The sequence below is a fragment of the Neomoorella sulfitireducens genome (genome assembly GCF_024733845.1).
In the GTDB taxonomy this organism is placed as follows: Bacteria; Bacillota; DSM-521; order Neomoorellales; family Neomoorellaceae; genus Neomoorella; species Neomoorella sulfitireducens.
This window is the reverse complement of the sequence record NZ_JANRHG010000006.1, coordinates 1-57671: the sequence shown is the minus strand read 5'-3', so window position 1 is coordinate 57671 and position 57671 is coordinate 1. Positions and strand designations below refer to the sequence as shown.

Here is a 57671-nt window from a genome sequence, read left to right as displayed (position 1 = left end):
TATTGCTTTCGCCTGGGAATTTTTGACGCGGGTCCTGGAGTTACCGCCGGAACGCCTCTGGATTACCGTCTATAAGGATGATGATGAAGCCTACCGCCTCTGGCAGGAAATAGCCGGTATTCCGGCCGGGCGGATTGTGCGTATGGGTGAAAAGGATAATTTCTGGGCTATGGGCGACACTGGTCCCTGCGGTCCCTGCAGCGAGATTATTTATGACCGCGGGCCGGAGCATGCCTGCAGGGCTACCCAATGCGCCCTGGGGGTATGTGACTGTGACCGCTGGCTGGAGATCTGGAACCTGGTTTTTATGCAGTATGAAAGGGATAACGATGGTAATTTAACGCCTTTACCCCGCCCCAGCATTGATACCGGTATGGGCCTGGAGCGAATGGCCTCAATTTTACAGGGTGTGAACAGCAATTTCGACACCGACTTGCTACAGCCTTTGATTAAGGCCATGGAAGCCTTGAGCGGGCGTTCCTATGACCGCGGTGAGGCCGGCTTTCCCTTCCGGGTAATTGCCGATCATGCCCGGGCCTGTACCTTTCTCATTGCCGACGGCGTTTTGCCGGGGAATGAAGGCCGCAGTTACGTCCTGCGTCGTATTTTGCGCCGGGCGGCCCGTTTTGGCAAAGCCCTGGGGGTGGAGGAGCCCTTCCTTTACCGCCTGGTAGATACGGTAGTAGATATTATGAGCCAGGCCTACCCCGAGGTGGCGGAACAGCAGGAGTATATTGCCCGGGTAATGCGCCAGGAAGAAGAGCGTTTCCATGAGACCCTTAATGACGGCATGAGGGTTTTAAACGGCATTATGGAGCGGGCCGGTCATGAAGGGCGGGATACCATCAGCGGCCAGGAAGCTTTTACCCTTTATGATACCTACGGTTTTCCCGTTGACCTGACGGAAGAAATTGCCGGCGAGAAGGGCTTCAAAGTAGATCGAGCGGGGTTTGAAGAGGCCATGGCAGCCCAGCGGGAAAGAGCCCGGGCGGCACGCGAGGACATTAAGGCCTATGAATTTGCCCTGGCCTTTGCCGGGAACCTGGACGACATCGGCGGCACAGGATTTACCGGCTATGAGGCGCTGGAAGATAAAGGTAAGGTCCTGGCCCTGATACGAGAGGGCGAGCGAGTTCCTTACCTGGCCGAAGGGGAAAGTGGCCACGTCGTCCTGGACCGGACGCCTTTCTACCCCGAGGGAGGCGGCCAGATTGGGGACCAGGGTAATATGGCCTGGCCCGGCGGGGAGGCCCGGGTGCATGATGTCCGTCGCCTTCCCGATGGGAAGATTATCCACCAGGTGACTGTAACTGCCGGGAAGATGGCCGGCGGTATGGAAGTAAAGCTCATGGTAGACAGGGAGCGCCGCCTGGCCACTGCCAGAAATCACACCGCTACCCACCTGTTGCACCGGGCTTTAAAGAATGTCCTGGGTGAACACGCCAACCAGGCCGGTTCCCTGGTAACCCCGGAAAGATTGCGCTTTGACTTTACCCATTTTGCTCCCCTGACGGAAGAAGAGCTGCGGGCTATTGAGAAAGAAGTAAATGTCAGGATTCTGGCCGGCTTACCGGTAACGGCCCTGGAGACTTCTTTACAGGAAGCAAAGGCTATGGGAGCCACGGCCCTCTTTGGCGAGAAATATGGAGAACGGGTACGAGTAGTGAAGATAGGCGATTATAGCATGGAGCTGTGCGGCGGCACCCACGTGCGTTCCACCAGCGAAGTCGGGCTCTTCCGGCTTACTGGCGAGAGCAGCATCGGTGCCGGTGTACGCCGGGTAGAAGCGGTAACGGGAGCGGCCGCCCTTGATCTTGTTGGCCGGGAGTACCAGGAGCTGGCCTCGAGCGCCCTTTTACTGAAAGTACCGCCTTTCCAGGTGGCCGGGAGGGTGCAGCAACTCCTGGAAAAAAGCAAGGAAATGGAACGGGAAATCAGCCGCTTGCAAAACAAGCTGGCTACCTATACCGTTAAAGATTTGCTGGCGCAAGTACAGGAAGTTGCCGGGGTACCGGTACTGCAGGCGCGGGTAGATATAACCGATGCCGAAGCTTTAAGAGATTTGGCTGATAAATTGCGGGACAAAATGGGTTCAGGTGTAGTGGTCCTGGGCTCACAGCATGACGGGCGTGTTAATTTTGTTGCCATGGTAAGTAAAGATCTGGTGCAGCAGGGTATTCATGCAGGAAATTTATTGCGCGAGGTGGCCCGGATAGCTGCCGGCGGCGGCGGGGGCCGGCCTGATATGGCCCAGGCTGGCGGCAAAGATCCAAGCAAGCTGGACCAGGCCCTGGCCTACAGCCTTAAGGTAGTTGCCCAGCAGGTTCGCTAAGGGATGCCGGGCACCGCAAGGAGGGTAAAGGCTATGTCTGAAGACATGCAGGAAACAATGATGTTTAAAGTACAAAAAGAAGAGAAGATTAAGGTCCGCAACGTGCTGGAAGAAGTGCAGGCGGCTTTAAAGGAAAAGGGATATGATCCAATAAACCAGTTAATTGGCTATCTCCTTTCAGGAGATCCGGCTTACATTACCAGCCATAAAGGAGCACGCAACTTGATTCGCCGCGTAGAGCGTGATGAAATTATTGCCGAGTTATTGAAAAATTACTTAACCTAAATTAAGGGGGATGATACCCATGGCCCTGTCGGATGTGGAACTGGTGGTTAACCTTTATGCCGAAGGTGATAAATTTTTTGACCTCCTGAAGGCCGCGGTGCGTGACTGGCAGGGAGGCTGGGGGCATGAACGGGAGCGGGCGGCTTTTGCCCTGGAACTTTACCAGCGTGGCCTCGAAACCATGCGCGCTCACCTGCAAGAAGCACGGGAGAAGGCCGAAGGAGGTTTTTTTACTGACCAGGACCAGCGGATTTTGAAGCGGACGGAAGACAGGTTGGCATACTGGGAAAAAAAACTGGAAGAAATCCAGTATAAACCACCGGGAAGATAGGGGCCGTGTTGTACACTACCCTGGGAGCCACAAGAATAGTGGTATCCCGTCTTTGTTTTGGTACCTTGAGCTTAGGCCCGCTCCAGGCGGGCCTAAGCATTGCTGCGGGGAAGAGACTTATCCGTCGTGCCCTGGAACTAGGTGTCAACTTTATCGATACAGCCCAGAGTTATAACACATACCCCTACATCCGGGAGGCCGTGAAGGGATGGCAGGAACCGGTGGTGGTGGCCACCAAATCCTATGACTACACGGCGGAAGGGATGGCCCGGAGCCTGGAGGAGGCCCGGCAGGAACTGGACCGGGATGTTATTGACATCTTTTTGCTTCACGAGCAGGAAACGCCCCTGACCCTGGCCGGCCACCGGCCGGCTCTGGAATACCTTCTGGAGGCCAAAGAGCGCGGCCTGGTACGGGCCGTGGGTATATCTTCCCATACTGTGGCAGCAGTACGAGCGGCAGCCGTAATGCCGGAAATAGATATTATCCATCCCCTTTACAATGAGGCCGGCCTGGGGATACTAGATGGCAGCAGGGAGGAGATGCTGGCCGCCATTACCCTGGCCCGCAGTAACGGCAAGGGAATCTATGCCATGAAGGCCCTGGGCGGTGGGCACCTGGGAAAGCAAGCGCGCCGGGCTCTGGAGTTTGTCCTGACGACGCCAGTTATTGATGCCGTAGCTGTAGGCATGCAATCCCCGGAAGAGGTAGAGGTGAATGTATCCTGGTTTAGCGGCAGCGAGCCGGCGCCGGAGCTTATAGAGCGGGTGCGGGCGAAGAGGCGCAGGCTATTAATTGAAGACTGGTGCCAGGGTTGCGGGTCTTGCGTTAAACGATGTCCCCAGGGAGCTCTATCACTGGTAGACAGGCGGGTGGTTGTTAATCCGGATAAATGCATTCTCTGCGGTTATTGTGCCGGCGCCTGCCGAGATTTCTGCCTAAAGGTGATTTAAATGCGGATTATGGGATTGGATGTAGGCAGCAAAACCATTGGCGTTGCCGTAAGTGATCCTTTAGGCTGGACGGCTCAAGGCGTTACTACTATTCACCGGAAAAACAAAGTTGAGGATATAAAAGCTTTAAAGCAGTTAGTTGTCAGGTACGGCGTCGAAGAGGTGGTGGTCGGCCTGCCACGCAATATGAACGGTACCTTCGGGCCCGGGGCGGCAGAAGCCCGTGCCTTTGCCGCCACGCTGGAGGCGGAACTGGGCCTGCCGGTGCACCTCTATGATGAGCGCCTATCTACTATAGCGGCCGATAAAATCCTCCTGGACGCGGACCTGTCCCGCCGCCGGCGGCGGGCTGTTGTCGACCGGGTAGCGGCCAGCATAATTTTGCAGGGATACCTTGACCGGCGGGGGCAAAATGGGGTATGATAGGCCTATCCTGGAAAAAGGAGTGAGGACATGGCCGACCAGGAAAATACCGTCATCCTGACAGATGATGAAGGGCAGGAATACGAGTTTGTTGTCGTAGATATCCTTAAAGTTGAAGATGACGAGTATGCCATTCTATTGCCGGTGGAAGCCGCTGATACCGAGTCAGCTGAAGCCATTGTGCTAAAGATCGGTATTGATGAAGATGGCAACGAAGTGCTTTATGAGATTGAGGACGAAGACGAGTGGCAGCGCGTGGCTGAAGCCTGGGCAGACGCCCTGGAAGAAGAAGATGAAGCCTGAAGCGAGAAAAGCCCGCCAGGAAGACCTGGCGGGCTTTGCCTTAAATTTACTTTGTATCTTCAACCTCCAGGAGGCATATTATGTTCTAAAAGTTGTTTGCGGGAAGTGGGCCCATGGTCAGGTGGAAACTGGCAGCATTTTTAATTATTATGCTGGGAGTGGCCAGCCTGGCCGAAATGGTAATATTTTTTTCCGGACGTATTATACCGGGTGTAACTGTATGCGGCCGGCCGGTCGGAGGTATGACGCCGGATGCCGCCAGGTTAAAGATCATGGAAATGGCCCCGGAAATCCTGGACCGGGAAATTAAGTTACGCCTTGGTGATAGGGTGGTAACAACCACGCCCCGGAACCTGGGGATGAAAGTTAATATAGATGCTACTATATCCCGGGCCTGGGCCATGGGGCGGACCGGAAATTTAAAGCAACGCCTGGCTGTTTTCATCCCGGACCGACGCAGGCTGGAAGCGGTATATGAATGGGAACAAGAAGACTTCCAGGTAGAATTAAAGCGCCTGGGTTTCGATATTTTAAGGGAGCCTGAAGATGCGCGCCTGGAAATAGATGATAAGGGCAAACCTTACTTAATACCTGCCCGGGACGGCTGGCAGGTGGATAATGCAACCTTTTTAAGGTGCCTGGGAGAGAAATATTCAGGAGAGGTAATCGATATCCCCTTGAACCGCCTGGAACCCCGGCTGACTTCAGCGGCACTGGCGGCCCGAAGAATTGAAAAAGCAGCCGGAACATTTACTACTATATTTAACCCGGCCGATACAACCCGTACCCACAATATCAGGCTGGCGTCCGGCACTCTGGATAATACCTGGCTACCGCCCGGGGGAGTGCTCTCTTTTAACGAGGTTGTGGGGCCACGCACCGTGGAACGTGGCTATCAAGAAGCTTTGGTTATTGAAGAAGGCAATTATGTATCCGGCATTGGGGGCGGTGTCTGCCAGGTATCGTCAACCCTTTATAATGCAGCCCTGGCTGCCGGATTGACTATCGTCGAGCGCCAGCCCCATGGCCTGGCCGTAGATTATGTACCACCGGGGCGGGATGCCACCGTCGTCTACGGCTTAATTGACCTTAAAATCCGCAATGATACCCCGTTCTGGTACTGGTTGAAATCCCGGGTGGATAACAATAAGCTGACGATGACCTTTTATGCCTCCGGGGAAGCCCCTGTCGCAGAAGTGGTGAGTCAATTAATTGAAAAGATACTACCGGCGGAAGAGGTAGAAATAGTGCCCGGTTGGCCCTCTGATAGAGTAGAAGTGGAGCAAGAAGGAAAACCTGGTTTCCGGGCCAGGGTTATCAGGATTTTTTACCAGCAGGGAAAAGAAGGGTGGCGTGAAGTAGTTTCCCAGGATTTATATCCCCCCCTACCGCGAATTGTCCGCCGCGGGCAAGGAGAAGAAAGTGTTGTGCATTCCGCCGGATCTTGATATAATGAAAAAAATAATTAGGGAGAGAAAAAAGGATAATTATGGGGGAAGGGCTTGAAACAAGCCGCAACACGGCTTTTTGGCAGGCCTGGCGCCGCCGGTTAATTATTTTCCTGGCATTAATTTTTCTGGGCCTGGGGACCAGCGGGTATTATTTTGTAAAACTGCTGGGCCCGGTGAAGCCCGGTGCCCCGGAGGTAGAGGTATATATTGCGCCGGGAACCCCTTCGGCCGCCATCGCCTTAACCCTTAACAACCTGGGAATCATAAAGAGTCCCTTTGCCTTCCGGCTGGTAACCATGGCCATGGGTTTGGAGAGGGACCTGAAACCGGGCTATTATTTAATATCCCCCGGTCTTTCCCTGCCGGAAATCGTTCGCCTGCTGGCTGCGGGCAAGGTCCAGGAGATTGAGTTTACCGTTCCCGAAGGATATACTGTAAGGCAAATAGCCTCCTTGCTGCAGGAGAAAGGCATGGTCGGGGAAGAAGATTTCCTGAAGGCAGCCGCCCGGGATTACCCCTTTGATTTTTTACGGGACCTGCCTGCCGGGCCTGAACGCGTCCAGGGATTTTTGTTTCCCGATACCTACCGGGTTCCCAGGGGTACGCCACCGGAAGAAATAGTACAGATGATGCTGAAACGGTTTAATGAGGTTTACCAGGAAATCATACGGGAAAAGGACCGGGATCTTGATTTGGATACCAGGCAGATTGTTACTCTGGCTTCCATTGTAGAAAAGGAAGCGAGGGTTGATGCCGAGCGACCTATTATTGCCGGCGTGTACGTAAACCGCCTCAAACGGGGTATGCGCCTGGAGGCCGATCCCACGGTGCAATATTTATTACCCGAACCCAAGCCCGTACTTACTTACCGGGATCTGGAGATTGATTCCCCTTATAATACTTACCGGGTCAACGGCCTGCCGCCGGGTCCCATTGCCAATCCGGGGCGGGCCTCGCTCCTTGCAGCCTTAAAACCGGCTAAAACAGATTATCTCTACTTCGTAGCTAAACCGGACGGCACCCACTTTTTCAGCCGTTCCCTGGCCGAACATAACCAGGCCGTAGCCCGCTACCAGGCCAGGTAATTAAATACAATATAATCAACCCTAATTAAATAAAGCGAGGTAGGTAACAATGCCTTTTCGGATTAAAATTCCCCGGTCAACTATTGACCGCTTGCCCCTTTATTACCGGTGCCTTAATTTAATCGAAGAGCACGGGATTGAAGAAATTTCTTCCCAGGTGCTGGGTGTCAGGGTAGGCGTCGACCCCTCGGTGATCCGTAAAGACCTGGCCTGGTTTGGCGAACTGGGTAAACGCGGCGTGGGTTATAACGTAACCTACCTGAAAGAGGCTATTGCCGGTATCCTCGGCCTGGACAGGGAGTGGCCCTTTATCCTGGTGGGGGTCGGCAAACTGGGTATGGCCCTGGCCGAGCACAACCGCAAATACGGCCGGCATTTTCACCTGGCAGGTGTTTTTGACCGGGACTCGGAGAAAATAGGCCTTCAGGTTGGCGGGCAACGGGTTAGACCCATGGACGAAATGCCCTCTTTGGTGAAAGAGAAAGATATTAAAATTGCCATGCTGGCCGTACCGGCGGAAGAGGCCCAGAAAGTAGCTCACGATCTGGTCAAAAGCGGTATAAAAGGCATCTTGAGTTATGCCCCCATTACTTTGAGCGTGCCCCAGGATGTGATTGTCTATAACGCCGACTATAACCTGGATCTCCAGCGATTAGCTTATTACCTCAGCAATAACGGTAATGTTACCTGGGGAGAATAATATGTTTCTGTTCGATATTAATGGCATCCAAAACTCGCGCGGATGCTTTTTTATTTTTTAATTAAAATTATTCCCTGGTTAGCAGGAAAATCCTTAATGATGGCGAAATATATCTTTAAAATAGCAAACGGAATGAGAATGTAAGTGCAAGCCTAATTAGCCGCATGATATATTATAGACAGTACTCGCAAGTACTTTTGGGCAAATTTTTAAATATAATAGCTATAGGATAATAGCTATAGGAAATGGCGTCCAATAAATAATTTTATGCTCTCGCATTATTTGTTCCGGGAGGTGGTTTGCTTTTATCGGGCATGAAAGTCGGGATTTTTGGGGGGTGGGAAGGACTTTTTGCAGGTGTGATTGTGGTGGTTTTAACAAAGTGCCCATCTTAGATGTAGTAAGTATTAAAAGACTGGTCGACGAGGATCAAAAATAAAATTGGGAGGGTGACATACGATGGCACAGCCCGTCGCAGGTAACAGCCTGCCCGAAAAGGGTGGTATTAACTGGTCGCCTTTATGGAAGCTTGAAGACTGGTGGGCAGTATGGATGGGCTTTATTTTAATTTTTCTTGCTGCTAGCGGCGTTATTACTAAGGTTCCTAGCATTGCCAAGTGGACCAGTCTGGCCAAGGCCTTTCCTGCCGGTATCTGGCCGCAGCTGCTGATTATGCTGGTTGGGTTGGGGATACTTACGGCGATAGCAGTAAAATTCATGGGCGAAAATATTGGGCGTTATGTGGGTGGATTTGTCGTCGTTTTTATCCTGGCAATTATCGCCCAATTGCTGGCCGCCCATAATATTGCCAAATCTTACAACCTGGAAGTACCCCTCTGGGGCTTGATTGTTGGGTTGCTGATCAGTAATACCATTAAAACCCCGGCGTGGGTTAAAGCAGCTGTAAAAACTGAGATGTTTATCAAAACCGGTTTAGTACTGCTGGGTTGCGAGATTCTATTTAACCGTATTGTCGCCCTTGGTCTTCCCGGCCTGCTGGTAGCCTGGATTGGGTGCCCGATTGTCTTAATCTTTACCTACTGGTTTGGCGCCAAGGTCCTGAAGCTAAAGCCGGAATTGGCCATGACCATGAGTGCTGCTGCTTCTGTTTGCGGTGTGTCGGCCGCTATTGCAACCGGCGCCGCCTGCGATGCCGACAAAGAAGAGGTCAGCGTGGCTATTACCATTTCCCTCATCTTCACCGTCATTATGCTTGTAGTCATGCCGCTCTTCATTATGGGCATTAATATGGACCCGGACGTAGGAGCTGCCTGGATTGGCGGTACCATTGACGCCACCGGCGCTGTTGTTGCCGCCGGTGCCTTCCTGGGCCAGCGGGGCCTGGAAGTGGCTTCGGTTGTAAAGATGGTACAGAACGTCCTGATCGGCGTCGTCGCCTTCTTTGTAGCCCTCATCTGGGCTACGCGGATGGGCGGAAGCGATGCGGCCGGCGAAGCCAATGCCAAGGTTATTTGGGACCGTTTCCCCAAATTTGTCCTGGGCTTTGTCGCCGCCTCCCTGCTCTTTTCCTTCATCCTGGTGCCTACTATGGGTGCAAAAACCGTGGATGGTATAGTTAAAATAACCAGCGGCCTGCGCGGCTGGCTCTTTGCCATGGCCTTTGTTTGCATCGGCCTCGAGGCCAACTTCCGTGACCTGCTGAAACAGGTCCAGGGTGGCAAGTCGGTGATTCAGTATATTGTAGGCCAGTTGTTCAACGTAGTCCTCACTTTATTCCTGGCGTGGCTGGCCTTTGGCGGCATTTTGTTCCCTAAAGCAATGTAGGAACAACCTGTACAATAAGCCCTGGCCTGCTGGTCGCCGGCCAGGGCTTATTAACTTAAGGAGGACCTTTTTGAGTATGAGTAACAAAAAAGTAAGAGTTGTAGAGATTCTGCTGGTTTTACTTCTTATCGGCGACCTGATTGTATTCTGGTGGGCGACGGACAGGCCCCAGGGCCTGGCCCCGGCCGATCCCAATGATAAACCCCAGCTGGTAAATACCCCTATTGAGGCTGCCAGTGCTGCCAGTTTAACGGCGGCACCTTCTGGAGGGCGGGTCCTATTTCCGCTATTACCGATGGAGCTTGCCTCTTCCAACGGCTCATCTTTGTACGAGGTCCTGGCTTTTGGCCGCCGGGAGAAGGACCTTTATTTATATGTGCGCCTTCATCAAAGCCTGGATCTCAGCCTGGAAAAAGGGTGGGGGAAAGCTTTCCAGGTCGTCGGCGATAATGGTAAAAGGTATTTTTACGACGTGGCCAGCTTACCCAATGCCGTCGAAATACACGACACTTTCGTAGACCTGCCTAACAATTTCCGGGCCAGGCAGACGGTAGTGCCCGGCGGTTACCGCGATTTGTTCCTGGCTTTCCCTACGTTTCCCCCGGATGTGAAACCTGCAAGCCTGCTGGTCGTTGAAGATTTTCTTGGTAATAGCCCTGCCAACCCCGGGATCACTTATGAGCAGGCGGTGATTGCCGGTAAAGGTACCATGCAGGATATAGGACCGCTAGCAGCCGTGAAGCCCGGCGAAAGAAAATATACCGGCAGTGGCAAGGCCGGTGACGGGATAAACCTTACCGTTAAGGGGATAAACGTGGACCATCTTTCCCAATGGCAGGTTTACCTCGAGGTCAGCTCCAGCCGGCAAGAAAGGCTCATTATAAATGATGCTGTGCTAATTGATACCAGTGGCCGTAATTATAACCTGATACAAATGGAAGATTTCTTAGAAGTGATACCGGAAAGTAATGGGGTTGGAGTATTAAACTTACTATTTGAACCCTTACCGGAAACGGTCACCGAACTTGAAATATGGCTTAAGTTTACAACGCCTGAAGGTGAAACGGCGGAAGCCCGATTTCCCATGGTGGCAGGATAGACCTAGCGTTGTTCCGGTTATCTAAAACACTTTTAATTATACCAAAAAAATTTTTCTCCTTAGCAGGAAAAACAGCTGCAATAGCGAAATTAGTGAAGGAGATAATTTAAACGGTTTTATAAATATCATAGTTATACTTGTATTGATTAATACAAAAGGGGGATGGCGGGATTGGCATTGTGGGAGTTATTCACAATAGCTATATTACCGTACCTGGCCATTGCCGTTTTGGTCTTGGGTTTGGGGTACAAAATTATTTACTGGCTTAAAGCCCCGGTAAACCTCCACTGGGAGCTTTTTCCTTACCCTCGTACTTCAGGGGAGCAGGCAGGTGAACTGTTAACCGAGGTCTTTACCCTGCGCAGCCTTTATATGCATAACCGGAGGATATGGCTGCCGTCCCTGGTAATGCACTACGGCATTTATCTGGTAGTTTTCTGGCTTTTATTTCTGGTAGTAGGGCTACCGTTGGCCGTTTACTTGGGAGTAACTGGGGGGTGCCTGGTTGCTGCCGGTTCCTTGCTTCTATTTCTTTCCCGGCTTATTAATCCTGAGTTGCGCCGGATTTCCGAACCGGTAGAGTATCTAAACCTGGCGTTTCTTTTCCTTCTGGCTGTGGCCGGCTTAATCGGCGGTGTCTTCCGGGATTTTTCCTTCAGGACTTATATTATCAGCTTGCTGACCCTGAAGCCCCATTTGTCTTTACCCGACAATTATCTGTTCTTCTTATTGCTGTTCTGGCTTTTTATGCTCTATATCCCCTTTACCCGTATGGCTCATTTTGCCGTCAAGTATTTTACCTACCACAAGGTTAAATGGGGTGAAATGGAATAATGCGCAAGGTTTTTGACGATTACCGGGTGCTCTCCGATGAATCCCTGAAACCCGATGAGCCGCGGGTAGAGAAATTCCTGCAGGCCATGAAAAAATCCCTGCAAAAAAAGGATAACTGGACCTTCTGGTTACCTTATACTCTATCTCTGGATACCTGTATGAAGTGCGGTACCTGCGCCGAGGTCTGCCCGGTTTACCTGGCCAGTGGGAAGAAAGATATTTACCATCCTGTTTACCGTTCTGATATGCTGCGCAAGGTCTACAAGCGTTACTTCACCCTGCCCGGCAGGCTTTTTCCCGCGTTAGTAGGGGCGGAGGACCTGACGGAAGAAAAACTTAATGCCATGGCCGAAAATATATACCGCTGCACCATTTGCCGGCGCTGTGCCTACGTCTGCCCGGTTGCCATTGATAACGGCGTCATTGCCCGGGAGGCGAGGAAGATCTTTGACGCTATTGACATTGCCCCGGACGAACTCAAGAAAAACGGGACCCAGAAGCAGATAAAGTTTGGTAACGCTACCGGCACACCTGCCAACGCCTTTCTGGATATGATCGAATTTCTCGAGGAAGAAATTGAGGACACAAAGGGCTATAAAGTTAAAATACCCGTTGATAAAGAGGGCGCCGAATACCTGCTCATGCATAATGCCGGTGACTACCTGGCCTTTGCCGAAACGGTTATGGGGGCGGCCGAGGTAATGGATGCCGCCGGCGTTGATTGGACCTTAAATTCCCCGGCGACAGGTGTTAACGACGCGGTTAATTACGGTGTATTCTATAGCGATGTGGAGTTTACTAATGTTCTTAAAGCACACGTAGAAACAGCCAAAAAAATGGGTATAAAAACCCTGGTGGTAGGCGAGTGCGGCCATGCCTATGAAGCCCTGAAGTATTTAATGTTAAGGCTCATTCCTCCTGCGGAAAGGCCCTTTGAAGTCAAGAGCATCCTGGAGCTGGAAGATGAATGGATCCGGGAGGGGCGAATCAAGGTTAACCCGGAGAAAAACCCGGAACCCGTTACTTACCATGATTCCTGCAAGCTGGGCCGCCTGGGCGGGATGTATGAAGAGCCGCGCCGGATTCTTAAAGCGTGTTGCCAGGATTTTCGTGAACTGACGCCCAACAGGGAAATGAGTATCTGTTGCGGCGGCGGCAGTGGTTTTGCTATCATGGAAAAGGGAGATTTTCGCAAATTCCGGATGGAAACCTACGGTAAGCTCAAGGCCGAGCAGTTGAAGGCTTCCGGGGCAAGCATCATTGCCCTGGCGTGTTCCAACTGCAAGGGCCAGTTTCGCGAGATCATCAATTACTACCGACTCCCGGTACGTTTTGCCGGCATAAGCGAACTGATCGCCAACGCCCTGGTGCGTTGAAAGGATGTAGTAATATGTAATTGTGGCGTTATTAGCCTGTAGCCTAAATATAAAGTTACAGGTATAATAAAAATATAGCAGGAGGTGTTGTCCATGCCAGCAATTAATGTTGGTGGCATCGAAATTGAAGTTGACGAGGACGGTTTCATTGCCGACCCCAGCAAGTGGAATGAGGCTGTAGCCAAAGCCCTGGCGGAAACCGAAGGGGTTACCGAACTGACAGAGAACCACTGGAAGGTTGTAAATTACCTGCGCCAGTATTACCAGCAGTTTGGCATAGCCCCTATGATCCGCAAGCTATGTAAAGAGACAGGGTTCAGCCTGAAAGAGATTTACGATCTCTTCCCCAGCGGACCGGCCAAAGGAGCCTGCAAGATTGCCGGTTTGCCCAAGCCTACCGGTTGTGTTTAAAGGAAACATAAACAGAGGAGGCCAGCGCACCAGTGCTGGCCTCTATATCAGTCCGGGGAGGGTGGACGGGTGCTGCCTTCTGATGAAAGGAAAAGAGAAATTGCCGCCCGGGCCAGGGAAAGAGGTATTATTTTAAACGAAGACCACTGGAAATTGATTGCTATCAGTTACAAATATTATGAGCAGCACCATACCATCTGTACCTTACGCAATTTGATTAAACTGAGCGGCCTGGAGAAAAAGCAGATCTATAAACTTTTCCCGGGCAATCCCATTGGCGAGATCAGCCAGATTACCGGCCTGCCCATGCCAAAGGAGTGTTAAATTTGCCCGAGGCGAGCCAGAAGTATACCTTTTGCCGCACGCTTTTAAACGGGCCTTCCCCCAGCCATGTCCGGGAACTAGGCAATAGTCGCTATCCACTGGCCATGTATGAACAGGGTCTTGCCGCAGGGGAATCGGCTTACGACCATGGCGGGTATATTAACATACCGGAATTACCTTCCGGTGTAGGGGTACGTAACAGCTGCCGGCCGGAGATAATAGAGGAATCGGCATACCTGCGTATCCTGCAACCGGCAGGGGGCTGGCTGTCGGCCGGGACATTGGAAAAATTGGCCGCATGCGCGGAAACCTACGGTAAAAGCCTTATTCATTTTACCAGCGGCGGCACTATTGAGATTTACACTACCAGGGAGCAAATGGTCCCTGCGGTCCGTGAATTGAATGCCGCCGGTCTGGATGTAGGTTCTACGGGGAATGACCTGCGCTGCTTGACGGCTTGTTGCGGCCCGGCCAGGTGTGATGCAGCCCTTATCGATGCCCCGGCCCTGGCCACTTACCTGGGGCAGCGCTTTATTGATGAGCAGCAGTATCCCGGTTATCCCCAAAAGGTTAAAAGCGGCGTGTCAGGTTGCCCCAATGACTGTACCCGGGCAATGATGCAAAAGGACCACTCCTTTATCGGCGTATACCGTGATCTACCGCAGATAAACAGTGAAGCCCTTCTTGCCTGGCAGGAGGCCGGCGGTGATTTGAAAGGACTGCTGGCGTCGTGCCCAACGGAAGCCCTGGTATGGACGGGCTCCACCCTGGCTGTGGACCCCCAAAAATGCTGGCATTGTATGGTTTGTATTAATCTCTGCCCGGCCATTCGCCCCGGCCGGGAGCGGGGTGTGGCCTGGGTAGCGGGAGGGAAGTACGGCCACCGCGGGCCCCAGGGTCCTATGGTTGGTTATGTCCTTGTACCTTTTATCCCTATCAAGGATAACGATTATACAACCATTGGCGATCTCTTTGGTGCCTTCCTAGAACTCTGGGCCGACAATGCCCAGAAAAAAGAACGGGTGGGAGACTTTATCTCCCGTGTGGGTCCTCTCTGGGTTATCAAAGAACTGGGTTTAAACGCCGTGCCCCAGATTCTTATAAGTCCCGGAAGAAATGGATTTTAACTACAAACTAAAGGAGGCTGCCGGGGTGAACACACCTGACCTGCCGGCCGGTATTATGCCCGATTATCGCCGGGAGATACCTGCCGGGTTACTGGCCCGCCAGGGGAGCTGGATATGGCATGAAATTTTACAACCGGGCGTTATTCGTCACCTGGCGGCAGATGGCAGTACTTTGTTAACAGTACGCATCCTGTTGCCTCCTAACGGCCTTTTAAGTGCAGCTACTTTGCGCCGGCTGGCCGGTTGGATCCGGGAGTATGCTTTAACCGGTCGCCGGACGAGCCGCCAGGGATTTGAGTTTGTTGGCGTCAAACCTGAAAAACTGGAAAAACTCCTGGCCGAACTGGAGGCCGCCGGCTTCCCGGCAGGAGGTACAGGCAAGTCTTTACACCAGGTTAAATGCTGCACCTCCTTTGTCCATTGCCAGAATGCCGCCGTTGATGCCCCCAGTATTGCCAAGGTAATAACTGATTTTTTTTACCGGGACTTTTTACAACAGGAATTACCTGCTCCCTTGAAAATTTCAATAGGCGGTTGCCCCAACCAGTGCGGCGGTGGGGTAGAAGCCGATATTGGTATTTTAGGATGGTATGAGTCCGTACCGGAAGTTGATGAGGAAAGATTCCTTGCCGCCAATATTGATATAGGCCTCCTGGTATCATGGTGTCCCACAGGGGCCATCCTGACACGGCAAGTTAAGGATGGGATGGTAGTATCTATTGATGCTGATCGTTGTGTGCGTTGCACTTCCTGTGTTCAGGTGGCACCTGAAGGCATCAGCTTGAAAAAAAGGAGCTATGTAGATATTGCCGTAGGAGGGCATGGGGGTAACAGCTACAGCGGGCCCGAAATGGCGGCCGTCGTTTTTACCCGGATACCCGCCCGGCCACTGGAATATAAGGCCATTATTGACCGCATTGAGGCCATTATCAACTACTGGCGCCGGTCTGGAAAACCGGGCGAAAGGCTGGCCGGGTTTATAGAACGTACAGGGTGGAGCAGTTTCTTAGAAGCTATTGGCGCCGGTGGTGTCGAAGAACCGGGAGACAAACCATCTTTACAAACAAATTTCCGCCGTGACCTGCATTTTCGCTATTAAGGGGAGGTAAGGGAGGCGTGCGCCTGGTAATAGCCGCGCCCCACGGGCGGTCGGGAAAAACAACCATTACGTTGGGGTTAATTGTTGCTTTACGGCAAAGGGGGCTGGTAGTGCAGCCTTTTAAAAAAGGGCCGGATTTCATCGACCCCGGATGGCTGACCCTGGCTGCCGGTCGCCCCTGCCGCAATCTGGATTTATTCTTTCTCCCGCCGGAAAAGTTGTTGCAACACTTCAGTACCAGCTGCCGGGGAGCCGATATGGGTTTAATAGAAGGGGCTATGGGGCTCTTTGACGGCCTGGACCTGGAAGGTAGCAACAGTACTGCTGCCCTTGCCCGTACCCTTAATTGCCCGGTTATTTTGATTATCAATGCTCTTCGCATGACCAGGAGTGCGGCGGCTATGGTGCAGGGTTTTCAAAATTTTGATCCCGGGGTAAAAATAGCGGGGGTTATCTTAAACCAGGTAGCCCGGCCCCGCCATGAAGACATGCTGCGGCGCTCCATTGAACACTATACCGGCTTACCCGTGCTGGGAGCTATGCCTAAAAAAAAGGACTATGTTATTCCCGATCGGCATCTGGGGCTTGTCCCGGCTGCAGAAAACGAGGACATCCATGCCGCCCTGGCCGCTACAGGGACGGCCGTAGCTGCCAATGTGGATCTGGACGCCCTGCTGGCCATTGCCAGCCAGGTTCCGGACCTGCCTCCCGGCCCGGAACACCGGCAGCCGCCATCACCGCGGGTACGCCTGGGAATTTTTCGCGACCGTGCCTTTACCTTTTATTATCCGGAGAACCTGGAGGCCCTGGAGCAGGCCGGGGCGGAAATATCACTTGTAAATAGCCTGGAGGATGAAAAGCTCCCGGACATTGAAGGCCTGTATATAGGGGGCGGGTTTCCTGAAGTTTTTGCCGCCCGGTTGGAGGCAAATGTATCCCTGCGCCGGGCCGTAAAAAGGGCCATAGTTGAAGGTATGCCTGTATATGCCGAGTGCGGCGGTTTGATGTACCTGGCCAGGCGTCTTAATTACCAGGGACGCTGGTATGAAATGAGCGGCGCCTTACCCTTTGATGTCACCATGTCTTCCCGGCCCCAGGGACATGGCTATACAACTATGATGGTGGAAGGGGAAAGTCCCTTCTTCAGCCGGGGTAGTCTTATTAAAGGTCATGAGTTTCATCATTCCCGGGTAATAAACTTAGACCGTCAGGCCGTGGATTTTCTTTACCGGGTCAAGCGCGGCTTTGGTATTGACGGCCGGGTAGACGGTATCCTTTATAATAATGTCCTGGCCGGATACAACCATCTTTATGCCCTCACCCACCCCGAGTGGGCCGCCAATCTGGTAGGTCTGGCCTCAGGAAAAGGGTAAAAAGATGGGATTACGCGGGAAATAAGGAGGAGCAGCTGGATGACGATAGGGGAAAAAATAAGAAAGTTAAGAGAAGAGCGGGGCGTATCCCTGGAAGAACTGGCGGACCGGCTGGACATAGCACCGGATTGTATGGTTGAGGTAGAAAAGGGGGAAAGACGCCTCTCGGCCGCAACCTTGACAGAAGTCGCAGGTATTTTCGGAGTCGATATTAGCTATTTTAAAGAGGAAAACGGGGAAGCAGAAAAAAATAACTTGGGCTTCAGATTAAGGCGCCTGCGCGAGCAGAAAGGGATAACCTTAAGTGAATTAAGCCGCCGTTCCGGCGTGTCCCTGGCCCATATCAGCGAGATCGAGCGTTCGCGATCGACGGCCTCTTTAAAAACTTTAGAAAAACTTGCTGCCGTTCTTGAGGTATCCCCCAGCTCTCTATTGCGTTCCGCCCAGGAAGACACCCTTGGTAATAAATTAAAGCGCCTGCGGGAAAAGATGGGCCTGACCCAGAAGGAGCTAGCCCAGCAGGTAGGTATTTCCCATAGCCTTATCGGCCAGATTGAGACGGATCGCATCCAGCCCTCCCTGGCCACATTAAGCAGCCTGGCCGAAGCCCTCGGGGTATCAACCTGCTACTTCCTTATGGAGGAAGAAGAAGAAGATTTATACCTGGGTTACCGCCTGCCGGCAGACGTCAGGGAAGCCTTGCGGCGCCAGGTTCTCCAGGAGATTGTACGCGCCCTGGCCGATTGGGATGAAAGGGAGATTAGCGGGCTCCTCGGTTTTCTACATTTATTAAATGAAAACCGGCGTCCTTTAAGCAAGGCTGCGGAAGACCAGTACCAGGAAATACGACGCTTTGTGAGCCGTGCTACTGAGGAAAAGCGCAACCTGGTGCTAAACCTGATAAAATTACTGCAGGGCAACTCCCGGGAGGAAGATTCTTAGTGGTGCGGAAGGTACTTGATTGCCGGGGTATGCACTGTACCGGCCCGTTAATGGCCACGGCCAAACAGATGCAAAAACTCAAGCCGGGGGACTTGCTGGAAGTGTGGGTCGATGACCTGGCGTCGGAGTTTGATTTACCGGCGTGGTGCCGGGAGGCCGGCCATAAAATTATCAGTAAAGAAATAAGGGACGATTATTACTGTTATCTTATTCGCAAGAAAGATTCTAGAATATAAATATAGCCTTGTAGTTCCACTGTATTTTGCCCGGACGGGCCTTTTTATTATGCCTTTTTGTTATACATGGCATGGCCGAAAGCTGGTAAAATAAGAGGAGAAAGGGGGACGGGAATAATGGGACAAGAAAACACCTGCGGGTTCAGCCCCGGGATAAAAAATCCCAGGTTAACCAGCCTTTCTTGCAGTTCCGGGTGAGCGGCTAAAATGGGTCCGGGGACCCTTAACCAGGTATTGCAGTACTTACCGGTAATGGCCGATCCTAACCTCCTGGTAGGAATGAACAGCGTCGACGATGCCGGCGTTTATCGATTAACTGAGGAACTGGCTATCATCCAGACCGTTGACTTTTTTACGCCCATTGTTGATGATCCCTACCTCTATGGCCAGATTGCCGCGGCCAATGCCCTTAGCGACGTCTATGCCATGGGAGGAACTCCCCTTACGGCCATGAATATTGTGGCCTTTCCCACCAGAAAAGTAGATGTTACCGTCCTGGGGGAGATACTGCGGGGAGGTGCCGATAAAATCCTGGAAGCGGGAGCAGTTCTGGTCGGCGGGCACAGCATTGACGATGATGAGCCAAAATACGGGCTGGCAGTAACCGGTATTGTGCACCCCAACAGGATAATCACCAATTGTGGTGCCCGGCCGGGGGACAGGTTGATTCTTACCAAACCCCTGGGGACGGGAATTATAGCTACCGCCATTAAAGCCGAAATGGCGACATCGGAAGTAGAGCAGGAAACCAGCCGCTGGATGGCCACTTTAAACCGGGATGCTGCGGCAGCTATGGTAGCTGTAGGGGTCCATGCCTGCACTGATATTACCGGTTTTGGTCTCCTGGGACATGGCCTGGAAATGGCCCGGGGGAGCGGTGTAAACCTGGTTTTCCATGCCGGTGATATCCCGGTATTGCCCCGGGCCAGGGAATTTGCTGCCATGGGAATGGTACCGGCCGGTGCCTATAATAACCGCCATTATGTTGAGAATGATGTAAGGATGGCTCCCGGTGTACCGGAAGCTCTCCAGGATTTACTTTATGACCCGCAAACATCCGGAGGGCTCCTGATCTCCGTAGCTGCAGATAAAGCGAGAGATCTGATGGCGGCTTTACAGGAACGCGGTGTCAAGGCAGCCAGGATTGTCGGTGAAGTGGAAGAAGGGACGGGCTGGATAACCGTCTTGCCGTGACCCGGATTGTCGATGGTTATGGAATATATCGATACATAACGGCAGGTTATTGGCCTGTCGTTATGTTTTTAATTAGGAATGAAGAAAAATTTCGGGCGGCAGCAGGAATTTTAAGAGAAATAGCGAACTAAATTTATAAATAGCAAAAATGAACGCTTTGGCCAGCGGTATTAAACAGTTATGTGAATAAAGAAGCAAAGCCACGGTAAGGGAAAGATCGTTTCTTAGCAGGTATATATGCGACACCCTTTTAAAAGCAGACTTGGGATTGTGTTAACAATATTTAGCTGCCGGGACCTGGGAACGCTAACAATATAATTAACACTTACCCCAAACAAGTATATCAAATGTTATGCCGGAAAGGAGGCGAAGTTATAATTCATTTGAACTAATGCTGTTGCGGCTTAAGAACCGGTTCCTGCAATGAGGGGAACCAATACCAATCAATAAAGGGGGTACCGTTGATGGACTTTAAAGCAAAACGGCCACAGAAAGAAATAAAGTACGAAGAATTACGCATCTATACCGACGAAGAACTGCATAATTACTCGGAAGAAGAACTCAAGGATTTCAAAATCAAACACGACATCCCAATGTTAGAAGAGCTGGAGAAGGGGCCATGGCCAAGTTTTGTCACCGATGCTAAAAGGGAAGCCTTGCGCCGCAAAAAGCTCCCCAAAGAACGCATGATGATTGACCCGGACGTGGTGGATGATTTACTCGGTCAATTGGAATTATCCTTTGTCGACGGGGAAACCCACTGGAAACACGGCGGTATTGTCGGCGTCTTTGGCTATGGCGGCGGTGTTATAGGCCGTTATTCCGACGTTCCTGAAAAATATCCTTCGGTAGCCCATTTCCATACCCTGCGCGTCAACCAGCCGGCAAGTAAATTTTACAGAACCGATTACTTGCGGGCCCTCGCCGACCTCTGGGAATTCCGGGGCAGCGGTATTTTCAACATGCACGGGTCGACCGGCGACATTATTTTACTTGGTACCACCACCGAGCAGCTGGAGCCCCTCTTCTATGACCTTACCCATGAGCTGGACCAGGATCTTGGCGGTTCGGGTTCGAACCTGCGCACCCCTTCCTGCTGTATTGGTAAGGCCCGCTGCGAATTCGCCTGCATTGATACCCAGGACCTGTGTTATGAGCTGACCACCCATTACCAGGATGAATTGCACCGCCCGGCTTTCCCTTATAAATTCAAGATTAAGATTGACGGCTGTGCCAATGGCTGTGTGGCTTCCATAGCCCGCTCTGATATGTCTTTAATCGGCACCTGGCGGGATGAAATCCGCATTGACCAGGAGGCAGTCCGGGCCTACATCAATGGTGAAATAGAGCCCAACGGCGGCGCCCACAGCGGTCGAGACTGGGGCAAGTTCGATATCCAGAAGGAAGTTATTGACCTCTGCCCGACCGGTTGTATGACCATGGAGGACGGGAAGCTGGTAATCAATGACCAGGAATGTAACCGCTGCATGCATTGTATCAACGTCATGCCCAGGGCATTAAGGCCCGGCGTCGATTCAGGCGTTAGCATCCTTTTCGGTGCCAAAGCGCCTATCCTGGAGGGTGCCCAGCTGGCAGTATTGACCGTTCCCTTTATGAAAGCCGAGCCTCCCTATGACAACATTAAAGAGCTATTAGAGAAAGTCTGGGATTGGTGGATTGAGGAAGGCAAAAACCGCGAGCGCCTGGGTGAGTTGATCCAGCGCAAAGGTCTGCCGCGGTTCCTGGAAGTTATCGGCGTCCCGGCTGCCCCGCAGATGGTCAAGATGCCGCGCACCAACCCTTATATATTCTGGAAGGAAGAAGACGTGCCCGGCGGCTGGAAGCGCGATATCAAAGATTACCGTCTGCGGCATAAACGATAAAAGGAGGTTGACAACATGGCCTTATCACAAGAGCGCTTTGGTAAATATAATCCGGAGAAACCCACAGAAAACAGGATTACCGATATCGGCCCGAGGCACTTCTGGGATTTCTTTCCTCCCGTTATCCAGAAGAATTATGGCAAATGGCTTTACCATGACATCTTAGAACCGGGCATCATGGTGCATGTTGCCGAAAACGGGGACAAGGTTTTCACCGTAAGATGTGGCGGCGCCCGCTTTATGACGGCCGAAAATATCCGCGAGATCTGTGATATTGCCGATAAATATTGCGACGGCTACGTTCGTTTCACCACCCGCAATAACATCGAATTCATGGTCACCAGCTACGAAAAGGTAGAAGCGTTGAAAAACGACCTGTTAAGCCGTAAATATATAACCGGGAGCTATAAATATCCCATCGGAGGGACAGGGGCAGGGGTAACGAATATCGTCCATACCCAGGGCTACATTCACTGTCATACCCCGGCTACCGACGCTTCCTCCATGGTCAAAGCTATCATGGACGAACTCATGGACTACTTTACCGGTATGACTTTACCGGCCCATGTCAGGATATCCGTGGCCTGCTGCTTGAATATGTGCGGGGCCGTGCACTGCTCGGATATCGCCCTGCTGGGCATCCACCGCAAGCCGCCCATTGTTGACGATAACATTGATTCGATATGCGAAATCCCCCTGGCCATAGCTGCCTGCCCGGTGGGAGCACTGTCGCCCGGAAAAACTGAGGACGGGAGAAAAACGATCAAGGTCAAAGAAGAACGCTGCATGTTCTGCGGCAACTGCTATACCATGTGCCCCGCCCTGCCAATTGCCGATAAATTCGGCGACGGTGTAGCCGTCCTGGCCGGCGGCAAGATATCAAACCGGATCAGCGAACCTAAATTCTCCAAGGTAATTGTACCCTGGTTACCCAACAATTTCCCCCGTTTCCCGGAAGTAGTGGATACCGTCAAGAAGATTATTGAGGTTTATGCTGCTGATGCCAGGAAATATGAACGCATTGGCGACTGGGCGGAAAGGATCGGCTGGGAGAAGTTCTTTGAGAAGTGCGATCTGCCCTTTACCGAGCACCTGATTGACGACTATCGCCTGGCTTACGATACTTACCGGACCAGCACCCAGTTTAAATACACCCGGGCGGCCTGGGAGGTATCCAGGGCGGCAGGAGGTATTAAAGACTAGGCCTGCCTGATAATAAGGGGGTTATATAAATGATGGAGGAGATTAAACAGGCCATCCTCGAATTTGCCGAGACCAGCAAGAAGAGCAAGTTTTACTTTAAAGACCTGGAAAAGGCAGTCCAGGCCAAAATACCTGACGCCAAGATGAGGGATATTAAGAAGGCCGCTACGGAACTTGTTAATGAAGAAAAATTGATCTACTTCTCAACGGGTAGCACTACCATGTACGGGCTAAAGGGAAGGGGCATAACTGAAGATCAATAAGCAGGGATTTTAAATTATAAAGGGAGAGGCTGCCGGCGGCAAGAAGCAGCCTCTCCTTATATTAACCTGGCAAAAGGAAGGGCGAGAGGCATGCCACAGGCACAGGATTTTGAGGACTTTATATTAAAGCAAAAGCGGATGCTGGCGGAAAACCCCGAGTGCGCCACGGCAATGTATAACTTGGGTGTTTCTTATATGCAGCAGGGGAAATGGGAAGAGGCAATCGCGGCCTTTGAGGAAGCCATTGCCGGTAGCGGTCGCATGTTTGAAGCTTATGTAAACCTTGGCTACATCTACTGGCAAATGGGTGAGATGGAAAAGGTAATTGAGGCCAACACTAAGGCCATCGCCATCGAGCCGCGCTATGCGCGGGGATATGCCAACCTGGGATTTGCTTATTCCCAGATGGGCAGGACAGAAGAGGCCATTGCCGCTCTGGAAAAGGCCATAGAATTGAACCCCATGATCGTCCAGGCATGGAATAACCTGGCCAATTGTTATCTCCAGCAGGGTGACATAGCAAAGGCCATCGCTACCGGTCACAGGCTGCTGGAAATAGCGCCGGATTTTGCCCTGGGGCACAATAATCTTGCCTATGCTTATTATTTAAACGGGGACTTTGCCTGGGCCGTGAAACACGTGGATCGGGCCCTTGAACTGGGGTTTGAGGTCCATCCCGAATTTCTACAAAAACTGGAACCCTACCGTAAGGGTAAAGGGGATTCACATCCTGGCTAGCGCTTCAGACGCCAGTTGCCCTACAGTCTTTTTGTGCAGGGTCCCGTTTTCGTAAAGAGTTACCGGTTGCCCGTCCTCAAGGAGACCGGCCAGCATGTCCCTGGCCGCTGTGGTACCCAAGTTACCCAGGATCCAGGCCGTGTAGCCCCTGATCTCTGGGTCGGGGTCGTGGAGGAACTTGAGAAAGCGCAGGCTGGCCGGGCGGATGAGATCGGGCTTTACCCGGGCGATTCTGCCGATAGCGTGCAGGGCGCGTTTTTTGAAGGTTGTCTCCGCTAGCAGCTGGTACAGGGAGGGAATATACCCGGCAAAGGTTTCCGGGATACAGGCGATAATGAAACCGGCAGCATCGATGGCTCCCCAGCCCGAAGAACCGGGTTCTGTAACTGAGGCTAGTAAGCGCTGCAGCAGGTTGGCAATTGTTTGAGGGGATTTTTTTGCAATAACAGCGGCTGTTTTACCTAAAAAATCGGCGGCCCGCAAACGCAGCAGCTCATCGCCGCTATAAAGAAGTCGTTGTAAATCCCTGATGAGACGGCGGTCGGAAGCAGCTATTTCCAGCAAGGCCTCCACCTGGTATTCCCTGACCAGGGTTTCAATGTCTTTTTTGGTGAATTTTCTTTTGTCCGGGGATGCCATAAGGGCCGGTGATGGAGCGGTACTTGCCCGTAACGGCTTTTTTTGTCCCCCTTGCAGGGTAAACTCGAGGATATCAGGATGTAATTTCACGAAATAAAGGGCACCGGAAATCCTCCTGCCCTCATAGACTCCCCCGGGAATAATTAGATGTGTTTCGTAGTCATAGTTTTCAACCAGTTTTTCCACGTAATCTTCTTCCGGGAGCAGGCCCCAGGCCAGATCCCAGTCCATGTTGCAGCTCGAGACGAGGGCTTCTATGAAAGCGGCTCCCAGGTTGTGGCCGGTTAAATCACAGGCATAGACCGCGCCACAGGAACAGGTACCAACTGGCATTTCCTTTGGCCGGCGGACATCATGTTCTCCAGGCCTGGCAATGAGCAGCCCGCAAAAGGGACAGACGGGCTTGAAGGCAAGCTCCTTCTTCATTTAAGCTGCCATCTCCTCATTCTCCCTGTCCTTAATCTTCAGGTCCGGGTATATCCAGGGTCATACAATTGCTACCAGGGCTGCATGATTTGGTTGTAAGCTTTGGTTTTTGCTGGCTTTTTCCCGAACGGGTGATAAAGTTAACCCGGCTGATTACCCTTTCCAGGGAGGGGGACTGGCATTCGGGACACTGGAGTTCTACTTTTTCATGGATGCTGGCAAAACGCTTTTCAAAAAGCTTGCCGCAAGCCAAGCAACGAAATTCGTAGACAGGCATGGCTATTCCTCCAAATAAGAACTGTTTTTATTGTAGCAATCACGGCAATTACCGTCAACAACCGGTCTCTTCCTGGTAATTTTCCTCTGCATGGCGCCGATTGTGATGTAATGGGTGATAGTCTGGTGCAGGATTTATAGTGAAGGGAGACCTTTATAGAAGGCTTGGCCTGAACCTAGACATAGCTGTGGGCGCCGGGGAGGAGCAGCGAGACGCCAAAAAGGGTGAATAAGACCGCCAGGAAACCCACGATGGCCATTATGGCGGACCTTTTGCCCCGCCAGCCGTATGTCTTCCGGGCGTGGAGATAGGCGGCATAAATCAACCACGTAATTAAGGCCCAGGTTTCCTTTGGGTCCCAGCCCCACCACCTGCCCCATACCTCTTCAGCCCAGACAGCCCCCGTGATGAGGACCAAAGTCATGAAGGGGAAACCTATCGCTACCGACCAGTGAAGGAGGTTGTCGAGTTTGGCCAGGGACGGCAGGTTATTTACGTCGGGGCTATCGTATCCCTTTTCTTTGATGATATATATAATAGCCAGGCAAAAAGAAAGGCCAAAGGCGCCGTAAGCAATGATGGCCGTAATAACATGAAACTGCAACCACACACTCTGGAGGGCCGGCATCAAGGGACCAGGGCCGGAAGATAAAGTGTTGCTGTAGGAAAGGATAATTACAACCAGGATGGCTACCAGGGCTGCCAGCAGGTCTGATTTAATCACCCTGCGCGAGATTAGGTAAAAAAGGAGTATGCCCCAGGCAAATAGGAGGGTAAATTCATATAAATTGGCAAAGGGGAGCCTCCCGGCAGCTATACTGCGCAACACCAGGGCCAGGGTCAGGTAAGCAAAGGATAGTATGAGGGACGCCTGGACCATATAAGATATAAGCCTGCCGGGACGCCATAAGGAAATAAGGCTTAAAATTACGGCCGCCAGCAGAAAAATATAGGCCAAGAGATTGAAATTAGCTTCCATAACTTAACGCCTCCTTTAGTGTTTTTCCGGTGCCAGGTACCTCATGACCAATCCCAGCAGCAGGATAACAAAACCGGCGTAAAGTATACCAACGCCGGGGTCCTTTTTGATCTCGAGGCCGGTGTAATAAAGATAGCCGGAAAAGGTAACGGGATACCCCCCTACTCCTCTTGTCTCCCCCTCGGCCAGCACTTCCCTCGCCATTACCTGTTTATCCTGGAAAAGTACCGCCACCAGCCTGGGGTTGTTTGGCAGTGGTGAACGTGAATGGAGTGTGTCGCCCTGTTCGTCAAAATCGGGAATGAAGAAAAAGGCCAGCCTTTCGTTTTTATCCGGGTCCGTATCCAACTCCCGCCCGCTGGCCAGTTCGAAGGGCACTTCTTTACCGTTGATAACGGCCTCTCCCCGGGCCAGCCAGCCATAACTGGCCTGGTAAATTTTTAACCCCTTATATTTTAGAGGACGGTTTACCTGGATTTCCCTTTCAATTTCCTGGCCGTCAGCTGTCTTAAGGGAAACACTGCTAATGTACTGCTTTGGTTGTAGGTTTTCGTAATATTCAACTTTAAATTCCTTAACCCGTAAAGAGTAGCCGGGAAAGCCCATGGCGGTCAGGTCGAGGCTTTTGCCGGTGCCGATTTCGACGTAGGTATGACGGGCCATGACGCCGGAGATGACTGCCCCGGCCAGGATAACCAGGATACTTAAATGCAGGATGACGGACCCCCGGCTGCGTAGGTCCGGAGTTTTTTTAATGCGCTTCAGGGAGCATGTCAGGGTATTAAGAGCAAAGAGGGCTGCAAGGGTCAAAAACCACCAGCTTCGGTATACATGGTCCAGGGACAGGAAGACGATCAGCCTTCCCGGTAGTTCTCCGTAATAAACCCGGTAGAACCCGGGGGGCTGCCCCTGGGGGAAGAAGCTCCCCAGGGAAGCCATGATTCCCAGGAGCAATAACAGGAGAAGCCCCAGCTTCATAGAGGATAAGAGGTTTAAATCCAGACGTTTCCGGCTGTTACCGGACAAAGTTATCACCTCGATTTTAGAATGAGTATACAACGGCCTAGTATAGAGGTCAACTAGAAACGGCTTACATTAGTGATGATAGTGTTTTATCACTATCATAAAATCTTTAAATCTTCATGACAATATATAATTTACTTTGATATTTAACCAGTTTCATTTCTCGACAAACTTCGCCGATTCTCCCTATAACACCCCTCCATATTACTATTATTGCTAAGATTACTACGATAATGCACAGAATAGCTATAGTGGCAAATAATATCATCCAGTTGCATGTCTTATCAAGCACGTAGCCAAATATCATAGCTTGAAGCGCGGCACCCATATAAGCCGACCACTCAAGGATGCCCGCAGCCGTGCCGGCCAAAGCCCTGCTGCCGACATCCATGGAATATGCCCAAATAACCCCGTTAATACCATAGACAAAGAAACCGACCCAAAACAATATAAAGGTAGCGGATATTTTAGTCGTCATGTAAGGAAAAATAAATACCGTTATGGCTGCAGCCCACCCGCAGATTATTACTGCCGGGGTGCGGTTGGTCTTAAAAATTTTAGGTAGCCTAGGGTGCCAAAAAGGTGCCTATGGCCATCCCTACGGGTAAGACAACGGAACAAAAATACCACTTTTAACAGGCATGTCCATGACTTTTACATAAACCTGAAATCGGCAAGTAAAAATTTAAATGAAGAAGGAACGTACCAAAATCCCACTGATATGCCATTGATTACCAGAAGCTAATAAGGATCACCTATGCAATCATTCCCTTGAAGAATGAACCCCTGAAAAATGGGTAACATCATCTAACCCCTGCTTGACAGGGATTTTTAAGAAAGCGGTGCTTACTGTTGGCAGCTAAAGTTTAACCTTGGTTAAAGAAATACCTTTTCAGCATCGCAACGGATAAAGCTTCTCGACTACCACATACAAGAACTTTTCAAGGTTCGTTTTAATTGCGTTTACTACCATTCCCAGCCATTTATTAGCCGCCAGGCGAATATGCTGGTAGCGGCCGTTACCGACAATGTTGCCTGGTATACAGAGGATTTTCCGCCTTATGGTTCCTGCCTGGTAACTTTTGATGGTTTCGGGCAAGGTTACTTCTTTAAACCATAGCAATAGATTATAGGCAATGGCCTTGACCAGCATATAGGCTTCGTTACGTAAGAAGGTATGCTGGCTGGCTTCTTCGACCGCAAAACCGTCTTTTAGTTCATCGATCCATAGTTCACAGGTCCCCCGCTGATTGTAGAAATGCCATACTTCGATGGCCGACATATCTTCAGCTGTGTAGTTAGTAACAATGGCCTGGTACTTGTAAAAATCGGGATGCTGGATATAGAGTTGCCCGGTTACCGGCTCTAAATCCTGGCGGATGAAAACAAAACGCCTGGCTTTAGCCCAATTGGGTAAGGGAATGGTTAATTCGGCGACGCTGTAGACATCATCTATTCTTTGCCACAGGTTTTCACGGTTAAGGTAAGCAATGACTTTTTGCAGTCCCCCACGCAAAGGGGCCTTGCAGACATAGAGGTAAGTTTGTTCCTCGAAGTAAGCGAAGTTTTTTTCATCAAAGAAACCTTTATCCAGGCGTACCCCCTTTAAAAACGTAATTCCTTGGCAATCTCTGCTCCGTATCCTGAAAGAAGTTTAGAAAACCACCGTTGCTATGGATTTTACCATTATAGGCCTTAAGATTAAGCAGTTCAGCGGTTTCAGCTATAAAGGCGACTTTAGCCTTCAGGGAAGGGCGGCCATGATAGCGGGGATTGTAGCCTATCGCACCGCCTTCCTGGGAACCATGCAAGGTGATAACTGTGTCGTCAATATCTAACCATATCTTCCTGGGTGGTACTGTTTTAGAGCGCATTTCCCGTAGCTGCTGATCAATAGAGCGTAGCTCTTCCAGGGAATTTTCCTGCATGGCGGCCAGAAGACGCCTAAAACCCGTTTCCTCAGGGAAATCGTCAATACCCTTGATTTTCGCGTAACCCTGTTCATTCCTTATCCACTGCGTATGGTCAAAGCGGGATAACCCTAATATCTGGGCATCGATCAGGAAATCCAGCATTTCCGGGGGCTGAAATTTACTGTTAGGTGCTTTACGCATCGTTAAGGTGTTGCTGATTATGTTCTTAAAACCTATGGCCTGCTTAAAGGCTTCTATCAAACCAAAATTGGCAAATCTGGTGACTGTATGGTTGTCAAAGGTTGTTGGCAGGTTATAACGGCTAATTTTCTTCTGTAATCGGCGTTTCTCAAGTTCAATCTTTCTTCTTTCACTTCTCAATAAAGGAGGCGCTTGACGGTGACTGCTTTCTTGTTGTACCATCATCTTGAAGACATCCTTTCTTTTGGATTCTCTTGACAAGTATCCAATTAGATTCGGAAAGGGTGTCTTCCTTCTTTTTCTGTAAAAAAATTTTCGGCTTTCTTTTTGAGGAAAGTAACTTGTATCAAGGGTTTTAAGCTTGGATGCCGGTGTTACTTGCCGGTTATAGGATAATATAAGGGTATCCATGTCAAAAGGCCATAGCAGCAGAGATTAGCAAAAGCGATGATAAAGCACCATACATCAAAACGCCACTGGCCAAAAAAGTAGTCGATAGGGATAGAGCTTTCCTCTCTCCTTGATGAGTAACAGGTATTCCTTTTCAAGCTTTTTATCTTCCGCGTCTTCTTCTTCATAACCGAGCAAACCTACATCAAGAGGGTTTTTCCTTAACAAAATGCCAGTAAAAGAATGATATAGTTCCCCCTGAAAAAGTCCAGGGATAAAAATCATAGGATCTCAGAAAACCGCGTAGTTTTTAGCAAAACAGAAGGAGTTACCATCCTTTGGATCGAATCTTGGATCGAATCTTATAAGAAGGAGAAAACAAGAAAATCCAGAAGGAGGAACTCCTATGAATAACATTCACCACACCACCTCCTTTTCCTGCCGGGTGATCCCATGTTAAGGCTAAAAGATCCGCAACTCACCCTGTGGGATGCCCTATTGCCAACTAAACTGGTCCACCTCAATCCCGAACTGGCCAGGGTGGACGAACTCCTGGATGATGACAGGTTTATCCCAACTTTGACACCGGCCTTGAAAATAAAGGGGCCTGTAGGGGTAATTTTCACTACAGCCCCTCAAGGGGTGCTATTCTTTGACCAGCACCTTGGGTGGGAGCGGGAGCCCCAACACTCCCAGTATCTTCTTTTGGGCCTCACCAGGCAGGGTGATGCTGTAGAACCTTTTGTCTATGAACTGTTGGTCAACAGCCTTAATCTCGTCGAGTTCCTCCAAGATCCGGCGACCGCTTCTATAAGAACTTTTGAGCTGTTTCAGTTCTTTCTCCCGGGTCTCATTATCCATGATTGATTTGGCCTTTTGAATTTCGCTCTCCACATGGCGCCGGTATAGCACCTCCAGCCACTGCTCAAATAGATAGGCCAGCACACAGATCAGGACGTGGGCCCGTACCCGGTGTTCATTATAATGGTAGATGGGGCGTAACCGGATGAAGTCCTTGATCTCCCGGAAGGCGTTTTCTACTTGCATCAGGTTCTTGTAGGCGGTGACTACCTGGTCCGCCGGAAGGAGGGAGTTGGTTTTGATCAGGAATTTACCGTCCCGTAAGGACTCCTTGTCAATAGTGGTTTGGTTTCTTTGGAAGTTCAGGCGTTTGTTGCTGTCATAGTCGATGTCAAAGAAACGGGCCATCCCTTTCCGGTTCAGGATGTCTGCCACCTTAAGCATGGCACCTTTGGCCGTGGGCTTTCGTCCCCGCCGCGGTCCTTCTTTCTCCAGCCATTCCTTCAGGTGCTGTAATTGTGCTTCGGCTTCCTGGAGCGCCTGTTCCCTGAAGGCCCGGTCTTCTGCCACCTTGGCCGGGTTGTGGCACAAGATGTAACGTACCGGGTAATCTTCTTCATTTTCAGCCGCGTCTTCTGCCGGTACTTTGGCAGCCGGGATTTCCTGGTACAGTAAAGCCCCTTCTTCCCCCAAGGGCGTGTACTGGCTCAAGTCCTGGTACTCTTGCAAGAGTTGGTCGCTGACTTCCCGCCCCCGTTTATGAAAACCGACAATATACCGGAACCCGGCTTCTTGCAAGGCTTGGAAGTTATCTTGGGTAACCATACCCCGGTCACCGACAAAAACACATTCGCCCACCTCAAACCTTTTGCTTAGTACCTTGATGGCATCAGGCACCGTGGTTTTATCGGCTACGTTTCCCTCAAAAACCTGGTGGGCGATAGGAATACCTTCAGGCGTCACTAATAATACGATGTTAATCTGGGGCCGGTCGGGGCGATGTTCCCGGGAATAACCGTGCTTACCCAGCGGACAATGAGTGCCTTCAAAATAACTGCTGGTCAAATCGTAAAACACCAGGGTGAGTTTCAGGCTTAATAGATCCGTCAGTTGAAAGTACAGGTGCTCCTCCAAGCATCCTTCATTTCTTCCAGGCAGTCCATGGCCCGGTAGAAGTGGTGTACATCCGGCAAAGGCCGCCCCTTAAATTCCTCCAGGTACAGCCGGTGTACCCAGCGGGCCACCCCCAACTTGCTCTTGGGAGCGATCAGGCGGTTTAATACCAGGTCTTGGTGCATAAGGCCACATCCACTTCCACTTGGCGGTCTTTAAGCAACGAATTGATGAACTCGGTAAGGCCCAATCGGTTCCAGAAAACATTCACTACGTATGGAATACCATAATATTTATCTCCGTACGTAGTCAGGTCCTGAGTGGTTCCGTAGGGATCGTTGTGCAGAAACTCCCGCAGTTTATCAATGAGCCGGCGGATTTCCTCCTGGCTGTAGAGATCAATGTTACCCAGATTGCCCACCTGGCGCTGCTTGATCTTGCCGTTTTCCCGGTAAGATTCTACCAAGGTCAGGTAGCGATAGGTCCGGTCCTTGCGTTTGTAATGATGATTCTGGGGAACAAGGGGCGTATCACCTCCACATGGTTCACATTACCATTATAGCTGGTGATCGCCATTATTTGAAGAGGTTATGGTAAAATAGTTTTCACTACGTTTTTAAACTTTTTCCGGAACCCGACCCTTGAAAATACTGGGCTTGCTGGGTTTGGACCCTCAAAAAAGGGTGTTTTACTGTCAAAGTCGGGGTTTATGACTCCATTCATCAGCCGGTTTGTGACGCGCCTGGGCAGGCCAACTATCCCCATGGAAACCTACCTGCGCCTGATGTATCTGAAGTACCGCTATGGCCTGGGTTATGAAGTTTTAGTCCAGGAAGTAAATGACAGTATCAATTGGCGGCGTTTCTGCCGTATTCCCCTAACCTGAAAGGTACCCCATGTTACTACTTTGATTAAACTCACCAAACGCTGTGGCCCCGGCGTTGTAGAAGAACTCAATAAAGCCCTGGTTCAGGAACCCCGGGAGAAAAAGATTACCCGGGGACGCAAGCTGCAGGTAGATACCACGGTAGTAGAAGCCAATATTCATCATCCTACGGACTCCGGCCTTTTAGTCGACGGAGTACGGGTAATTACTCGTACCATAAAAAAGATCCGGGAGGCAGGTATACCCTTAGCAGAAGCCTTTCATAACCGGCAACGTTCCATCAAAAAAACATATCTATGAGAGTGTTATTTTTTAAGGTCTTCTCAGTCATCTCTTGGTATTGAGCGAGTTTCCCTTTTGGTTTATAGGCCTGTCTTTGGCTTTTCAGGTAAACGGTTAGCTTGTTGATCAAGAAACTACCACCTCGCTTTCTCCCCATCTTTCTTTAAGGGATTTGTATATTAGCGTTGTTTTATTTTCCTGTTGGAATTCCGTACTTCTTGAGCTTTTTATAAAGCCAAGAAAGATCCATATTCAGGATCTCTGCCGCTTTTTTCTTGTCAAAACTACAATCCTGCATTACTCTGGCGATGTAACGCTTCTCGAATTCTTCGACAGCCTTCTTAAGAGATGCGCCTACAGGTGAGTATTCATAATCTAGTTTACTCCCCATAAAAGCCAGATGCTTAGGTATGATGTTTCTAGCTCCCTCCATATCAGCAAGGATTATTGCACTTTCTAGGACGTTTTCCAGCTCTCTAACATTACCCGGCCACGAATATTTCTGAAGTAGCTCAAGGGTCTCATCGGCAACGCCCACAACCGTTGTTCTCCGACAAGTATTCAATTTGGGTATCAAGGCCTTGACTATGGCGGGAATATCTTCGAGACGTTCTCTTAAGGGAGGTATTTCCAGGCGGAATACATTAAGGCGATAATAGAGATCCCCCCGAAAGCGATTCTGTTCTACCATCTCCTTCAGGTTGCGGTTTGTAGCTGCGATAACCCTAACGTTAATCTGAATGGGGTGAGAGCTACCTAACCTTTCAAACTCTTTTTCCTGCAAAACCACCAATAATTTACTCTGCATGGTTGGGGACATTTCGGCAATCTCGTCTAGGAAGATTGTCCCTCCGTTAGCAAGTTCAAACTTGCCTGGATGGCCTCCCTTTCTGGCCCCGGTAAAAGCGCCTTCTGCATAGCCAAACAGCTCGGATTCCAAGAGATTCTCAGGTATAGCTGCACAGTTGACTCTTACAAAAGGCATGCTGGAGCGGCTACTCCAATTGTGTATGGCATGGGCGAACAATTCCTTCCCAGTCCCGCTTTCCCCGGTAATAAGTACTGTGGTAGTAGAACGAAGGGCCACTTGCTGAGCCAGGAATTTTACGTTTTGAATCGCTCGGGAATTACCGATAATGTCATTAAAGGTGTATCTGGCAGAATGAAGGTTGCGGATTTCACTCTTATACATATTAAGTTCACGGATGAGATTCTCCGCCATGTCTTTAGCTCGTTCGTCCCATCGATCTAAAAAAAGACCGTAGGCAAAACATCCTAGAACTTTACCGTTTTTTACTAGTGGCAAAGAGCTGACAATCATTTTGTAGCCATTAACTGTCCAGTTGTACCCTATAATTGCTTTGCCAGTACGAATAACAGTCAGGGTTCGCGTTTCTGGAAGTATATCGATAACATTTTTCCCGACTACATCCTCCTGGCGCATTCCTAAGATGTTAAGATATGTCCTGTTAATAAACGCGATCTTCCCAGTATAATCGACAAAAATAAATGCAAAATCCGGATTATCCATTAGCAAATTAAGCCATTCTAATTCCATCGGCATACCTCCCTTTTTTCTTTAAACTAGGGATAATTTTATGAATGATTCCGGTGTAAAAACCACAAAATAAACTAACACAAAGTAGAATATAAAAGCTTTTTGACATCAAAATGGTATTTTATGGGTTAAGTAGCAATATTAGAAGTGCATGAGAAACCTTTTAAAATATAGTTACCCGCAGTCAAAAACATAGAAAAAGAAAAGTTATTTCAATAATAAATCCTATCTTCCGTACCTTAGGATAAATTTTCCAACGATTTTTGAGCATTAAAATATAACTTCCATTGTCAGTAGAAAACGGGAGGGAAAAGGTAAATTTCCTTGCCCAAACCAGCAAGTTCCAGGGCTCTAATCGCCTCCGAACCGTGGTAGTTGATCAACGCCCGGTCAGAACCTTGTTTAACTACCAGGAGATAATCAAACATCTCCAGGAGCGCCCGAGCAGTAGGGTTAGTGCTCTTCCGCTTCCCCGGGAGGATTAAAGGAGTCTCCTCTTGCTCCAAGTTTTTCCTAACCCGGTACTCCAGGTAAGCAGCTACCAGTAGGGCTAAATGGAAAACGAAGGACATGGCTTCTACCCGGTCCTCTCTACATTAAAAGTAGATGTGATTAATTATTAGGATTCGATGTTGGTTGCCTAACACCTGCCAGTTAGAATTAGTTTTTCACAACGTTTTTAAGAGCAATGCCGGACGCACCTACCTTTTGGGTGCTTACTTTTAGGTGCTTAGGGACACAGGCTCTTTATTTTTTAATTTGCGGCCCAGAAGGTAACAATAATTTCTTTTGGCGAATCTTTTTTGGTGCGTTCATTCATCCGGAAAGCATGTTGTGGCTGCTAGTAGTAAATATGGCAAAAAAATTGGCCAAAAAACCAAAATATCTGCCATGACATTACAAAGGGCTTTCCGAGTAATAACTATCAATTTATATTGGACTAATTTCCAAATGGCAAAATGTGTTTATGGGTTTAGCCCTACATTTTTGTAGTGCTATAGGCTTATCTATTCCTTGGCATAGAATTTGCAATAAAATCTCATTGTAGCGTGATTATGGCGAATGTTTACGTGGGGTTAATGTTTTGTACCGTTAATGACCTGGTAATAGTCTAAGTACTCCGCTTTGTATATCCGCACTGAGTTGGTGGGCTTATGGTCAGCTCAGTTCTTCTGTGAAACCATAGTTTGTAAATTATATCCGGGCAAGGCGGTTCTATCTTAAGCGGTAGAACTGTCAGGAGGTAAAATTTTTTCCCTGAAAACCTTTTTAGTAGTTTCCTGCACCTAGATTTAGTTTAACAAGAGGTATGCCTACAAAATCAATAACAAACTTAAAGGTTTGTCTACGAGGAGGGTTAATTTTGAGGTTAAAAGACAAGGTAGCAGTGATTACCGGTGGCGCCAGTGGGATCGGGGCTGCTACGGCAAAGATTTTTGGACGGGAAGGGGCTGCGGTGGCGATAGTCGATCTTGATGCCGAAAGGGGCGCAAAAGTATGCGCGGAGATCTCGGCAAGCGGTGGAAAGGCAGCCTTTTTCCAGGCGAACGTCGCCGATCGGGCCAGCGTGAAGGAGATGGTGGAAGCTGTAGTGGCAGAATACAACCGGATCGATATTCTGGTCAACAATGCCGGGATCATCCGCGACGCCATGCTCGTGAAAATGATGCCGGAGCAGTGGGATGCGGTCCTGGCCGTTAACCTGACCGGCGTCTTCAACTGCACGCAGGCGGTTGTCCCGCTGATGATCCAACAGGGCGCCGGTAGAATCCTCGTCACCTCGTCACTCTCAGGCATCTGCGGTAACGTCGGCCAGACGAACTACGTGGCGACAAAGGCCGGAGTGATTGGGTTGGTCAAGACCTGGGCTAAAGAGCTCGGGCCCAAGGGGATCACGGTCAATGCCGTAGCACCGGGTTTTATAGCTACTGAAATGACTGCTGCGATACCCCAAAATGTGGCCAAGATGCTTATTGACAAGATACCTTTGAGAAGAGTGGGCATGCCGGAAGATGTAGCTAATGCCTTCCTATTCTTAGCTTCCGAAGAAGGCTCCTATATTAACGGAGCAGTACTCTCAGTTGATGGTGGCCTCGTTGTATAGCCTTATTGGTTTTGAGCAAAACAAAACGGATGCTCTCTAGCTGCGACATTAAATATATATAAGGGTACGCTTTGAGACTGTTAATTGATTGAGATGAATTCTTGGTAGAAAGCTATAGAAGTTTCCGGAAAACTGCGGATGGGGAGTGGTTTTATGGATTATATGAGTGAGTATAAGAGCAAGCTGGTGTCCGCCGAGGAGGCGGTCAAAGTCGTCAAATCGGGGGATTGGGTACACTATGGGCATCATGCCATGGCACCAACCTATCTGGACGGATTTCTAGCGAAGAGGAGGGATGAACTTAGAGCGGTTAAAGTGGTTGGGGTAGTCTTTCCCGGTTTGCCGCAGGTAGCAGTTTGCGACCCAACCAGGGAGCACTTTATTTACAACAGCTGCCATTTTGGCGGTTCTGAACGCAAACTCCACGATCAGGGGCTGTGCAACTATGTCCCCTTCCTCTATTACGAAGGGCCCCTGTATTGCGAGCGTTATTTTGAGCCCGATGTATTAATGTTAAAGGTAGCGCCGATGGACAAGAGAGGTTTCTTTAGCTTCGGTCCTGGTAATTCCTATAGTGCCGCTTTGGTTAAGAGCTCAAAAATAGTGATCGTGGAAGTCAACGATCAGGTGCCGTACGTCTATGGGGGTGTAGATGATGCGGTGCATATCTCTGATGTCGATATGATTGTAGAGTCGGACAACCAGCCGTTGGCCACGGTGCCTGACATCGAACCTACTGAGGTCGATTGTAAGGTGGCCGAATATGTCTTGGAACAGATCGAAGACGGGTCGGTCATTCAGCTTGGGATTGGGGGGATGCCTAACGCTATAGGAAAGTTGATAGCCAAGTCTGGACATAAGGATCTGGGTGGACACACTGAAATGCTGGTGGATGCCTACATTGAAATGTACGAATCGGGGGTGATGACCGGTAAGAAAAAAGCCTTCGACAGAGGGAGAATAGCATTTACCTTCGCCTTGGGAACAAAGAAGCTGTATGACTGGATGGATCATAACCGGGCAGTGGCCAGTTACCCGGTTGACTACACCAACAATCCGAATGTAATTTCCAGACACGACAAATTTATATCTATAAACAATGCCATCGAGATCGACCTTTTTGGGCAGGTGAACGCCGAGTCGGTGGGGATACGCCATATTAGCGGCACTGGCGGCATGCTGGACTTTGTCTATGGCGCCTTCCATTCCAGGGGGGGGAAGTCGATCATCTGCATATCCTCGATGAAGGAGGGAAAGTGTGGGGAGAAGAAGTCCCGGATTGTGCCAACCTTGAGTCCCGGCAGTATCGTTACTGTACCGCGTGCTATGACCAACTATGTAGCTACCGAGTACGGGATCGTCGATCTTAAGGCCAAGTCTACCTGGGAGCGAGCAGAATTGCTGATCAGTATTGCTCACCCTGATGTTCGAGACAAGCTAATTAAGGAAGCGGAAAGGATGAATATTTGGGTTAGGACCAACAAAATTTAAGGTGGTTGATAATGGTGGTCCCTATTAATAAGCTAACTTAACGGTTACAAGCGCTAACTACGGTAACGGTAATTGCTCTCGAGTGAGGGTTTTTACCATACAGGCATTGCATATCATATTTTGAAGGAAGGGGAGGGTTCAATATGTCTAATCAAAAAAGGGATTTAAACATTAAATGGTCTGTTTTAATTCCTGCGTTGATAGTTGTTTTGGGTGTTTCCATTCCTCTCGCAGTTAACCCTGAAAGTGGCACAGCAGTTGTTGGCAAAATATTTAACTTTATTACAAGTAATTTAAAGAGCGTTTTCTTGTGGTTTGGATTTCTTGCTACTGTCTTTTGTTTTTGGATTTCCTTTAGTAAATGGGGAAATATTAAACTAGGTGGGCCAGAAGATAAACCTGATTTTTCATGGTTTACCTACTGTGCAATGATCTTTACATCGGGTGTGGCAATAGGGGTAGTTTACTGGCCTTTTCTTGAGCCCGTATATTATACGCAGTCCCCTCCCTTGTTTGTTGGTGCGAACACTCCGTTAGCTGCTGAATATTCGGGTTTCCTGTCTTTATTTCACTGGGGTATTACTGCCTGGGCCTTTTCTGCATTACCTACTTTCCCAATAGCTTATGCACTTCACGTCAAAAAAGCAAAATCATTACGACTTAGTACTGCTTGTAGTGGCGTATTGGGAAGCTATACTGAAAGTTGGCTTGGTAGGCTAATTGATGCTATTGGTATTTTTGCAATAATAGGTGGAGTAGGCACGTCTTTAGGATTGGCAGTTCCGTTGGTTATGCAATTAATAAGCGCAATATCGGGAATACCTAACACTTTTGGTAATCAAATCATTCTACTCATTGTATGGACTGCTTTCTTTACTTTAGCCGTATGGACGGGGCTGAAAAAAGGTATTGCAAAAGTAGCCGACTGGAACACTTATTTGGCATTTGCTATTTTGGCCTTTGTATTTGTTACCGGACCAACGCTTTTTATGGTAAATCTTTTCACAAATAGCGTCGGTCTAACCATTACAGAATTTTTCCGTATGAGTCTATGGTCTGATCCGGTTTCAAAAAGTGGATTTCCCGAAGGATGGACAGTATTCTATTGGGCATGGGATGCCGCTTATGGTCCTTTAATGGGATTGTTTGTGGCGAGGATTTCAAAAGGAAGAACTATCCGCGAAATGGTTATGGCAACCATTTTTGCCGGTGCTATAGGTTGTTGGTTGTTCTTTGTTGTATTTGGAGGATACGGTGTATATGCCGTATATAACAAGCTTTTCGATCTTGCAGGTATGGTTGAAAAATTAAGTCCTGCAGCTATTATTGTTGAGGTTATGAAAACTCTACCGTTGTCTCAAATTGTTTTGCCATTAGTAATGATTATGTGTTTCCTGTTTGTAGCAACTACTTTGAATGCTTCAGCCTATACGCTTGCTTCCCAATGCACTAAAGAATTAAAATCTAACGAGGAACCCCCAAGATGGCTTCGCACGGTGTGGGGAATTGCTCTTGGCATCTATGCTGCTGGTCTATTTGCGGTAAAAGGTTTAAAGGCAGTACAGTTATCGTCAATTATAGTTGCATTGCCACTTATACCCATTTTCATAATTATGGTAATATCTGGGATGAGGTGGATTAAGGAAGATTATGGACAACTTCTCCAACCTAATATTCCGGTATTGCCTAAGGAAAACGTAAAGCCTTTACCCAGTTTTATCGAATCGGAATTAAATTCAAATTAAAATTAAGATAGATATGGCAGTACTTTTTGAGAAACGGGTTTTGTAAAGGAAGTTCTTTGAAGTAATTTGCGGTCCCTTGACATGGAGTATTGCCCTGTGTTTCAAAAGGGCTATGAGAAGCATGATTTGCTTAATACCTTTTGCAAAATTAAGTTAAGAAGGGCATACTCCATGTCAAGGGGTTCCATTTGGCTTAAACATCATTGCTTGCCATTTTCATTTTTCTGTGGTAACACGTAAGTAGCATAGATAACTCAAAGTAGTAAAGGAGCCATTTAGTTTTTGTGCAAAAAAATTGTGTTAAACAAGTTACCATAAAAACTCATGATATTATGCTTCGAACTTAGTCTTTAGTTAAACGAAAGGAGATAAGTATTATGAAGAAAATTGAAGAATTAAAGTTTAGTTCTGAGATAATAACAAAGGCAAAAGAATTAGGTGCAACACTTGCGGGTATAGCAAATATTGAGGATTTAAAAAGTGCACCATCTTATGTTGTTGCACCCTTGATGCCTCCATACTCAGGAGTTGGTGCAAATAAAGAGAGGATTGATGATAGAAAACCAGGTGAAGTAATTTGGCCGGAGGGAGCTAAATCAGTAATCGTAGTAGCGTACGCCCATCCTGAGGAAAAACCTGAATTGGATTATTGGTATGGTAGTAATGATCCAATAGGAAATAGACAATTGATAAGAATTATCAAAGGCCTTTGTGAATGGCTTATGAATAGCCATAATGTAGGGGTATTTCATCTGCCTTACCATGTAGAAAGAGGGGGTATCTATTTAAAGGATGCTGCCGTAATTGCAGGATTGGGTTGTATCGGTAAATGTAATTTGTTGGTCAATCCAGAATATGGTCCCCGGCTAAGATTAAGAGGAATGACGATTGATATTGAGCTGCCGTCGACAGGGCCATTAATGTATGATCCTTGTCGTTTTTGTGACGAAAGATGTAATAAAGTTTGTCCACAAAAGGCTTTTGATAAAAAGGTGTATTCTGCCACAGAATATGGACGAAATGAATTGCCGGGAAGGGATGGTAATTACAACCGTAATTTATGCAATGTACAAATGAAAATTGATGAAGAAACAGCAGAGGTTCAAAAAATTGAGCTCTTCGATGAGCCAGTGAGAGTTGTTAAATATTGTCGCAGATGTGAACTTGCTTGCCCGGTCGGTAAAGGAAAAGTTATTGATTGATATTTCTTCCGGATGAAGCTGGTAAACTTTGCAGGAGCCTTTTGTTATAAAGATTAATTAATGATTTTACCGGCTTCTCGCTAATACGGATAGGTCCACTTTATTTTTTATATCAGATGGATGAAGGGAAATAGGGGGCCTTTAGACATGTTAAAAGAGATTCAAGATGTGGTGATAGCGAGTGCTTGCCGCACACCTATAGGTAATTTTTTAGGCAGTCTAAAGGATGTTACGGCTATTGAATTGTCTATAGTTACTGGAAGGGAAGCTATAAAGAGAGCGGCTATAGAACCAGATATGATTGATGAGATAGTAATGGGCATGTGTTATCACCATGGTAATGGCTCTCTTCCTCCACGTCAGGTAGCTATGGCCTTGGGTATGAGATATAGTAGTGGAGCTTGCATGGTTAATCAAAACTGTGCAACAGGAATGCGCGCTCTTGAAATAGCTGCCCACAATTTAATGATAGGCAAGACGGAAATTGCCTTGGTAGTAGCAACTGAGAGCATGTCGAACATCCCTTATATTCTTAGGAAAGCGCGAAGTGGTTATAGAATGGGGAATGGAGAAATTGAGGATGCCATGCTAGTGGATGGTCTCTTTGATAAACTTGTTCCAGGCCATATGGCTATAACTGCGGAGAATTTGGCTGTTAAATATGGAATAACCCGGCAAGAATGTGACGAACTTGCTTTGATGAGCCACACGAGGGCCCGTAACGCCATTGCTCAAGGCTATTTTAATAGAGAAATAGTTCCAGTGGAGATAAAAACCAAAAAGGATGTTCAGGTATTTGATACTGATGAGCATCCTATGGATACCGATCTTGAGAAAATGGCAAAATTACCTCCACTCTTCAAAAAAGACGGAGTGGTAACGGCTGCCAATGCTTCTGGTATTAACGACGGCTCCGCTGCTGTTATCCTGATGACAAAGAAAAAAGCCAAAGAACTAGGAATTAATCCCTTAATGAAACTCGTCAATATATGCACGGAAGGGGTGGATCCGAAGTATATGGGATTGGGGCCGGCTGTGGCTATCCCCAAATGCTTAAAACAAGTAGGCATGAAGTTTGAAGATGTTGGATATTGGGAGATCAACGAAGCGTTCGCAGCTCAGTTTTTGAGTGTAGGACGCATGCTAAAAGAAGATTTCGGCATTCAACTTAACATGGATAAGGTCAACCATAACGGCTCCGGCATAGCACTTGGCCATCCTGTTGGTTGTACAGCCCTGCGCATTATAGTTTCCTTATACTATGAAATGGAAAGACTAGGAATAATGATAGGAGGAGCCTCTCTTTGCGTAGGTGGAGGGCCAGCAATGTGTTCTATTTGGACTCGGGATCTCGAGAATTAAAAATTCATAACCGCATTCTGGTATAAAGCTAAAGGAGGTTTTTTAATGGATTTCAGGCTTACCGAGGAACAAGAATTGCTGCGGAATAGCGTGCGGGAGTTTACCCAGCAGTACCTGGAACCTATAGCCGGCGAAATTGATGAGGAGGGTCGTTACCCGGCAGAAGTAGTAGCTAAACTGGCCGAAATGGACTGGATGGGTATACCGTACCCCCAGGAATACGGTGGTGCGGGGGCTGACTATTTGAGTTACTGTATTGTAGTTGAAGAGCTCTCACGTGCCTGCGCTTCGACGGGGATAATTTTATCAGTTCATACTTCCCTGGCTAGTTGGCCTATTTTCCAGTTCGGTACTGAAGAACAAAAAAAGAAGTATCTAGTCCCCCTTTGCAAGGGTGAAAAAATAGGCTCATTCTGCTTGACGGAACCGGGAGCCGGAACTGATGCTGCTGCAGGTACAACTACTGCGGTCCTGGATGGTGACGAGTACGTCCTTAACGGTACCAAGCACTTTATTACCAACGGGCCCGTAGCCGGTATTTATATTGTCTTTGCTATGACCGACAAGTCCAAGGGAGCAAAAGGGATGAGTGCTTTCATCGTACCGCGGGAAGCACCTGGCTTAAAAGTCGGCAAGCACGAGAATAAGATGGGCATCCGCGCTTCCCAGACAGCGGAGATTATCTTAAAAGACTGCCGTATTCCTAAAGAAAACTTACTGGGCCAGGAAGGCCAGGGTTATCGTATTGCCATGCAAACCCTGGATGGTGGGCGTATCGGCGTGGCTGCCCAGGCCCTGGGTATTGCTCAGGCAGCTTTAGATGAATCCGTTAAATACTCCAAGGAAAGGGTGCAGTTCGGCAAACCAATCAGCGCCAACCAAGCTATCCAGTGGATGATTGCCAATATGGCCACCGACATCGCAGCGGCCAGGTTCTTAACCTACTACGCTGCCTGGTGCAAAGATCAGGGTTTGCCGTATAGTAAAGAAGCGGCAATGGCTAAACTTTTTGCCGCCGAAACAGCTTCCCGTCATACTTCCAAGGCCGTCCAGATTCACGGCGGCTACGGTTATATTAAAGGTTACAAAGTAGAACGGCTCATGCGCGATGCCAAAATTACCGAGATTTATGAAGGCACATCAGAAGTACAACGCATGGTAATTGCGGGCAATCTGCTTCGTTAACATATTCGTTAACACAATTGAGGGAAAACATAAAGGAGAAACGCTAGATGCCAAGGATTATTACCTGCTATAAATGGGTAAAGGATGAAGCCGACATCAAGGTCGACACGAGCTCTCGGCAACTAACCCTTGACCGGGTTGGCTACAAAATCAGCGACTATGATCGCAATGCCATCGAAGAAGCGGTACGCATGCAGGAACAACACGGCGGCAGTGTTATCGCCGTTACTGTCGGGCCACCATCAGCCAAGCAGAGCCTGAAAGATGCATTATCCCGGGGTCCAGAGGAAGCGTATTTTATCAATGATCCCTCTTTTGCCGAACTTGAACCTGCCCAAACTGCCGCCATTTTGGCGGCAGTCATCAAGGGCAGGCTTGAATATGACCTGATTATCTGCGGGGAAGGTTCCAGCGATCTGTACGCCCAGCAGGTTGGCCCGCGTTTGGCGGAACTCCTGGGCATCCCTTGCGCCACCTATGTCAACAAGCTTGCGCTGGAAGGTACGCGAATAAATGTCGAGCGCAAGCTGGACGATGGTATTGAAAAAATTTCCCTACCCCTGCCGGCGCTGGTCACGGTGCTGCCGGACATTAACACACCACGCTTACCAGGTCTCAAACAGGTACTGGCTGCGGGTAAAAAACCGGTGCATAACATTGGCCTGAAGGATCTTGGATTAACCTGCGAGGTAACTTTAAATACCACTGGCATCCTGGCAGCCACCATGGAGAGGCGGCGCCTGAGGTTTGGTGCCGGTAACGAAGACATCCGTAAAGTAGTGGATGCCCTGTTAAAAGAAGGAGTAATCGCTTAAAGGAGTGCACATTGATGTCAGGAGTATGGGTTTTAGGTGAGCGGCGCGAGCAAACCCTGGAACTGTTAAACGCCGGTTTGGGCCTGGCCAGAGAATTGGGTACCACCGTCACCGCTTTTGCCATTCAGGACCAGGGGCTAGCTAAAACATATATTGAATGTGGTGCCGATACCGTTTATCTTCTGGGTTCCCTGGCCCCGGAGCAACCTCTGGAAGATTATGTCCCGGTGATTGTCGATGTAGCCCGGCAAAAAAATCCAGATATCTTTCTTATAAGCGCCACCCCCCGAGGTAAAGAAATGGCTGCCCGCATAGCAGCCCGGTTGGGGGTGGGGTTAGGTAGCGAATGCACCAGACTGCGCCTGGACGAGAACAAATCACTGGTAATGGAACGCTTAATGTTTGGCGGTGCCGCTGTACAAACGGTTGTTTGTCTAACACGCCCACAAATGGCTACGATACCCCCGCGGACCTTTGAACCGGCCGTCCCTTTGGCGAACCGGGAAGGCGAGATAATCGAATTACCCGCCCCCCCTGCTGGAAAGGTCAGAGTACTGGAACGGAAACCACGAGTACAAGAAAGCGTAGATATTACCGAAGCCAGAGTGGTAGTCGCCATTGGCCGCGGCGTCGAAAAACAAGAGGATATAGAGTTAATTCAGGAGCTAGCCAATGTGGCCGGGGGCGAGCTCGGCTGTACCAGGCCTATCGCCGAAGAGTTGCACTGGCTCCCGGAAAACAGGTACCTTGGAATATCCGGGCAAAAAATAAAACCAGATCTCTATATCGGAGTGGGCGTATCCGGCCAGATCCAGCATATCAGCGGCATTCGCGATGCCAAAGTTATTTGTGCAATCAATAAAGACGAAAATGCACCCATATTTGAGGCCGCCGATTACGGAATTGTCGGTGACCTGTACGCGGTAGTGCCGCAGCTTACTAGGGAACTACAGAGGGTGCTCAAAAAATAGATGAGCGTGGTGTAAATATGGGCGAAGACAAATTTACGGCCATCATCATTGGCGCCGGCCCGGCCGGAAGCACAGCCGCCTATCTGCTGGCCCGTGAAGGCCTGGATGTGCTCCTTATCGAAAAAGGGGCCTCACCGGGTAGTAAAAACATGTTTGGTGGTCGCATGTACAGCCATGCCCTGCAGCAGATCATGCCCGATTTCTGGGAAGAAGCACCAGTCGAGAGGCCGGTAGTCCGAGAAGTAATCACCTTCATTACCGAAGACAGGAGCCTTTCCATTACCTGTCAGGATGAAAGCTGGAGCCGGCCTCCCTATCACTCCTTTACCCTGCTGCGGGCAGAGTTTGATGCCTGGCTGGCTGCCAAAGCAGAAGAAGCGGGCGCCGTTTTGGCATACGGCATTCGGGTCGACGGCCTCCTTATGGAGAAGGGGCGGGTAGCTGGCGTCCGCGCTGGCACAGATGAGATGCTCGCCGATGTAGTAATTGCGGCCGACGGCGTTAATTCAATCATAGCCCAGCAGGCCGGCTTGCGTAAAGAACTGGAACCTTGCCAGGTAGCTACAGGAGCTAAAGAAGTCATCGCCTTACCACCGGAAACAATCAGCCAGCGGTTCCAGGTCAGCGGTAACGGGGGCGTTGCCCAGCTCTTCGTTGGCAGCTGCACCAAAGGCATGCCGGGCGGAGGCTTCCTTTACACCAACAAAAATACCATCTCGCTGGGGGTGGTAGTCAACGCTGCCGCCCTGCAGCAGAACCAGTATCGCCCAGTTGATCTGGTAGAGGACTTTAAAGCTCATCCCCATATTGCCCCCCTGATCGAGGGAGGGGAGGTAGTAGAGTACTCCGCCCACCTGGTGCCGGAAGCAGGGCTGCACATGATGCCGCAACTGTACGGTGATGGCATTCTGGTGGTCGGCGATGCTGCCGGTTTCGTCCTCAACCTGGGGTACCAGGTGCGGGGCATGGATCTGGCCATCGCTTCCGGTGCTGCCGCCGCAAGGACTATTAAAGAAGCTAAAAGTAAGGGAGATTTTTCCCGGCAATCACTGAGCTGTTATCAGGAATACCTCAAGGAAAGTTTTGTTTTAAGAGACATGGAAGCCTATAAAAACGCTCCTGCTTTCCTGGAGAATAAGCGCCTCTTTAGCGCTTACCCCCAGCTGGCTACCAGCTTGGCCAGCAAGATGTTTACTGTAGACGGCAACCAGCCGGTACATCTGTTAGGAAAGATTATAGACCAGCTAAAAACGAATCAGGTCGGATGGTTCCAGCTTGCCTGTGATGCCTGGAAGGGAGGGCGAGTCCTCTGAAACGCCTGAGCAGTGAACAATTGCTGGGTATCAACAAGTTCGCCGTTGATGACGAAGAGGCCCACATCGTCCTAAAAAAAGAACTATGTGCTCTGTGCCAAGCCAAACCTTGTACCAGAGCCTGTCCCGCAGCCCTTTATACCCTGAAAGAAGGTGATATAAGTTTCGATTATGCCGGTTGCCTGGAGTGTGGTACTTGCCGGGTAATCTGTCCCCAGAAGGGGGCCATTAACTGGCAGTACCCGCGGGGTGGATTCGGGATCATATTCCGCTACGGCTAAATAGAGATCAGGGGGGAGGGCTGTTGCGGACAGCCATTTGTCCGCGAGCCCACGATCCCATAACATACGGTCACCTGGATATAAACGAACAGGCAGCAGCCATGTTTGACCGGGTAGTGGTAGAAGAGGCCGCCAAAGCTTGCAAAAAAGTATACCTGCAACTGGAAAAGAGGGTGGAACTGGCCAGGAGCGCTTGCGGTAACCTGTCCAATGTAACTGTCAAACCTTATAGGGGTTTAGTGGTTGATTTTGCCATGCAGGAAGGCGCCACCGTCATTGTGAGGGGTTTACGTGCAATTTCTGATTTTGAGTGTGAAATGCAGGCGGCGTTGATGAACAAAAAACTGGCCGGGGATATTGAAACCATTTTCCTGATTACGGCTACGGAATAATCCTTTTTTAATTCGCACCTGATTCACTGTGTCGCCGCAATGGGAGGGTGCCTGAAAGGCCTGGTAACACCGGAAGTGGAGAAGTTTTTATATGAACAATATCCACATTACAAGCATGTAATGTTGACAAAGTAGTTAAGTGGTGATAGACGCAAAAAAGGCTTTAGCAAGAATCAAAAATAAGGCTTTAACACAAATCCAATGAGGTTAAGCATAAACCAAAAATTTAAAGGGGGAAATGGCAATGGCACTTATCACCAGGGAGGCGTACTTGCAATTACTAAAGAGTATGCGGCCCAACATTTACAAGTTCGGGCAACGCATTGACGATGTGACTACCCATCCGGCCACCCGCCGGACGGTGGAAAGCCACGCGCGCGCCTTTGGTGCTGCTTATGATCCTCAGTATGCCGACATTTTTACCACGGTATCCTCATTTACGGGCGAAAAGATCCACCGTTTCAATTCATTGATGCAGAGTTTGGACGATATCATTTACAATGCGAAATTTAAGCGCATGATGTACCGGCTAACCGGAACATGCACGGGCGGCGTATGCGTTGGCTGGAATGCCCAAAACGTGATGTGGAATGTTACCTATGAAATGGACAGGGATCTGAACACGAATTATCGGGCGCGGCTGGAAAAGTGGATCCGTAATGCCCAGGAAAAAGGTCTTGTTGTCGCCGGCGCCCTAACCGATGCTAAGGGCGATCGCAGCCTGAGGCCTTCGCAACAACCCGATCCGGACAGCAACGTGCGCATCAAGGAAGTACGGGATGATGGGATTGTAATTTCCGGAGCAAAAGTGATGATCTGCGGCGTGGCTGCCGCCAACGAGATCTTTATCCTGCCTGGCAGCGCCTACCGCGAAGAGGATCAGGACTATGCTGTGGCCTGTGTAATACCTCGCGATATTGAGGGACTAACTATCGTGGAAACGCGGCGACCCAGCGACGAAAGGGAGTTGGAGGAAGGCTTCGATATTCCGGAGACAGGTATTACCCAAGCCTATTTAATTTTCGAGGATGTTTTCGTCCCTAACGAAAGGGTGTTTATGTGTAAAGAATTCAAGTATACGGGGAAAATAATCCAGTACTTCACAGCCAATTACCGTGCATGCATTGGCGCCTGCGTAGCCGGTCAGGGGGATGTCATGATAGGGGCTGCAGCTATCATGGCTCGCTCTAACGGCCTTGCTGCGAGTACTTTTATGAATAAGCTGATTGATATGGCAATCAATAATGAAACTACCTATGGTTTGGGCATCGGCGCTATGGCCCTTGGTAAAAAACATGAGGGTGGCGCCTGGGTATCGGATCCTTTGATTGCACATACCAATAAAGTCTTGGTGGCCACTCTGCCTTATGAAACAAAGCGTATTTGCCAGGATATTGGTGGCGGTATCGTAGAAACGGGTTGCTTCCCATCATACAAAGATTTTACCAGCCCCGAGTATGGTCACTTAGTGCAGAAATATGTAAAAGCGGCTCCAAATCTAAGTGCCGAAACTAGGGCAAGGGCGGCTAGGTTGGTGGAGTGGCTGACCTTGGGTGCTGGCGTGCCAGGATGCATGCATGGTGGTGGATCACCCGATGGTGCCAGGCTTGTTGTCCGGGCTAGCACACCGATAGAAGAATTTGTGGAGTATGCCAAAAAGATTGCTGGTATAACCGAAGCGGTGCCTGAACCTGCAAAGAAGAAATAGATGATTCCGGTGCAAGAACCCAAAATTAAATGGCTCATCTTAAGTACCCAAGAGCTCTTTGACAGCAAAAATGTTATTTTATGGACATGGTGATCTTCTTAAAAGTATAAGCCTTTTGCAGAATAAAGTTTTTAAACAGCAATAGAGAATTGTTACCTGATAAATATATGGTAATTTTAGTATAATACGGTCAAGTTGACCCTCTCCCGATTTGATGGACACAGAGTTAAGGTATTATACTAAAACAGAAGGTGCTGTGTCCGTGGGGGAGACAAGAAGACAGTATAGTGAAAAATTCAAACGTGAAGCAGTTGAACTCAGCTATACCAGCGGTAAGACAGTAAATCAAGTTGCCCAAGACCTGGGAATCAGCAAAAGCATGCTCACCCGCTGGCGGGCAGAAAAAGCAAAGCTTGGTGACCGGGCTTACCCCGGGAAAGGAAAACAAACACCCGGAACGCCACAGGAAGAAGAAATCCGGTAACTAAAACGGGAATTGGCCATTGTTAAAGAAGAACAATGACATCTTAAAAAAGCGGCGACCTTCTTCATAAAACACCTGAAATAGCTTACAGGTTTATTTATCAGCACCGCTTCGAATTTGGGGTGGAGAAGATGTGCCAGGTGTTTAATGTATCTCGAAGCGGATATTACGCTTGGCGGAAACGGCCAGAAAGTAACAGGAAAAGACGTAACAAAGAAATACTCAAAAAGAGATACGCAAGGTTTACCATGTCTTCCGGGGGACGTACGGGAGCCCGGGGGTCACCAGGGCTTTAAAGAAACAAGGTATTACCTGCGGCAGGAACCTGGTGGCCCGCCTGATGCGGGAAAATGGCATTGCCGCCAGGACAAAGAGGCAATATAAAGCGACGACCAACTCAAAGCACAATTATCCGGTCGCTGAAAACCTGGTTAACCAGGATTTCACAGTCGAGCGGCCAAGTCACGTCTGGGTAGCCGATATTACCCACATACTAACAGAAGAAAGCTGGCTTTACCTTGCGGCCATTGAAGACCTGTTCCAGCGGAAGATCGTGGGCTGGACTATGGATATACCATGACACGCCAGCTAGCACTGGACGCGCTCAGGCAGGCCGTCTGGCGCTACCGGCCGTCAGCAGGCCTTATTCACCTCTCAGACCGTGTGTAGCCATCAGTATGCTAGCTACGAATGCCAGCAAGCGTTGAGGGATTACGGGATGATTGCCAGCATGAGCGGTAAGGGTAACTGTTATGACAACGCCTGTATGGAATCATTCTTTGGGACACTGAAGCAGGAACTTATTTATGGCAACCGTTTCAGGTCAAGGGCTGAAGCCCGCCATGCCATCTTTGAGTACATTGAGGTTTTTTACAACCATATATGTTTGCATTCAGCACTTGGATATATGTCCCCGGTGGAATATGAGCAAGTTTCTAAGGCAGCAGGATAAAAGCGAAATACTACGAAAGCAGGAGTAAGCCCCCTATTCTCTGTGTCTATTTTATCGGAGCAACCTCAGTACCGGAAGCCGCCCGTGCTGAGATCAAAGCTTATCTCCAGACCATCCGGGAAGCACACACACCGGAAGCTGGCCAAAAGGCGGCTGAGGAAGTGATGGAACGCTACAAAAAGCAATACCCCTCGACCATGCAGAGTAGCTGACGATTTGGAAGCCAGCCTGGCCCATTTACAAGTACCGGTAGCACACCGTAAATTTGTGCGTACTACCAATTTGATTGAGCGTAGTTTTGTAGAAGAGAGGAAACCATACCGCGATTTTTTGATGAGCATAGTGCTTTAAAGCTGGTCTTTGCCAACTTAAGCCGGGCTACAAGGCGCTGGCAGCAAGTCCATATAACGGAATTGGATATAAGCAGATGGCCCAGCTCTGTAAAAGGCTGGGACTGGACCCCGATCCTTCTTCGGGTTAAAAAACCAAGCAAGGTGATGAAATATTGAGTGCTACTGCGTGAGCCAGGCCCCATTAGATTTTACAGCAGCTTTTGGACATAACCCGGGATATAGTTCGGAAATAACAGTTCTCCTTAAGTGATGCAAAAAGTGGACTTTTTCAGGGAGAACTTAATAGCTATTCCATAGATGTAAATCACGCTACAGACAAGCAATATACAATCTGTTAAAATTACAATGCGGGTGAATGTTAGCACCTTCTTTAGTAATATTTATTGTGGTACTGGCAAGATGACAAAAATGGCGGGTAAGAAGACCGAAAATCACAGTCGTTACTTGGCAAAGGTTGCAATCCTAGTAGCCATAGGTGCCACTCTACATTCATTAGAAACTTTCCTACCCCCGCCTGCGTTGCCCGGTGCTAAACTAGGCCTGGCTAATTTAGCTACCATTCTGGCCTTATCTGGCATTAACTATCAAGCCGGGTTAACCGTGGCCGCGCTCCGTGTTTTCCTCGGTTCACTTTTGAGCGGCACTATTTTCGGCTATACCTTTTACTTAAGCTTGGCAGGCGCGTGTACCAGCGCGCTCGTAATGGGTTTTTTACTTCTTTTTTTACTCCAACATAAAAGCCGGGCCATGTTTTTCTTGCTAGGTGTTAGCGGTGCCGCCAGCCATAACCTTGGCCAGCTAGCGGTCGCCTATCTCCTGGTCGGGAAAGCGGTGCTGGTTTACCTGCCGTATTTGCTTCTGTTCGCCCTGTTTACCGGTCTTTTTACCGGCGGTCTGGCTGGCGCTTTACAACAGCGCCTGGAAAAAATTCTTTAGGCTATGAATAAACTTCAATAATCCTTTTTAAATGGAGCCATGGGCGCTCTCCTTTTTGGTGGCCTGGCAGCGTTAATTTTTGCCTTAACCCGGCTAAGGGTGCAAAAAGATCTTCAGCCTTAAAAGGCTTAAAACCCGGGTTCTACGCTCTTTCGGGGGGTGAATCCAAATTAATTATTTTGCAGCCGGTCTTAACATTAGGGGGGCAGGTCGGCTGCGCTTGCTACCCCTTGCCAGGCAAGGCTAATACGGGACTTTTTTATGTCAATGAGGGCGGTTTATGTCATCGCCCTTTTTGCTTTTGCCCCTTCAGGATTCACCAGCTAACGGCGGTAAAACCTTGCTGCGGTCCCTACAGGGAGGTATCTAGATGGACAGCCCAATTAAACGTCGGTACCTGGCAGTTATAATCTTGTTACTACTCGCGACCATTATTAATGCTACCCTCTCTTACCGCCACAGCCGCGATTACCATGAGACCCGCTTTCTGATGGATACCGAGGTTTATATTGAAGCCCACGGACCAGGCGCCCGCAAAGCCGTAAAGGAAGCTCTGGCTGCCATGGAAGACTTAAGCCAAAGGCTGGATAGTTACTCCGCTACCAGCGAAATAGCCGCGATCAATGACGCCGCTGGTATCAAGGCGGTGCATGTTTCACAGGATACATTTGTTGTTATTAAGAAAGCCCTGGAAATCGCCCGTCTGACCGGTGGGGCCTTCGACCCTACCTGTGGCCCGCTGGTCAACCTGTGGGGGATTGGACCAGAAGGCAATCATAAGCCGGTGCCGTCGCCAGAAGAGATCAAGAAAGCTGTGCAGCTAGTCAACTACCAGCGAGTGTTCCTCAATGAAGAGGTTCAGACCGTCTTCCTGCCGGAAAAAGGTATGCGCCTTGACCTTGGCGCCATTGCTAAAGGATATGCCGTCAGCAAGGCAGTGGTCATCTTACACAATCACAACATCCAATCCGCGTTGGTAGCGGCAGGAGGGAACATTTATGCTTTGGGAACGAGACCCGGAGGGGGTGGCTGGCGGATAGGCATTCGGGACCCGTTCCACCCGGACACAGAAGCAGGTTATCTTGAACTTGTTAACCAGGCAATAGATACCTCCGGCGATTATGAGCGATACTATGAGGAGCAAGGATTGAAATATAACCACATTTTCGATCCCCGCTCAGGTTACCCAGTGACGTTTACCGCAAGCAGTACTGTAATAACGCCTGACCCGGTGGCAGCCGATGCCCTGGCAACGGCACTATTTGTCCTGGGAGCAGGAGAGGGTTTTCCCCTGCTGGCAAAGGTTCCGGACACCGAGGGACTGATCATAACAACCAACGGCGATGTACTTTGCACACCAGGTTTGCAGGATAAATTTATAAAAAATGGAGCGCCACCACAGCAAACCACTGGTTGGCAGACCAAAAAACTGGTTATTGAGGTTAACGGCAGAGAAGTTCAGTCCCTGGTCTTAACAGGCAACGAAAAACAGTTGCATCTGCGAGTACCCCTTAAAAAGGGAGAGGCTATCGTTGAGATCGACGGCGGCCGGGCCAGGGTCTTGCCTTTGCCCCGGGACATTTGTCCGGATGGCATTTGTTCCCGAACAGGGTGGATTAGCCTGCCCGGGCAGAGTATCATTTGCCTCCCTAACAGGCTGGTGGTCAGGATAATCTCTTGAGTGGATGAAAAAACTTTTTATGAATACCAGGAGGTTATGTAGACATGAAGGAGAACCCTTTTTTAAACATATGTTGGGTTGAGCCGGCGGACGATTATTGGGCCCAGTATATCAAACGGGAAGGCCATGCTTTTTCTTGTGAAAAAGGTTACCAGGTGGTATGTGAAGGCGATATAGTAGATAAGGTTTACTATTTAGAAACGGGCCTGGCAAGGTATACAATGAACGATATTAATGGGAGAACACGTACGATTGGCCTCTTGCTACCGGGTAGTATTTTTGGCGAAGGCCCTGTTATCCTGCAAGCACCGGTAACCATTGGAGTCCAGGCCATGAAGGATTGTACTTTCTACTATACACCACGGAATAAAATAATTAGCATGATCTATCAGGATCCGGAACTTAGCATTGAAATTATCCGTAATGTCACCCTTAAGTTCAGGAACCTGTTGAAATGTTTTAGTTTACTATCTTTCGCCACGCCAGAAGAGCGGCTTATTTATTTCTGTTCCTCTATTTTAAAAACGCGACAGCATGAAGTTTTTGAACAGTGGCACCGACTGCCAGTTGACTTGACTCAGGAGCAATTAGGTGAGATAATCGGCGCCAACCGGGTAACAGTATGCCGCATTATCGCTAAATGGAAAAAAGAAAGCCGCCTCAAGATAATTAACAAAGCGATTTATATCAACACTAACCTGCTGAAACAAACTGAAATCGCACGGGCAGCTCCTTGAAAAGATAAATATGGCGGCTAATTTTATAATATTGTGAGCTTTATTTAATACCCATCGTTATACTCTGGTAAAGACTAATAATAATTAATATAGTGGTTAGTAGTACCAGAGAGACAAAAATCATCTCTTTAACGCCAATTCTCTTTTCCAACTTACAGCTCTCCTTTAAGAACAACTTTTTCTTTTTTTCTTTTCAATAAACCCAATAAGGACCTGCGCAATTTACAAATTAATTCGTTGATAACTCCAACCGGGCAAAAATAATGGCACCAAAACCGGGATATTAATAGTGAAGAGAATAAAACTACCGGTAGTATAAACCATTGAATTCCAAAACCCTGGCGGGCAAATAAAGTAGCAAAAGGCTCATAACTACCCTGGCCAGGAGAACTAGAGACAAAAGCAATTAAAAGAGCAATATATGTTAGTACATATTTTATCTTTCTGGCCTTCAAATCAATACTTTTATGGCAACGAAAATTACTGCCTCCGATTTTGGCTAAAATCTCTTGTGCCGCTCCAAAAGGACATAGCCAGGAACAATAAATATTCCTTCCCAGCATAAAAATTATAAAAGGTACACCGAGCACCCAAATATACCAAAAAATGTATTCTTTTATTGGAGGAAAATACCCCATTAATACACTGGCTATATTCCCTATAGAGAGCGCAATATTGTATTTGAAGCCTATAAATATTAAACTACCCACCAGTGTAAGCCAGCGTAACTTGTTCAACTGGAAGGTTACGCCGGCCAGCGCCAGCATCAGCAGTGATATAACGGTTATTTCTTTGGCGCCCAAATTGACCGGCCGGGCTTCTTCGGTAATGCTAAAGCCAAATTGATTCTTTGCCAGCGCATGACTACCCTGGGCAATAGCCATGGTGATTCCTTTAGATGAAAATGTTGCCCCGGTAACACGATCAATATCCTTATCAAGAGCAAACGGTTCATTTACCTTTTTACCTAAAAACTGTTTTAAGAAGTCATGGTTCATTACTATTTGGATAAAAGTAGGGGTGTCCTTATGCTCGGCAATCACCGCGCCGACAATATTACCTTCCAGATCAGTGCTCGTAATTACTGTTATAGGCCCACCATATCCCATGGCGGAGTCAATTACTAAATAGCCGATTTTTTCTCCCTGCCCATTTAAACCTTCATAAATAGTTGGGTTAGAGGTGATTTTATTGAAGGACTGGGCTTGAGGAAGTGCTTCTTTTAATTTTGGTATAAGGTTATCTTTAGGTAGCAGGTAATTAGCAATTAATGCAGTTATCAGGGTGAGAATAGCAAGTATATTAATTGTCATTGAGAGGATAGTTTTTTTATTGCTCATCGTGTTCGCTCACCAAATATAATTTTATTAATTTAACAAGGTTAAAGGAGAGCACGTGATTTATTTAAACCACCTGCTCTCCTGATGGAAAAATCCTAAGCAGTCGCTTCTTCCTTGGCATGATTGGTATTTAAGCGTTTTGGATAGACAAAACGGTACAATAACACAGAAACTATCAGGAAGATACCACCGAATATAAGGGTAGCCATACCTGCTGCCTGGGGTTGACCTTCGGCAAAACTTGTTGTAACAAAGCCGATTACAAACATTCCTGAAAGATACCATATAATTCCCAGGAGCCAATGGAACCATTTAAATTGAACACAGCCTGCCCTTATATATTTGTATACATTAACTGCAGCAATACCAGTTAGCAACCCAACCAGCCAAAATATAAACCACATTGCATGTTCCTCCTTTTCTAGCGGGGCCAGCGCTCGGGGCGTCCCTTCGAACTCCACCATTTCCTGGGGTCATTTTCCTCAAGCGTCTTGCCGTAGCCCAGGGCGTCGTCTAGAGTAATAAACGCACTGTTGAAGGCGGTCGTTTTCGAAGAAATCCCCTTAACAACATCATGTATCCACGTCTTGGGTTTGCTGTACGGGCAAACAATCTGGCAGTTGCCGCAACTGGAACCGTTTTCTACCCAGAACTTGAGGCAGGACCAGGTGTTGACGTACCACTTTTTCATTCCTGGGTTATTGGATTTGCAGAAAGTATCATAGGACGGGTCCTTGCTCATTGAGATCGACCTGGAGGGACAGTTCTTGGCGCACTTCATGCAGGTACGGCAGAACTCAGCAGCACCAAATTCAATAGGCTTGTCGGGAGTAATAGGCATGTCCGTTAAGACCTTGGCTATGCGTAGCAGGCTGCCCAATTCCGGGTTTATTAGCAACCCGTGGCGGCCCATCTCACCCAGGCCAGCGTCAATAGCCACAGGAACACTGAGGCACGTATCGTTGCCCATCGGAATGGCATTGTACCCCATTCCCCTGATAAATTCTGCCATCTTGCTGGCTACCTCGGCCATCAGAGAATAGCCCATACCCCATGAGCCTGCACCGAGAGCTGAAGGAGAGTATTTTGCCAGCGCACCTTCCATAGGTACCAGCAGGACTATGATCCGGTTCATGCGCTTGGGTATAAACTTCGCGTCTTTTGTAATCGTAGGTTTATCATAGGCATCAGAAAAGATAATGGGCAAGCCCTTGGAATCATGGGAGTAGAACCACTGCTCATTGACTGCTGCAATACCGGCTGCGCCCGCACCGAAGGTATAGGCTACTTTTTTAATGATCCGGTTGTTTTCATCCGGGCTGCCCTGCCATTTGCCCAACTCCTGCAGCAGGGCCAAATTAGCCACCCCCAGCGGTTCCCAGGAAAACAGCGCACCACCTCCCCCCCGGTAACTGGTCCATGTTACCGAGGAAATCACCTGGTCTGGGAGGGTAAAACCAGGCACTTTGTCTCTCGCCCTTTTAATTACAGCTGGCATTTGAGCTACAGCCCAGGGTTTTCCCCCGAATTCTTGCATCATGAGGTCGCGATTATTAAAAGCTTGGTTGGCCTCATGATAGCGGGCCAGTTTTTCGGCCCCTTCATACGGCTTTTTCTTATATGGAGGGACATCAGTTTCGGTGATGGCAAAATCCAAAATTGCGCTGGCCGCATCGTTGCTGGCATAAGCTGGCACTGCTTTGACCAGACTGCCGGTTCCGGCAACTCCTGCCGCTAGGCCGGCAATACCCGCTGCTTTAAAAAATTCTCTTCTGCTCAAGCCTGCTCGACTGTCTTTTTCTTCCATGTATCATCGGCACCTCCAGAACTGGCATTACTCTACGCACCTTATAAATGCAAAATATCCCTTTAATCATTTCTTTAATAAAAGACAGTTAATTTTCCTTGTCATCGTTTCGCCCCCCTTATATTTTTATGTTTATGTTATCACAAACTATTTCATTTAGCTGTATAACAAACTACATTAAAGGTGCTTACTTTACAAATGGTAGTGCGTAGGGATAATAAGATATTCAACGTAACATTAAAACCCGAGTTCGACAGTTGCTAGGTAAACAATAAGCGCAACAGCTTGTTGCGCAAGGGTTTCAGGGATCGACTTTTGGAGCGCGTGTTACTAGGGACCCTTTCTGGCCTTTGTTTCGACCGCGATTATTTGCGGCGGCTCCTTTATCCCCAGGGCCTTAAAGATATGATGCTGTTGTGGCGTCGTTTCCGTCCTCTGGAGTACCCTGCCATCAGGGCCAACAAATTCGCCCAGGTGCATGCGTTCCAGGGTCTGGCGGATGTTCTGCCAGCTATCATCAACCTTCGTTTCAGCTACACGGATGAGGAGCAGTCCCAGCTAGCACAGGAGGACA

Annotated in this window: 52 protein-coding genes and 3 pseudogenes (1 of these 55 running past the window's edge); 43 read left to right on the top strand and 12 right to left on the bottom strand. The window is 49.0% G+C overall.

Annotation, left to right across the window (positions count from 1 at the left end):
- The 25 genes from alaS to NWF31_RS07590 form a co-directional block, all read left to right on the top strand.
- A protein-coding gene (gene alaS, locus NWF31_RS07710) for an alanine--tRNA ligase (RefSeq protein ID WP_258359926.1) crosses the window boundary here: on the top strand, positions 1-2332 show its 3' portion. Its footprint begins 314 nt before the window's first position; 2332 of the gene's 2646 nt are visible here — the last part of the coding sequence; its start codon lies beyond the left edge, outside the window; the stop codon is at positions 2330-2332.
- A 33-nt stretch (positions 2333-2365) separates the two neighbouring features.
- Positions 2366-2617, top strand: coding sequence for an IreB family regulatory phosphoprotein (locus NWF31_RS07705; protein WP_277998892.1), 252 nt, complete (start codon positions 2366-2368; stop codon positions 2615-2617).
- A 19-nt stretch (positions 2618-2636) separates the two neighbouring features.
- Positions 2637-2948: a hypothetical protein gene (locus tag NWF31_RS07700; protein WP_258359925.1), complete on the top strand. Its 312-nt coding sequence runs from the start codon at positions 2637-2639 to the stop codon at positions 2946-2948.
- A 5-nt stretch (positions 2949-2953) separates the two neighbouring features.
- Positions 2954-3901: an aldo/keto reductase gene (locus tag NWF31_RS07695; protein WP_258359924.1), complete on the top strand. Its 948-nt coding sequence runs from the start codon at positions 2954-2956 to the stop codon at positions 3899-3901.
- Positions 3902-4324 (top strand): Holliday junction resolvase RuvX, encoded by a 423-nt coding sequence (gene ruvX, locus NWF31_RS07690; protein WP_258359923.1) that lies wholly within the window; start codon positions 3902-3904, stop codon positions 4322-4324.
- Between the two features lie 30 nt (positions 4325-4354).
- Entirely contained in the window at positions 4355-4627 is a 273-nt protein-coding gene (locus NWF31_RS07685) for a DUF1292 domain-containing protein (RefSeq protein WP_258359922.1), read from the top strand.
- Positions 4628-4740: 113 nt separating this feature from the next.
- Positions 4741-6075, top strand: coding sequence for a VanW family protein (locus tag NWF31_RS07680; RefSeq protein ID WP_258359921.1), 1335 nt, complete (start codon positions 4741-4743; stop codon positions 6073-6075).
- 41 nt (positions 6076-6116) lie between these two features.
- Positions 6117-7163 (top strand): endolytic transglycosylase MltG, encoded by a 1047-nt coding sequence (mltG, locus tag NWF31_RS07675; protein ID WP_258359920.1) that lies wholly within the window; start codon positions 6117-6119, stop codon positions 7161-7163.
- Positions 7164-7212: 49 nt separating this feature from the next.
- Positions 7213-7863 (top strand): redox-sensing transcriptional repressor Rex, encoded by a 651-nt coding sequence (locus NWF31_RS07670; RefSeq protein WP_258359919.1) that lies wholly within the window; start codon positions 7213-7215, stop codon positions 7861-7863.
- 459 nt (positions 7864-8322) lie between these two features.
- A complete protein-coding gene (locus NWF31_RS07665; RefSeq protein ID WP_258359918.1) occupies positions 8323-9648 on the top strand; it encodes a YeiH family protein in 1326 nt (441 codons plus the stop codon).
- Between the two features lie 76 nt (positions 9649-9724).
- Complete coding sequence (locus tag NWF31_RS07660) at positions 9725-10747, top strand: hypothetical protein (RefSeq protein WP_258359917.1); 1023 nt, start codon at positions 9725-9727, stop codon at positions 10745-10747.
- A 171-nt stretch (positions 10748-10918) separates the two neighbouring features.
- Positions 10919-11581 (top strand): respiratory nitrate reductase subunit gamma, encoded by a 663-nt coding sequence (locus tag NWF31_RS07655; RefSeq protein ID WP_258359916.1) that lies wholly within the window; start codon positions 10919-10921, stop codon positions 11579-11581.
- A complete protein-coding gene (locus NWF31_RS07650; RefSeq protein ID WP_258359915.1) occupies positions 11581-12957 on the top strand; it encodes a (Fe-S)-binding protein in 1377 nt (458 codons plus the stop codon). Before NWF31_RS07655 ends, NWF31_RS07650 begins: the two co-directional genes overlap by 1 nt.
- 93 nt (positions 12958-13050) lie before the next feature.
- Positions 13051-13368, top strand: coding sequence for a TusE/DsrC/DsvC family sulfur relay protein (locus NWF31_RS07645; RefSeq protein ID WP_141265047.1), 318 nt, complete (start codon positions 13051-13053; stop codon positions 13366-13368).
- Between the two features lie 69 nt (positions 13369-13437).
- The gene (locus tag NWF31_RS07640) at positions 13438-13692 is read left to right on the top strand and encodes a TusE/DsrC/DsvC family sulfur relay protein (RefSeq protein ID WP_258359914.1); all 255 of its coding nucleotides are present in this window, start codon (positions 13438-13440) and stop codon (positions 13690-13692) included.
- 2 nt (positions 13693-13694) lie between these two features.
- Positions 13695-14819, top strand: a complete 1125-nt coding sequence (locus NWF31_RS07635) for a hypothetical protein (protein ID WP_258359913.1) — start codon at positions 13695-13697, stop codon at positions 14817-14819.
- A gap of 25 nt (positions 14820-14844) precedes the next feature.
- A complete protein-coding gene (locus NWF31_RS07630) occupies positions 14845-15918 on the top strand; it encodes a hypothetical protein (RefSeq protein WP_258359912.1) in 1074 nt (357 codons plus the stop codon).
- A gap of 17 nt (positions 15919-15935) precedes the next feature.
- Positions 15936-17291: a cobyrinic acid a,c-diamide synthase CobB gene (locus tag NWF31_RS07625; RefSeq protein ID WP_258359911.1), complete on the top strand. Its 1356-nt coding sequence runs from the start codon at positions 15936-15938 to the stop codon at positions 17289-17291.
- Between the two features lie 39 nt (positions 17292-17330).
- Positions 17331-18233 (top strand): helix-turn-helix domain-containing protein, encoded by a 903-nt coding sequence (locus tag NWF31_RS07620; protein ID WP_258359910.1) that lies wholly within the window; start codon positions 17331-17333, stop codon positions 18231-18233.
- A complete protein-coding gene (locus tag NWF31_RS07615; RefSeq protein ID WP_258359909.1) occupies positions 18233-18469 on the top strand; it encodes a sulfurtransferase TusA family protein in 237 nt (78 codons plus the stop codon). Before NWF31_RS07620 ends, NWF31_RS07615 begins: the two co-directional genes overlap by 1 nt.
- A 117-nt stretch (positions 18470-18586) precedes the next feature.
- Positions 18587-19663: a selenide, water dikinase SelD gene (gene selD, locus NWF31_RS07610; protein WP_277998891.1), complete on the top strand. Its 1077-nt coding sequence runs from the start codon at positions 18587-18589 to the stop codon at positions 19661-19663.
- Positions 19664-20127: 464 nt separating this feature from the next.
- The gene (gene dsrA / locus NWF31_RS07605) at positions 20128-21546 is read left to right on the top strand and encodes a dissimilatory-type sulfite reductase subunit alpha (RefSeq protein WP_258359908.1); all 1419 of its coding nucleotides are present in this window, start codon (positions 20128-20130) and stop codon (positions 21544-21546) included.
- Between the two features lie 15 nt (positions 21547-21561).
- Positions 21562-22749, top strand: coding sequence for a dissimilatory-type sulfite reductase subunit beta (gene dsrB, locus NWF31_RS07600; protein ID WP_258359907.1), 1188 nt, complete (start codon positions 21562-21564; stop codon positions 22747-22749).
- 32 nt (positions 22750-22781) lie between these two features.
- Positions 22782-23012: a dissimilatory sulfite reductase D family protein gene (locus NWF31_RS07595; protein WP_422880265.1), complete on the top strand. Its 231-nt coding sequence runs from the start codon at positions 22782-22784 to the stop codon at positions 23010-23012.
- A gap of 90 nt (positions 23013-23102) precedes the next feature.
- Positions 23103-23750: a tetratricopeptide repeat protein gene (locus NWF31_RS07590; protein ID WP_258359905.1), complete on the top strand. Its 648-nt coding sequence runs from the start codon at positions 23103-23105 to the stop codon at positions 23748-23750.
- On the opposite strand, the gene NWF31_RS07585 is transcribed toward NWF31_RS07590, so the two are convergent.
- The 7 genes and pseudogenes from NWF31_RS07585 to NWF31_RS07555 all read right to left on the bottom strand — a co-directional run bounded on the left by NWF31_RS07585 (position 23736) and on the right by NWF31_RS07555 (position 32034).
- Complete coding sequence (locus NWF31_RS07585; RefSeq protein WP_258359904.1) at positions 23736-24815, bottom strand: DVU0298 family protein; 1080 nt, start codon at positions 24813-24815, stop codon at positions 23736-23738. The genes NWF31_RS07590 and NWF31_RS07585 overlap by 15 nt on opposite strands.
- A 31-nt stretch (positions 24816-24846) precedes the next feature.
- A complete protein-coding gene (locus NWF31_RS07580) occupies positions 24847-25092 on the bottom strand; it encodes an FmdB family zinc ribbon protein (RefSeq protein WP_258359903.1) in 246 nt (81 codons plus the stop codon).
- Between the two features lie 175 nt (positions 25093-25267).
- On the bottom strand, positions 25268-26071 hold the full coding sequence (ccsB, locus tag NWF31_RS07575) for a c-type cytochrome biogenesis protein CcsB (RefSeq protein ID WP_258359902.1): 804 nt from the start codon (positions 26069-26071) through the stop codon (positions 25268-25270).
- Positions 26072-26086: 15 nt separating this feature from the next.
- The gene (locus tag NWF31_RS07570) at positions 26087-27097 is read right to left on the bottom strand and encodes a cytochrome c biogenesis ResB family protein (RefSeq protein WP_258359901.1); all 1011 of its coding nucleotides are present in this window, start codon (positions 27095-27097) and stop codon (positions 26087-26089) included.
- A gap of 889 nt (positions 27098-27986) precedes the next feature.
- Positions 27987-28688, bottom strand: a complete 702-nt coding sequence (locus NWF31_RS07565) for a transposase (protein WP_258360036.1) — start codon at positions 28686-28688, stop codon at positions 27987-27989.
- Positions 28681-29433: a transposase gene (locus NWF31_RS07560; RefSeq protein WP_258359900.1), complete on the bottom strand. Its 753-nt coding sequence runs from the start codon at positions 29431-29433 to the stop codon at positions 28681-28683. Before NWF31_RS07560 ends, NWF31_RS07565 begins: the two co-directional genes overlap by 8 nt.
- 810 nt (positions 29434-30243) lie before the next feature.
- A pseudogene (locus NWF31_RS07555) lies at positions 30244-32034 on the bottom strand (IS1634 family transposase).
- A gap of 184 nt (positions 32035-32218) precedes the next feature.
- Here NWF31_RS07555 and NWF31_RS07540 point away from each other — a divergent pair.
- Positions 32219-32686 (top strand): annotated as a pseudogene (locus tag NWF31_RS07540) (transposase); the annotation flags it as partial.
- A gap of 184 nt (positions 32687-32870) precedes the next feature.
- Here the strand turns inward: NWF31_RS07540 and NWF31_RS07535 are convergent.
- Positions 32871-34238, bottom strand: a complete 1368-nt coding sequence (locus tag NWF31_RS07535; RefSeq protein WP_258359896.1) for a sigma-54 interaction domain-containing protein — start codon at positions 34236-34238, stop codon at positions 32871-32873.
- Positions 34239-34528: 290 nt separating this feature from the next.
- Positions 34529-34810, bottom strand: a complete 282-nt coding sequence (locus NWF31_RS07530) for a hypothetical protein (RefSeq protein WP_258359895.1) — start codon at positions 34808-34810, stop codon at positions 34529-34531.
- A 791-nt stretch (positions 34811-35601) separates the two neighbouring features.
- Between NWF31_RS07530 and fabG the strand changes: the two genes are divergently transcribed.
- From fabG to NWF31_RS07450, 16 genes and pseudogenes are all read left to right on the top strand, one after another.
- Entirely contained in the window at positions 35602-36342 is a 741-nt protein-coding gene (gene fabG, locus NWF31_RS07525) for a 3-oxoacyl-ACP reductase FabG (protein WP_258359894.1), read from the top strand.
- 153 nt (positions 36343-36495) lie between these two features.
- On the top strand, positions 36496-37833 hold the full coding sequence (locus NWF31_RS07520; protein WP_258359893.1) for an acetyl-CoA hydrolase/transferase family protein: 1338 nt from the start codon (positions 36496-36498) through the stop codon (positions 37831-37833).
- Positions 37834-37976: 143 nt separating this feature from the next.
- Positions 37977-39578 (top strand): BCCT family transporter, encoded by a 1602-nt coding sequence (locus tag NWF31_RS07515; protein WP_258359892.1) that lies wholly within the window; start codon positions 37977-37979, stop codon positions 39576-39578.
- Between the two features lie 377 nt (positions 39579-39955).
- Entirely contained in the window at positions 39956-40780 is an 825-nt protein-coding gene (locus NWF31_RS07510; protein ID WP_258359891.1) for a hypothetical protein, read from the top strand.
- A 147-nt stretch (positions 40781-40927) separates the two neighbouring features.
- Positions 40928-42142, top strand: a complete 1215-nt coding sequence (locus tag NWF31_RS07505) for a thiolase family protein (protein WP_258359890.1) — start codon at positions 40928-40930, stop codon at positions 42140-42142.
- 45 nt (positions 42143-42187) lie between these two features.
- Positions 42188-43327: an acyl-CoA dehydrogenase gene (locus NWF31_RS07500; protein WP_258359889.1), complete on the top strand. Its 1140-nt coding sequence runs from the start codon at positions 42188-42190 to the stop codon at positions 43325-43327.
- A gap of 47 nt (positions 43328-43374) precedes the next feature.
- Entirely contained in the window at positions 43375-44142 is a 768-nt protein-coding gene (locus NWF31_RS07495; protein WP_258359888.1) for an electron transfer flavoprotein subunit beta/FixA family protein, read from the top strand.
- A gap of 14 nt (positions 44143-44156) precedes the next feature.
- Positions 44157-45113 (top strand): electron transfer flavoprotein subunit alpha/FixB family protein, encoded by a 957-nt coding sequence (locus NWF31_RS07490; RefSeq protein WP_258359887.1) that lies wholly within the window; start codon positions 44157-44159, stop codon positions 45111-45113.
- 17 nt (positions 45114-45130) lie between these two features.
- Positions 45131-46426 (top strand): FAD-dependent oxidoreductase, encoded by a 1296-nt coding sequence (locus NWF31_RS07485; protein WP_258359886.1) that lies wholly within the window; start codon positions 45131-45133, stop codon positions 46424-46426.
- Positions 46423-46707 carry a ferredoxin family protein gene (locus tag NWF31_RS07480; protein ID WP_422880264.1) on the top strand — a complete coding sequence of 95 codons (285 nt, stop codon included), beginning with the start codon at positions 46423-46425 and terminating at the stop codon, positions 46705-46707. Before NWF31_RS07485 ends, NWF31_RS07480 begins: the two co-directional genes overlap by 4 nt.
- A gap of 23 nt (positions 46708-46730) precedes the next feature.
- Entirely contained in the window at positions 46731-47099 is a 369-nt protein-coding gene (gene coaD, locus NWF31_RS07475; RefSeq protein WP_258359884.1) for a pantetheine-phosphate adenylyltransferase, read from the top strand.
- Positions 47100-47343: 244 nt separating this feature from the next.
- Positions 47344-48807 carry a 4-hydroxyphenylacetate 3-hydroxylase N-terminal domain-containing protein gene (locus tag NWF31_RS07470; protein ID WP_258359883.1) on the top strand — a complete coding sequence of 488 codons (1464 nt, stop codon included), beginning with the start codon at positions 47344-47346 and terminating at the stop codon, positions 48805-48807.
- A 214-nt stretch (positions 48808-49021) separates the two neighbouring features.
- Positions 49022-50243, top strand: a pseudogene (locus NWF31_RS07465) (IS3 family transposase).
- Between the two features lie 704 nt (positions 50244-50947).
- Complete coding sequence (locus NWF31_RS07460; RefSeq protein WP_258359882.1) at positions 50948-51532, top strand: Gx transporter family protein; 585 nt, start codon at positions 50948-50950, stop codon at positions 51530-51532.
- 370 nt (positions 51533-51902) lie between these two features.
- Positions 51903-53213 (top strand): FAD:protein FMN transferase, encoded by a 1311-nt coding sequence (locus NWF31_RS07455; protein WP_258359881.1) that lies wholly within the window; start codon positions 51903-51905, stop codon positions 53211-53213.
- Positions 53214-53257: 44 nt separating this feature from the next.
- Positions 53258-53950 (top strand): Crp/Fnr family transcriptional regulator, encoded by a 693-nt coding sequence (locus tag NWF31_RS07450; RefSeq protein ID WP_258359880.1) that lies wholly within the window; start codon positions 53258-53260, stop codon positions 53948-53950.
- 152 nt (positions 53951-54102) lie between these two features.
- Here NWF31_RS07450 and NWF31_RS07445 read toward each other — a convergent pair whose 3' ends face one another.
- The 3 genes from NWF31_RS07445 to NWF31_RS07435 all read right to left on the bottom strand — a co-directional run bounded on the left by NWF31_RS07445 (position 54103) and on the right by NWF31_RS07435 (position 57097).
- Entirely contained in the window at positions 54103-55290 is a 1188-nt protein-coding gene (locus NWF31_RS07445; protein WP_258359879.1) for a 4Fe-4S binding protein, read from the bottom strand.
- Positions 55291-55385: 95 nt separating this feature from the next.
- On the bottom strand, positions 55386-55694 hold the full coding sequence (locus tag NWF31_RS07440) for a hypothetical protein (RefSeq protein WP_258359878.1): 309 nt from the start codon (positions 55692-55694) through the stop codon (positions 55386-55388).
- A gap of 17 nt (positions 55695-55711) precedes the next feature.
- Positions 55712-57097, bottom strand: a complete 1386-nt coding sequence (locus tag NWF31_RS07435; RefSeq protein ID WP_258359877.1) for a reductive dehalogenase — start codon at positions 57095-57097, stop codon at positions 55712-55714.
- 324 nt (positions 57098-57421) lie between these two features.
- Here NWF31_RS07435 and NWF31_RS07430 point away from each other — a divergent pair.
- On the top strand, positions 57422-57671 hold a 250-nt coding region (locus NWF31_RS07430; RefSeq protein ID WP_258359876.1), incomplete at its 3' end, for a hypothetical protein.

Excerpts from the sequence above, each read along its gene's own strand:
- NWF31_RS07705 (WP_277998892.1), top strand. The coding sequence starts at position 2,366 with ATGTCTGAAGACATGCAGGAAACAATGATGTTTAAAGTACAAAAAGAA.
- NWF31_RS07700 (WP_258359925.1), top strand. The coding sequence starts at position 2,637 with ATGGCCCTGTCGGATGTGGAACTGGTGGTTAACCTTTATGCCGAAGGT.
- ruvX (WP_258359923.1), top strand. The coding sequence starts at position 3,902 with ATGCGGATTATGGGATTGGATGTAGGCAGCAAAACCATTGGCGTTGCC.
- NWF31_RS07685 (WP_258359922.1), top strand. The coding sequence starts at position 4,355 with ATGGCCGACCAGGAAAATACCGTCATCCTGACAGATGATGAAGGGCAG.
- NWF31_RS07680 (WP_258359921.1), top strand. The coding sequence starts at position 4,741 with ATGGTCAGGTGGAAACTGGCAGCATTTTTAATTATTATGCTGGGAGTG.
- mltG (WP_258359920.1), top strand. The coding sequence starts at position 6,117 with ATGGGGGAAGGGCTTGAAACAAGCCGCAACACGGCTTTTTGGCAGGCC.
- NWF31_RS07670 (WP_258359919.1), top strand. The coding sequence starts at position 7,213 with ATGCCTTTTCGGATTAAAATTCCCCGGTCAACTATTGACCGCTTGCCC.
- NWF31_RS07665 (WP_258359918.1), top strand. The coding sequence starts at position 8,323 with ATGGCACAGCCCGTCGCAGGTAACAGCCTGCCCGAAAAGGGTGGTATT.
- NWF31_RS07660 (WP_258359917.1), top strand. The coding sequence starts at position 9,725 with ATGAGTAACAAAAAAGTAAGAGTTGTAGAGATTCTGCTGGTTTTACTT.
- NWF31_RS07650 (WP_258359915.1), top strand. The coding sequence starts at position 11,581 with ATGCGCAAGGTTTTTGACGATTACCGGGTGCTCTCCGATGAATCCCTG.
- NWF31_RS07645 (WP_141265047.1), top strand. The coding sequence starts at position 13,051 with ATGCCAGCAATTAATGTTGGTGGCATCGAAATTGAAGTTGACGAGGAC.
- NWF31_RS07620 (WP_258359910.1), top strand. The coding sequence starts at position 17,331 with ATGACGATAGGGGAAAAAATAAGAAAGTTAAGAGAAGAGCGGGGCGTA.
- dsrA (WP_258359908.1), top strand. The coding sequence starts at position 20,128 with ATGGACTTTAAAGCAAAACGGCCACAGAAAGAAATAAAGTACGAAGAA.
- dsrB (WP_258359907.1), top strand. The coding sequence starts at position 21,562 with ATGGCCTTATCACAAGAGCGCTTTGGTAAATATAATCCGGAGAAACCC.
- NWF31_RS07595 (WP_422880265.1), top strand. The coding sequence starts at position 22,782 with ATGGAGGAGATTAAACAGGCCATCCTCGAATTTGCCGAGACCAGCAAG.
- NWF31_RS07590 (WP_258359905.1), top strand. The coding sequence starts at position 23,103 with ATGCCACAGGCACAGGATTTTGAGGACTTTATATTAAAGCAAAAGCGG.
- NWF31_RS07585 (WP_258359904.1), bottom strand. The coding sequence starts at position 24,815 with ATGAAGAAGGAGCTTGCCTTCAAGCCCGTCTGTCCCTTTTGCGGGCTG.
- NWF31_RS07580 (WP_258359903.1), bottom strand. The coding sequence starts at position 25,092 with ATGCCTGTCTACGAATTTCGTTGCTTGGCTTGCGGCAAGCTTTTTGAA.
- ccsB (WP_258359902.1), bottom strand. The coding sequence starts at position 26,071 with ATGGAAGCTAATTTCAATCTCTTGGCCTATATTTTTCTGCTGGCGGCC.
- NWF31_RS07560 (WP_258359900.1), bottom strand. The coding sequence starts at position 29,433 with ATGATGGTACAACAAGAAAGCAGTCACCGTCAAGCGCCTCCTTTATTG.
- NWF31_RS07535 (WP_258359896.1), bottom strand. The coding sequence starts at position 34,238 with ATGGAATTAGAATGGCTTAATTTGCTAATGGATAATCCGGATTTTGCA.
- NWF31_RS07530 (WP_258359895.1), bottom strand. The coding sequence starts at position 34,810 with ATGTCCTTCGTTTTCCATTTAGCCCTACTGGTAGCTGCTTACCTGGAG.
- NWF31_RS07520 (WP_258359893.1), top strand. The coding sequence starts at position 36,496 with ATGGATTATATGAGTGAGTATAAGAGCAAGCTGGTGTCCGCCGAGGAG.
- NWF31_RS07515 (WP_258359892.1), top strand. The coding sequence starts at position 37,977 with ATGTCTAATCAAAAAAGGGATTTAAACATTAAATGGTCTGTTTTAATT.
- NWF31_RS07510 (WP_258359891.1), top strand. The coding sequence starts at position 39,956 with ATGAAGAAAATTGAAGAATTAAAGTTTAGTTCTGAGATAATAACAAAG.
- NWF31_RS07505 (WP_258359890.1), top strand. The coding sequence starts at position 40,928 with ATGTTAAAAGAGATTCAAGATGTGGTGATAGCGAGTGCTTGCCGCACA.
- NWF31_RS07500 (WP_258359889.1), top strand. The coding sequence starts at position 42,188 with ATGGATTTCAGGCTTACCGAGGAACAAGAATTGCTGCGGAATAGCGTG.
- NWF31_RS07495 (WP_258359888.1), top strand. The coding sequence starts at position 43,375 with ATGCCAAGGATTATTACCTGCTATAAATGGGTAAAGGATGAAGCCGAC.
- NWF31_RS07490 (WP_258359887.1), top strand. The coding sequence starts at position 44,157 with ATGTCAGGAGTATGGGTTTTAGGTGAGCGGCGCGAGCAAACCCTGGAA.
- NWF31_RS07485 (WP_258359886.1), top strand. The coding sequence starts at position 45,131 with ATGGGCGAAGACAAATTTACGGCCATCATCATTGGCGCCGGCCCGGCC.
- NWF31_RS07470 (WP_258359883.1), top strand. The coding sequence starts at position 47,344 with ATGGCACTTATCACCAGGGAGGCGTACTTGCAATTACTAAAGAGTATG.
- NWF31_RS07455 (WP_258359881.1), top strand. The coding sequence starts at position 51,903 with ATGGACAGCCCAATTAAACGTCGGTACCTGGCAGTTATAATCTTGTTA.
- NWF31_RS07450 (WP_258359880.1), top strand. The coding sequence starts at position 53,258 with ATGAAGGAGAACCCTTTTTTAAACATATGTTGGGTTGAGCCGGCGGAC.
- NWF31_RS07445 (WP_258359879.1), bottom strand. The coding sequence starts at position 55,290 with ATGAGCAATAAAAAAACTATCCTCTCAATGACAATTAATATACTTGCT.
- NWF31_RS07440 (WP_258359878.1), bottom strand. The coding sequence starts at position 55,694 with ATGTGGTTTATATTTTGGCTGGTTGGGTTGCTAACTGGTATTGCTGCA.
- NWF31_RS07435 (WP_258359877.1), bottom strand. The coding sequence starts at position 57,097 with ATGGAAGAAAAAGACAGTCGAGCAGGCTTGAGCAGAAGAGAATTTTTT.